The sequence below is a fragment of the Pseudomonas sp. FW300-N2F2 genome, assembly GCF_017351655.1.
Lineage (GTDB): Bacteria > Pseudomonadota > Gammaproteobacteria > Pseudomonadales > Pseudomonadaceae > Aquipseudomonas > Aquipseudomonas fluorescens_AA.
In genome coordinates this window covers 403,233-460,903 of sequence record NZ_JACNDQ010000003.1, presented here as the reverse complement: position 1 = coordinate 460,903, position 57,671 = coordinate 403,233, and the positions used below count along the sequence as shown (strand labels likewise).

The 57,671-nt window shown below is 62.5% G+C and carries 43 protein-coding genes (2 of these 43 cut by a window edge); 16 read left to right on the top strand and 27 right to left on the bottom strand.

The annotated features are described in order from the left end of the window. The 8 genes from J4E63_RS22830 to glnE form a co-directional block, all read right to left on the bottom strand. On the bottom strand, positions 1–961 hold the 5' portion of the coding sequence (locus J4E63_RS22830) for a lipopolysaccharide kinase InaA family protein (RefSeq protein ID WP_207283439.1). The gene continues 491 nt to the left of window position 1, outside the view; 961 of the gene's 1,452 nt are visible here — the first part of the coding sequence; the start codon lies at positions 959–961; the stop codon falls past the left edge of the window. Then, the gene (locus J4E63_RS22825) at positions 961–1,713 is read right to left on the bottom strand and encodes a lipopolysaccharide kinase InaA family protein (RefSeq protein WP_192261935.1); all 753 of its coding nucleotides are present in this window, start codon (positions 1,711–1,713) and stop codon (positions 961–963) included. The genes J4E63_RS22830 and J4E63_RS22825 overlap by 1 nt, the downstream gene beginning before the upstream one ends. Continuing rightward, a complete protein-coding gene (locus J4E63_RS22820; protein WP_207283438.1) occupies positions 1,710–2,444 on the bottom strand; it encodes a lipopolysaccharide kinase InaA family protein in 735 nt (244 codons plus the stop codon). The genes J4E63_RS22825 and J4E63_RS22820 overlap by 4 nt, the downstream gene beginning before the upstream one ends. After that, on the bottom strand, positions 2,444–3,250 hold the full coding sequence (gene rfaP / locus J4E63_RS22815; RefSeq protein ID WP_092334026.1) for a lipopolysaccharide core heptose(I) kinase RfaP: 807 nt from the start codon (positions 3,248–3,250) through the stop codon (positions 2,444–2,446). The genes J4E63_RS22820 and rfaP overlap by 1 nt, the downstream gene beginning before the upstream one ends. Beyond that, entirely contained in the window at positions 3,247–4,371 is a 1,125-nt protein-coding gene (locus J4E63_RS22810; protein ID WP_207283437.1) for a glycosyltransferase family 4 protein, read from the bottom strand. The genes rfaP and J4E63_RS22810 overlap by 4 nt, the downstream gene beginning before the upstream one ends. Then, on the bottom strand, positions 4,371–5,429 hold the full coding sequence (waaC, locus tag J4E63_RS22805) for a lipopolysaccharide heptosyltransferase I (RefSeq protein ID WP_207283436.1): 1,059 nt from the start codon (positions 5,427–5,429) through the stop codon (positions 4,371–4,373). The genes J4E63_RS22810 and waaC overlap by 1 nt, the downstream gene beginning before the upstream one ends. A 1-nt stretch (position 5,430) precedes the next feature. Continuing rightward, complete coding sequence (gene waaF / locus J4E63_RS22800) at positions 5,431–6,465, bottom strand: lipopolysaccharide heptosyltransferase II (RefSeq protein ID WP_060739474.1); 1,035 nt, start codon at positions 6,463–6,465, stop codon at positions 5,431–5,433. A 748-nt stretch (positions 6,466–7,213) separates the two neighbouring features. Then, positions 7,214–10,165 (bottom strand): bifunctional [glutamate--ammonia ligase]-adenylyl-L-tyrosine phosphorylase/[glutamate--ammonia-ligase] adenylyltransferase, encoded by a 2,952-nt coding sequence (glnE, locus tag J4E63_RS22795; RefSeq protein WP_207283435.1) that lies wholly within the window; start codon positions 10,163–10,165, stop codon positions 7,214–7,216. 382 nt (positions 10,166–10,547) lie between these two features. On the opposite strand from glnE, the gene aceE reads away from it, so the two are divergent. From aceE to msrA, 5 genes are all read left to right on the top strand, one after another. Further along, positions 10,548–13,193, top strand: coding sequence for a pyruvate dehydrogenase (acetyl-transferring), homodimeric type (aceE, locus tag J4E63_RS22790; protein ID WP_060739476.1), 2,646 nt, complete (start codon positions 10,548–10,550; stop codon positions 13,191–13,193). An 11-nt stretch (positions 13,194–13,204) separates the two neighbouring features. Next, the gene (gene aceF / locus J4E63_RS22785; protein ID WP_092328983.1) at positions 13,205–14,845 is read left to right on the top strand and encodes a dihydrolipoyllysine-residue acetyltransferase; all 1,641 of its coding nucleotides are present in this window, start codon (positions 13,205–13,207) and stop codon (positions 14,843–14,845) included. 383 nt (positions 14,846–15,228) lie between these two features. Further along, positions 15,229–16,620, top strand: coding sequence for an alkaline phosphatase D family protein (locus tag J4E63_RS22780; RefSeq protein WP_207283434.1), 1,392 nt, complete (start codon positions 15,229–15,231; stop codon positions 16,618–16,620). A 182-nt stretch (positions 16,621–16,802) separates the two neighbouring features. Further along, positions 16,803–19,496: a bifunctional diguanylate cyclase/phosphodiesterase gene (locus J4E63_RS22775; RefSeq protein WP_192261929.1), complete on the top strand. Its 2,694-nt coding sequence runs from the start codon at positions 16,803–16,805 to the stop codon at positions 19,494–19,496. A gap of 84 nt (positions 19,497–19,580) precedes the next feature. Next, entirely contained in the window at positions 19,581–20,228 is a 648-nt protein-coding gene (gene msrA / locus J4E63_RS22770) for a peptide-methionine (S)-S-oxide reductase MsrA (RefSeq protein WP_060739480.1), read from the top strand. Positions 20,229–20,385: 157 nt separating this feature from the next. On the opposite strand, the gene J4E63_RS22765 is transcribed toward msrA, so the two are convergent. The 4 genes from J4E63_RS22765 to putP form a co-directional block, all read right to left on the bottom strand. Further along, positions 20,386–21,222: a 23S rRNA (adenine(2030)-N(6))-methyltransferase RlmJ gene (locus tag J4E63_RS22765; protein WP_092203467.1), complete on the bottom strand. Its 837-nt coding sequence runs from the start codon at positions 21,220–21,222 to the stop codon at positions 20,386–20,388. An 81-nt stretch (positions 21,223–21,303) separates the two neighbouring features. After that, entirely contained in the window at positions 21,304–22,035 is a 732-nt protein-coding gene (locus tag J4E63_RS22760) for a DUF4123 domain-containing protein (protein ID WP_207283433.1), read from the bottom strand. Further along, positions 22,032–24,089: a type VI secretion system tip protein VgrG gene (locus J4E63_RS22755; RefSeq protein ID WP_207283432.1), complete on the bottom strand. Its 2,058-nt coding sequence runs from the start codon at positions 24,087–24,089 to the stop codon at positions 22,032–22,034. Before J4E63_RS22755 ends, J4E63_RS22760 begins: the two co-directional genes overlap by 4 nt. 462 nt (positions 24,090–24,551) lie before the next feature. Continuing rightward, positions 24,552–26,036, bottom strand: a complete 1,485-nt coding sequence (gene putP / locus J4E63_RS22750; RefSeq protein WP_192261926.1) for a sodium/proline symporter PutP — start codon at positions 26,034–26,036, stop codon at positions 24,552–24,554. 463 nt (positions 26,037–26,499) lie between these two features. On the opposite strand from putP, the gene putA reads away from it, so the two are divergent. Together putA and J4E63_RS22740 are read left to right on the top strand one after the other, a co-directional pair. Beyond that, on the top strand, positions 26,500–30,453 hold the full coding sequence (gene putA, locus J4E63_RS22745; RefSeq protein WP_207283431.1) for a trifunctional transcriptional regulator/proline dehydrogenase/L-glutamate gamma-semialdehyde dehydrogenase: 3,954 nt from the start codon (positions 26,500–26,502) through the stop codon (positions 30,451–30,453). A gap of 245 nt (positions 30,454–30,698) precedes the next feature. Beyond that, positions 30,699–32,501 (top strand): acyl-CoA dehydrogenase, encoded by a 1,803-nt coding sequence (locus J4E63_RS22740; RefSeq protein ID WP_207283430.1) that lies wholly within the window; start codon positions 30,699–30,701, stop codon positions 32,499–32,501. Positions 32,502–32,718: 217 nt separating this feature from the next. On the opposite strand, the gene J4E63_RS22735 is transcribed toward J4E63_RS22740, so the two are convergent. After that, positions 32,719–33,021 (bottom strand): cell division protein ZapA, encoded by a 303-nt coding sequence (locus J4E63_RS22735; RefSeq protein ID WP_060739489.1) that lies wholly within the window; start codon positions 33,019–33,021, stop codon positions 32,719–32,721. Next, positions 33,018–33,248 carry a hypothetical protein gene (locus tag J4E63_RS22730; RefSeq protein WP_053117769.1) on the bottom strand — a complete coding sequence of 77 codons (231 nt, stop codon included), beginning with the start codon at positions 33,246–33,248 and terminating at the stop codon, positions 33,018–33,020. Before J4E63_RS22730 ends, J4E63_RS22735 begins: the two co-directional genes overlap by 4 nt. Before the next feature lie 256 nt (positions 33,249–33,504). Here J4E63_RS22730 and J4E63_RS22725 point away from each other — a divergent pair, with 256 nt between their 5' ends. The 4 genes from J4E63_RS22725 (at position 33,505) to selO (ending at position 42,054) form a co-directional block, all read left to right on the top strand. Next, on the top strand, positions 33,505–35,130 hold the full coding sequence (locus J4E63_RS22725) for a methyl-accepting chemotaxis protein (RefSeq protein ID WP_207283429.1): 1,626 nt from the start codon (positions 33,505–33,507) through the stop codon (positions 35,128–35,130). 283 nt (positions 35,131–35,413) lie between these two features. Further along, the gene (locus J4E63_RS22720) at positions 35,414–37,156 is read left to right on the top strand and encodes a potassium/proton antiporter (RefSeq protein ID WP_060739492.1); all 1,743 of its coding nucleotides are present in this window, start codon (positions 35,414–35,416) and stop codon (positions 37,154–37,156) included. Between the two features lie 34 nt (positions 37,157–37,190). Then, positions 37,191–40,553, top strand: coding sequence for a mechanosensitive channel MscK (mscK, locus tag J4E63_RS22715; protein ID WP_207283428.1), 3,363 nt, complete (start codon positions 37,191–37,193; stop codon positions 40,551–40,553). A 37-nt stretch (positions 40,554–40,590) separates the two neighbouring features. Further along, positions 40,591–42,054 carry a protein adenylyltransferase SelO gene (gene selO, locus J4E63_RS22710; protein WP_207283427.1) on the top strand — a complete coding sequence of 488 codons (1,464 nt, stop codon included), beginning with the start codon at positions 40,591–40,593 and terminating at the stop codon, positions 42,052–42,054. A 217-nt stretch (positions 42,055–42,271) separates the two neighbouring features. Here selO and J4E63_RS22705 read toward each other — a convergent pair whose 3' ends face one another. The 4 genes from J4E63_RS22705 to J4E63_RS22690 form a co-directional block, all read right to left on the bottom strand. After that, positions 42,272–42,673: a type II toxin-antitoxin system HigA family antitoxin gene (locus J4E63_RS22705; protein WP_092253088.1), complete on the bottom strand. Its 402-nt coding sequence runs from the start codon at positions 42,671–42,673 to the stop codon at positions 42,272–42,274. Then, entirely contained in the window at positions 42,670–42,966 is a 297-nt protein-coding gene (locus tag J4E63_RS22700; protein ID WP_053117759.1) for a type II toxin-antitoxin system HigB family toxin, read from the bottom strand. The genes J4E63_RS22705 and J4E63_RS22700 overlap by 4 nt, the downstream gene beginning before the upstream one ends. A gap of 165 nt (positions 42,967–43,131) precedes the next feature. Next, a complete protein-coding gene (locus tag J4E63_RS22695) occupies positions 43,132–43,410 on the bottom strand; it encodes a hypothetical protein (RefSeq protein ID WP_060739497.1) in 279 nt (92 codons plus the stop codon). A 266-nt stretch (positions 43,411–43,676) separates the two neighbouring features. Then, positions 43,677–44,582 carry a LysR family transcriptional regulator gene (locus J4E63_RS22690; protein ID WP_207283799.1) on the bottom strand — a complete coding sequence of 302 codons (906 nt, stop codon included), beginning with the start codon at positions 44,580–44,582 and terminating at the stop codon, positions 43,677–43,679. A gap of 207 nt (positions 44,583–44,789) precedes the next feature. On the opposite strand from J4E63_RS22690, the gene ycaC reads away from it, so the two are divergent. Together ycaC and trxC are read left to right on the top strand one after the other, a co-directional pair. After that, positions 44,790–45,416, top strand: a complete 627-nt coding sequence (gene ycaC / locus J4E63_RS22685) for an isochorismate family cysteine hydrolase YcaC (RefSeq protein ID WP_025211469.1) — start codon at positions 44,790–44,792, stop codon at positions 45,414–45,416. Between the two features lie 175 nt (positions 45,417–45,591). Beyond that, positions 45,592–46,014, top strand: a complete 423-nt coding sequence (gene trxC / locus J4E63_RS22680) for a thioredoxin TrxC (protein WP_060739499.1) — start codon at positions 45,592–45,594, stop codon at positions 46,012–46,014. Positions 46,015–46,017: 3 nt separating this feature from the next. Here the strand turns inward: trxC and J4E63_RS22675 are convergent, their stop codons facing one another. From J4E63_RS22675 to J4E63_RS22640, 8 genes are all read right to left on the bottom strand, one after another. Next, complete coding sequence (locus J4E63_RS22675; protein WP_207283426.1) at positions 46,018–47,214, bottom strand: PotD/PotF family extracellular solute-binding protein; 1,197 nt, start codon at positions 47,212–47,214, stop codon at positions 46,018–46,020. Continuing rightward, on the bottom strand, positions 47,214–48,218 hold the full coding sequence (locus J4E63_RS22670) for a GTP-binding protein (RefSeq protein WP_207283425.1): 1,005 nt from the start codon (positions 48,216–48,218) through the stop codon (positions 47,214–47,216). Before J4E63_RS22670 ends, J4E63_RS22675 begins: the two co-directional genes overlap by 1 nt. Next, positions 48,215–48,514, bottom strand: coding sequence for a hypothetical protein (locus tag J4E63_RS22665; protein WP_207283424.1), 300 nt, complete (start codon positions 48,512–48,514; stop codon positions 48,215–48,217). Before J4E63_RS22665 ends, J4E63_RS22670 begins: the two co-directional genes overlap by 4 nt. A gap of 14 nt (positions 48,515–48,528) precedes the next feature. Beyond that, positions 48,529–49,278, bottom strand: coding sequence for an SDR family NAD(P)-dependent oxidoreductase (locus J4E63_RS22660; RefSeq protein ID WP_207283423.1), 750 nt, complete (start codon positions 49,276–49,278; stop codon positions 48,529–48,531). A 70-nt stretch (positions 49,279–49,348) separates the two neighbouring features. Further along, on the bottom strand, positions 49,349–50,110 hold the full coding sequence (locus tag J4E63_RS22655; RefSeq protein ID WP_207283422.1) for an SDR family NAD(P)-dependent oxidoreductase: 762 nt from the start codon (positions 50,108–50,110) through the stop codon (positions 49,349–49,351). An 11-nt stretch (positions 50,111–50,121) separates the two neighbouring features. Continuing rightward, a complete protein-coding gene (locus tag J4E63_RS22650; RefSeq protein WP_060739505.1) occupies positions 50,122–51,462 on the bottom strand; it encodes an MFS transporter in 1,341 nt (446 codons plus the stop codon). Positions 51,463–51,489: 27 nt separating this feature from the next. Then, complete coding sequence (locus tag J4E63_RS22645; protein ID WP_207283421.1) at positions 51,490–52,371, bottom strand: polysaccharide deacetylase; 882 nt, start codon at positions 52,369–52,371, stop codon at positions 51,490–51,492. A gap of 37 nt (positions 52,372–52,408) precedes the next feature. Beyond that, complete coding sequence (locus J4E63_RS22640) at positions 52,409–53,770, bottom strand: amidase (protein WP_207283420.1); 1,362 nt, start codon at positions 53,768–53,770, stop codon at positions 52,409–52,411. A 345-nt stretch (positions 53,771–54,115) separates the two neighbouring features. Here J4E63_RS22640 and J4E63_RS22635 point away from each other — a divergent pair, with 345 nt between their 5' ends. Further along, complete coding sequence (locus tag J4E63_RS22635) at positions 54,116–55,117, top strand: GntR family transcriptional regulator (protein ID WP_207283419.1); 1,002 nt, start codon at positions 54,116–54,118, stop codon at positions 55,115–55,117. Positions 55,118–55,141: 24 nt separating this feature from the next. On the opposite strand, the gene J4E63_RS22630 is transcribed toward J4E63_RS22635, so the two are convergent. Beyond that, positions 55,142–55,909 carry a ParA family protein gene (locus J4E63_RS22630; RefSeq protein WP_063323262.1) on the bottom strand — a complete coding sequence of 256 codons (768 nt, stop codon included), beginning with the start codon at positions 55,907–55,909 and terminating at the stop codon, positions 55,142–55,144. A 359-nt stretch (positions 55,910–56,268) separates the two neighbouring features. Between J4E63_RS22630 and J4E63_RS22625 the strand changes: the two genes are divergently transcribed. Together J4E63_RS22625 and J4E63_RS22620 are read left to right on the top strand one after the other, a co-directional pair. Further along, positions 56,269–56,988 carry a beta-ketoacyl synthase chain length factor gene (locus tag J4E63_RS22625; RefSeq protein WP_072407253.1) on the top strand — a complete coding sequence of 240 codons (720 nt, stop codon included), beginning with the start codon at positions 56,269–56,271 and terminating at the stop codon, positions 56,986–56,988. Continuing rightward, a protein-coding gene (locus J4E63_RS22620; RefSeq protein WP_207283418.1) for a 1-acyl-sn-glycerol-3-phosphate acyltransferase crosses the window boundary here: on the top strand, positions 56,964–57,671 show its 5' portion. 102 nt of this gene lie beyond the right edge of the window; only the first 708 of its 810 coding nucleotides appear in the window; the start codon lies at positions 56,964–56,966; its stop codon lies off the right edge, out of view. Before J4E63_RS22625 ends, J4E63_RS22620 begins: the two co-directional genes overlap by 25 nt.

The following is a 57,671-nucleotide window of genomic DNA, read 5'->3' as shown; positions in this document are numbered from 1 at the left end:
GGGCGAAGTTCTTGATGTTGTAGCGCTTGATCACCAAGGTGCGACCGTTCGCCTCGACTTTGCCGACACTGGCCGCGCCGCCGGTCTTGTACAGATGGCCCTGATCGAGCAGCGCATCGGCCTGCTCCAGCACCGGCGTCATGGCCGCTTCTTCATCCCGACGGATCGCCCGCAAACCGAACGCCCCGCGCTGCACGCTGAACAGGCTGCACTCGCGCCCGACTTTCTCGAGGAAGTCCTTCAGGCGCCAGGCCTGCACCTTGTCGATCTGCTTTTGCAGCGCTTCCATGGGCAGCGCGTGTTCGGCGTTGCCCAACAGGTAATACACCAACAGCTCTTCATTGAACGGTTGGAGGGCTTTGGGAAGCTGGGCAAAAAACACCCCCAGGTTCTCCAGGACTTTCTGCCGCGACAACGGTTGCCCCGGGGTTTCGGCGCGGATGCCGGCACCGTCGATCAAGTAGAGCTTGCCGTCGTGGCGCAGCAGATTGTCCAGGTGCAGGTCTTCCTGCCACAGGCCTTTGCCGTGCAGTTGCGCAATGGCGCCCAGGGCTTCGGCCAGCACCGCCGTCTGTTCGTCGGCCAGCAAGGGCAGCTGTTCGACCCGTTGCCAGGCCTCCCCCAGGCTCTCGGCGCCCTCGAGCAATTCGAACAACAACCAGCCGCCTTCAGCCTCGTTCAAGCCATCGGCGAGCAACAGCGGCGTCGTCAGCCCTTGCTCCGCCAGCAAGCGCACGCCTTGCAGTTCCCGCTGGAAGTGCCGGGCGGCCTTGTTGCCCACCAACAATTTGGCCAGCACCGGCCGACCACGCCAGATGCCCGCCCCGACATAGCGCTGCCCCGGCAACACTCGCAACAGCGAAAGCAGCTGCAATCGCGCCGGGCCGGCGGCGTCGGCCAGTTCCAGGCTCAATGGCAGGCTAGGGCTGCGGCCGGCGTTCTTCAATTCGGACAAATGCATCAACGGGCTCCCTTGTGGCTGCGCCGGGCGCTCAGGCGCTCCATCCAGCTGTCGACCAGCCCGGCATCGAGCGGTTGGGCCAGGTAGGCAGACAACAGCTGGCGTACATCGGCATCACTCCAGATGGAGGCGCGCCGCAACAGCGGCTCCAGGTCCTTGACCCGGTCACGCTGACCAAACAGCAGCGGCCGAGTCTTCTCCAAGTCGATCAATTGCGCTTGATAACCGTCGGCGGTGGCTTGCAGGAAGATGTGCTTGGGATAGAAGCAACCGTGCACCTGATGCATGCCATGCAGGCGCCGCGCCAACTGCCCGCAGGCGTCGAGGACGGTGGTGCGCTGCGTCGCCGTCAGGCTCGGCCAGCGTTGCAACAGCGAGTCCAGGTCGTCCCAGCCATCCAGGGCCCGGGTCAGCAGGATCGCCCGCACCTCGCCCTCCACCTTGCGCTGACCATAGAACACCGCTTGCAGGGCCGGAATCCCCAACTGCCGATAACGACTGATGTTGCGAAATTCCCGGGAAAAGCTCGGTTCGCCAAAAGGGTGGGACCAGGTCCGGGTCAGGTAATTGCTTTGACGCTTGAGGTAATAGCCCTGCCCGTCCAGCTCCAGCCGGAACACGCTGCTCCAGCCGTCGCCCGAGGTGTTGGGTTCGTCCACCGCATCCAGTTGCCGCGCCCACAAGGCCTCGAAACTGTCCAGGCCATGGCGTTGCAACAACGCTCGGTCTTCAGCGGCCAGAAAGTCAGTCATTCACGCCCCTCGAAAAATCTCACCACGTGACGGATGCGTTTCTTGTCGCACGCATCGAGCCGGTCGCGCTGGCGGTATTGCAGGTAAAAGCGCAGGCGCTGCGTGGCCGACAAATGGTATTTGGCCACTTTATCCAGGCACGCCAAGTCCTTGGTGATGCGGTACTTGAGCCAGAAACCACGCCAGAAGTCCCCGTTCGGGCAGTCGATCAGAAACAGCTGCGAGCGGTCGTCGATCAGCAGGTTGCGCCACTTCAGATCGTTATGGGTGAAGCGGTGGTCGTGCATGGTCCGCGTATAACCGGCCAGTTGCCGACTGACATGATCGACCCAGGCACGGTCCGCCAGCCGCGAATCGTGGCGCTCGGCGAGGGCCGAGAGGTCTTCGGTGTGGGGCAGTTCGCGGGTGATCAGCGCGCCACGGGCGTAGCTCGCACCGTTTCGCTCCAAGCCCCAGCCCACGACTTCGGCGGTGGGGATGCCCCATTTGGCGAAGCGTTTGAGGTTCTGCCATTCGGACTTGACCCGTGGCTTGCCCAGGTAGCGTCGCAAGCCTTTGCCGGCACCGACGTAGCGCTTGACGTAATAGTTCACGCCGTTGCGCTGCACCCGGATCACCTCCGACAACGGGTCACGGGTCAAACGCTCCCCTTGCAACGCGAACACCGCTTCCAGGCTGCCAAAATCCTCCGCCAGCTCGAGGTATTCCGGCTCCAGATTCCAACCCGACATCAGAGCGCGTCCCCGTACCGCTGCTTGCGGGCATACAGTTTGTTGGCCTTGCCTTCGAGCCAGGCCAGCAACGAAGCCTCTTCGGCGAGGATCCGCCGCAGCGGCTGCTGGAAATAACCCTTGAGAAAACGCAGCTTGTCGCGGCGGGTCAGGCCGATGTCCAGCGCCGAGAAATACAGCGCCGCCAGGTCCTTGTTGCGCCAGCGAGTGGTGATGGCGGGACGGGTCTGGGCGCGGTGCAGGTCGATCACCGAGAGTTTGAAATCCCCTGGGGTCACCGGCTTGTCGGTGTGCAGCAGAAAGTGGCAGATGTAGCAGTCGCGATGGTTGACGCCGGCGCGGTGCATCATGCCGGTCATACGCGCCACTTCGGCGATCAGCGCACGCTTGAGCGTCGGTTGCGGCGGCTGCTTGACCCAGTCGATGCTGAAATCTTCGAGACTGACGGTCGGCGCCAGTTCTTCGGTAACGATGAACGAATGCTGGTCCGCCGGGTTGCTGCCCTTCTCGCCGTAGGCGACAGCGGTCATGGTCGGCACACCGGCTTCCTGCAAACGCTGGATAGCCTTCCACTCCTGCCCTGCGCCGAGGACCGGCAGCTTGGCGGTGAACAGGTTCTTGAAGATCTCGCCCCAACCGATGCCACGGTGGATCTTCACGAAAAAGCCGCGACCGTCCACCTCCGTGCGCAAGGTGCGCCGGGCTTCCAGTTCACGATAGACCTCGCCCTTGAGCGCTTCGACTTCGGTGAACGCATCGCGTCCGGCCCAAAGGCTCTTGAACGGTTCGGCCAGCATCAACTTCATTGTGCGTGCTCCGCCAATATCACATCGGCCGCGTGCTGCGGCATGCTGTAGAGGTCGGCCGTCTCGGCGAAGGCCAGACCGTTGCGGCTCCAGGCCGCCCGGGCATCGGCATCGTTCAACATGCGGCCCAGGTAATCGGTGAGCTGGGCTTGTTCGAACGGCTCATCCAGCACCAGGCCGCTGTCGGCCTCGGCGATGTAATGGGCGTACCCACACACCGCGCTGACCAGTACCGGCAACCCGGCCACCAGCGCTTCGAGCAGTACGGTGCCGGTGTTCTCGTTGTACGCCGGATGGATCAACAGATCGGCGCCCAGCAGGAAACGCGGGATGTCGCTGCGGCCCTTGAGGAACCGCACGTTGTCGCCCAGACCCAGCGCGGCGCTCTGCAGTTGGAATACCTTGGGGTCGTCCTGGCCAATTACAAATAGCCGGGTGCGTTTTCGCAGCTCGGCTGGCAACGCGGCCAGGGCCTTGAGGCTGCGATCCACGCCCTTGGTCTTGAACCCCGAGCCGATCTGCACCAGCAGCAAGTCGTCGTCGGCCAGCTCGAATTCGGCCCGGAACGTGGCGCGGATCTGATCGGCATCGGCGGGCCGACGGCGGTCCTGGGCGATGCCCGGTGGCAGCAGGTGAAAGCGTTCCAGCGGTGTGCCGTAGTGCTTGATGAACAGCGGCTGCTGGACCTCGGAAATCATCAGTACGTCGGTTTTTGCATCCTTGGCGAACACGGCCCGCTCGTACTCGGCGAAATGCCGGTAGCGGCCCCAGCGCCGGTACAGCGAGTTGCGCAGGTTCTGCGCCTTGTCTTCGAAACAGCCGTCGGCGGCGTAGTACACGTCCAGGCCGGGCATTTTGTTGAAGCCAATCAAACGGTCCACCGGGCGCTTGGCCAGGTCGGCCTCCATCCACGCGCTGAGTTTCTCGTTGCGGCGATGATTGAACAGCGCCTTGACCGGCGCCACCAGCACCTCGAAGCCGGGCGGCACGTCACCTTCCCAAATCAGCGTGTAGACACGGATCTGGTGACCGCGTCGCTGGCATTCCAGGGCGATGCGCATGAAGTCACGCTGCAGGCCACCGAAGGGGAAGTACTTGTAAAGGACAAAAGCCAATTGCATCAGCGCGGCTCCTCAGCCAATAACGTGCTCAGGTGGCTGGCAACACGCTCGGGGTTCAGACGCGTGAAGCACAGGGGCTGCTCGCGTTTCAGGTCAAACCGCCGGGCATCTTCGGCGGTCGGCGAATAAGTGCAGTGTTTCTGCATGCACGGCGCGCAGGGGAAATCACTGGCGAGGTGAATCTGGCCCTTGCCATAGGCACCGGTCAGCACCGGATTGGTCGGGCCGAGCAGCGAAATGGTCGGCACGTCCAGGGCCGCGGCCAGATGCCCGAGGCCGGTGTCCACGGCCACGCAGGCCTGGGCGCCGGCAAGTACCTTGCCCATGCCGCCGAGGTTCAGCTTCGGCAGGACCAAGGCGTTGCGCAGCCCGCTGGCGATGCGTTCGGCCCGGGCCTTTTCGGCCGGGTTGCCCCACGGCAGCTTGACGACCACGCCGAACTGCCCCATGCGCTCAGTGAGCTGGCGCCAGTAAAGTTCGGGCCAATGCTTGGACTCCCAGGTAGTGCCGTGCAGGAACACCACGTAGGGATAGGGGCGTGGCAACTCCACCAGCCGGTCGACATCGAGGCCGTAGTTACCCAGCGTCTGCGGCAAGTCATACCCCAGCGCCACGGCAAACAGCTGGCGCACGCGCTCGACCGCATGCTGACCACGGGCAACCGCCAGGCGCCGGGAATAAAAGCGCGCCGCCAGGGGCTCGCGCGCCGAGTTTTTATCCAACCCGGCCACTGGCGCCTTGACGTAACGGGTCAGCCAGGCGCTTTTCAGCAGGCCCTGGGCGTCGATTACCAAGTCATATTTTTCGGCGCGCACGCTCTGCTTGAAGCGTCGCCATTCGCCGCTCTTGATGGTTTGCCAGAGGTTCTTGCGCCAGCGCCGGATCGCCACCGAAATGACCTTGCCCACGGCCGGGTGCCAGGTGGGGATTTCGGCGAAGCCTTCTTCCACCACCCAATCGAACTTGATGCCAGGAATCGCCCGAGCCGCATCGGTCAGCGCCGGCAGGGTGTGGACCACATCCCCCAGCGAAGAGGTCTTGATCAGCAATACCCGCAAGTTACCGAACCTCCACGGGTGTGCCCTGCAAACGCTCCAGGGCCTCGTTCACCGACGGCGGCATGAGCTGGCGCAGGCAATTGTAATGGCCGAAACGGCAGGTGCGGTCGAAGCACGGGCTGCATTCGATGCCCAGGCGCACGACTTCGACCTGGTCGGCCAGCGGCGGCGTGAAGCCTGGCGAGGTGGAACCGTAGACCGCCACCAAGGGACGGTTAAGGGCTGCGGCCACGTGCATCAGGCCCGAGTCGTTGGACACCACCGAATCGGCGCAGGACAGCAGGTCGATGGCCTCGGCCAGGGACGTGTCGCCACTGAGGTTCACCGACTCTTCCCGAAGGCCCGGGATCAACCGCGAGCGGATGTCCTCGCCCACGGGGTGATCTTTTTTCGAGCCGAACAGCCAGACTTGCCAGCCGTCGCGAATCTTCGCCTCGGCCACCTGGGCGTAATGCTCCGCCGGCCAGCGCTTGGATTCACCGAACTCGGCCCCAGGGCACAGGGCCAGCACCGGACGGTCCAGGCTCAGGCCGAACTTGGCCAGCGCCGCGTCACGGGTCACCGGGTCGATCCGCAGGCTCGGCCGCGGATACGGCTTGGGCAACTCGGCCCCCGGCGCGTAGGCCAGGGCCATGAAACGTTCGATCATCAGCGGGTAACGGTCTTTATCCAGGGCGCGCACGTCGTTGAGCAGGCCGTAGCGAAACTCGCCACGCCAACCGGTGCGCTTGGGGATACCGGCGAAGAACGGCACCAGCGCCGACTTCAAGGAATTGGGCAACAGGATCGCCTGGTCGTACTGACCGGCCAGGGATTTGCCGATGCGTCGACGGGTCGCCAGCTCCAGCACGCCGTGGCCGAGCGGGAAGCTCAAGGCCTTGCGCACTTCGGGCATGCGCTCCAGGATCGGCCGGCTCCACTCGGGGGCCAGGACGTCGATTTCGCACTGCGGATGACGCTGCTTCAGGCACTGGAACAGTGTCTGCGCCATTACCATGTCACCGACCCAACTGGGCCCAACGATCAGAATATTCATGTGCTTTCCAAAAACGATACGGGGAGGCCTACGCCTCCCCGCCTCGAGAATCACTGTGGCTTAGGTCGTTGCCTGTTGCCTTCAATCTACAACACACCGCCAATCTACTGTGGGAGCGAGCCTGCTCGCGAAAGAGGCCTGCCCATCCAACATCAATGTCGCCTGACATTCCGCTATCGCGAGCAAGCTCGCTCCCACAAGGGGCCTGCATAGGTTTCAATACCGTGCAGCACCACACATCCACTGTGGGAGCGAGCTTGCTCGCGATGAGCCAGCCCATCCAACATCAATGTCGCCTGGCACTCCGCTATCGCGAGCAGGCTCGCTCCCACAAGGGTCCTGCATAGGTTTCAATACCGTGCAGCACCACAAATCCACTGTGGGAGCGAGCTTGCTCGCGATGAGCCAGCCCATCCAACATCAATGTCGCCTGACACTCCGCTATCGCGAGCAGGCTCGCTCCCACAAGGGTCCTGCATAGGTTTCAATACCGTGCAACACCACAAATCCACTGTGGGAGCGGGCTTGCTCGCGATCAGGCCATCACTCCAACATCAATGTCGCCTGACATTCCGCTATCGCGAGCAAGCTCGCTCCCACAAGGGTCCTGCATAGGTTTCAATACCGTGCAGCACCACAAATCCACTGTGGGAGCGAGCTTGCTCGCGAAGAGGCCTGCCCATTCAACATCCATGTCGCCTGGCATTCCGCCTTCGCGAGCAAACCCGCTCCCACATTACTTAAAGCTTCAGCTCAGCCCCAGTTCCCGCCAGATCCGCAATACCTGCCGACGCTCATCCACGAACTGGTCGCCTGCGATCACCCCGGCATCTTTCTGCAAGGCCTGGCGGTGGGCGGCGGAGCGGTAGGCTTTGTAGGCTTCGCGCAACAGTGTGGCATCTTCGGCCGGCATCAACCCGAGCTCTTGCAACCCGTCCAGGATGCGGATGTTATCGGTATAGCGCACCAGCGATGGATGTTCTTGGGACCACGCCAGGGCCGCGTATTGCACCATAAATTCAATATCGACGATACCTCCGGCATCCTGCTTGAGGTCGAAGGGCGCCGTGGCCTCGAAGGCATTCGCCGCGGTCCCGGCGGCGGTGGCCTTGCTACCAAGGTTGTCACGCATCTTGGCACGCATCTCGCTGACTTCCTGGCGCAGCGTCGGCAAGTCACGCTGGCGTCCCAGTATCTGGACGCGGACCTTCTCGAACGCTTGGCCCACATCCTGGCTGCCCACCAGCACACGGGCTCGCACCAGCGCCTGATGCTCCCAGGTCCAGGCTTCGTTCTCCTGGTAACGGGCAAACGCCCCGAGGGAGCTGACCAGCAGCCCCGACGCCCCGGAAGGCCGCAGGCGCATGTCTACTTCATACAACTGTCCGGAGTTGGTCTGGGCCGTCAGCAGGTGAATGATCCGCTGGCCGAGCCGGGTAAAGAACTGCGCGCCGTCGATGGGTTTCGGGCCGTCGGTTTCCGCCTGCGGGTCGCCATCGTGGATGAACACCAGGTCCAGGTCGGAACCATGCCCCAATTCCAGGCCGCCGACTTTCCCATAACCGACAATAATGAAGCCCGGATCGCACAGGCTGCCGTCGGTGCGCAATGGCACGCCGTGCTTGGCAGCCGTCTGGCGCCAGGCCAGGGCCAGCACTTGCTCGAGAATCGCCTCGGCCAGCCAGGTCAGGTAATCGCTGACCTTCATCAGCGGCAGGCTGCCGGCGATTTCCGAAGCCGCCACCCGCAAACGGTGCGCCAGCTTGAAATGCCGCAACGCCTCCATTTGCTGCTCCAGGTCATCCTCGGGAATGCGCGTCAGGCGCTCACGCAACTCCGCGGCCAACTCCGGCGCCAGGGGCGGCTTGAACAGCCGCCCCTCGTTGAGCAACTCATCGAGCAGCAACGGGAAACGGGTGATTTGCTCAGCAATCCACGGGCTCGCCGCGCACAGCGTCAGCAAGCGCCGCAGGGCGCCGGGGTTTTCCGTCAACAACACCAGGTAGGCCGAACGGCGGGCCACGGCCTCCACCAAGGGCAGTACCCGCTCCAGCACCAGGTCCGGATCGGCATGCTCCACGGCCTGGGCCAGCAGGCGTGGAATGAACGCATCCAGGCGCTCGCGCCCCAAGCGTTGCATGGCGCGCAATTGCGGGCTGGCGCGCAGGGCGGCCAGGGTCTTGAGGGCTTTGGGCGCATCGGTGAAGCCGCCCTCTTCCAACTGACGGCACGCCGCCCCTTCATCCTGGCTGTCTTCCCACAATGGCAACCATTCGCCGCCCACCACCACTTCGCTTTCACTGCCCTCTTCTTCATCCGGGTCGGCAATGACCTGGCCGAAATGCCAGGCCACGCGCCCGCGCCAGTACATCAACTGCTCGTGAAAGGCCGACCAGTCGGCGAACCCCAGCATGAATGCAATGCGTGCCTGATCCTGCGGGCTGTCCGGGAGCATCTGGGTCTGGCGGTCGCCGATGGCCTGGATCGCATGCTCGGTATAGCGCAGGAACTCATAGCCCTGGCGCAGCTCGTCGATCACCTTGGCCGGCAGGTACCCCTGGCCCTCCAGGGTGCTCAACACTTTGAGCAACGGGCGCTGCTGCAAGCTCAAGTCCCGACCGCCATGGATCAGTTGGAACGCCTGGGCAATGAACTCCACCTCGCGAATGCCGCCCGAGCCCAGCTTGATGTTGTCGGCCATGCCCTTGCGCCGTACCTCCTGCTGGATCAGTTGCTTCATGGTGCGCAGCGCTTCGATGGCGGAAAAATCCAGGTAACGGCGATAGACGAACGGACGCAGCATGTCGAGCAATTGCGCGCCGGCCACCTGGTCGCCCGCCACCACTCGCGCCTTGATCATGGCGTAGCGCTCCCAGTCGCGCCCCTGATCCTGGTAATACTGCTCCAGGGCATTGAAACTCAGTACCAGCGCACCGGCCGAGCCGTAGGGGCGCAGGCGCATGTCGACGCGGAACACGAAGCCGTCGACGGTCATCGGGTCCAGGGCCTTGATCAGGCGCTGGCCGACACGGATGAAAAACTCCTGGTTATCCAGCGGCCGCTTGACGCCCACGGTTTCGCCGCCCTCGGGGTAGGCGAATATCAGGTCGATGTCCGACGACAGGTTCAGTTCCACGGCACCCAGCTTGCCCATGCCCAGGATGACCATCTGCTGCGGCTCGCCGCTGCGCCGTCCGGTGGGCGTACCGAATTGCTGGCTGAGGCGCTGGTACAACCAGTGGTAAGCCTGGTCGATGCAGGTGTCGGCCATGTCCGAAAGATCGCGACAGGTCTGGACCAGATCGGCCTGACGGTTCAGGTCGCGCCAGATGATCCGTACCTGCTGGCGGGTACGCTGGCGGCGCAGGACGCGACCCAGTTCGTCTTCGGTTTCGGCGGCCTGCACGACGGCGGCAATCTGCGCGCGCATTTCACCGGGCGCCAGGCTGCGGTCCAGTTCGCCGCTGCGTTCCAGCTCCAGCAGCATCGCCGGGTCACGGACACTCTGCTCGATGACAAAGTCGCTGGCGGCGGCAATACGGTTGAACGCTTCCCAGCGTTGCGGGGGCCAGGCCGACAGCCCGCGATCGTCGTCGAGGGAGGCGACCGCCGCACGGAACGACTGCTCGGCACGACTGACCAATGACTGGAGAATAGCCGGTACCGATTCCGGTATTGGGGCAAGCGAGGGCAGGCTCATGGTCTATCCTTGATCGGCGCGGGAGAGACTGGATGTAGTGTTTTTTCAAAAGACACTACCTGATCGACTGTCGAACAAAGATGATAAATAGCTGAAAATCTGATTTTATTGGCAGCCGGCATCAAGTTTTTACCTGTTCGTGTTGGCTAAAGACCAACAGTAACGATTATTCTCACAACGAAATGAGGGGCCATACGCCGCTCATGTGTAGTTTCACTACTCGTCTATACATTCGAAAGGCTGAAACGGCCGACGATTTGTAGTAAAACTACACGCCGCCGAAACAACCTTCGGCAATCCAAGAATTTATATCGTCTGCCCACAAGGCCAGTCGCAAACTCAGGCAACCGATTCTGGTAGCCTTTCCGCCCTGGAGCAAGCCATGCAAGACCTCGATCCCGTCGAAACCCAGGAATGGCTGGACGCCCTGGAATCGGTTCTCGACAAAGAAGGCGAAGACCGTGCTCATTATCTGATGACCCGTATGGGCGAACTCGCGACCCGCAGCGGCTCGCAACTGCCCTACGCCATCACCACGCCGTACCGCAACACGATCCCCGTTACCCACGAAGCACGCATGCCTGGCGACCTGTTCATGGAACGCCGCATTCGCTCGCTGGTACGCTGGAACGCGTTGGCCATGGTCATGCGTACCAACCTGAAAGATTCTGACCTGGGCGGTCACATCTCCAGCTTCGCCTCCAGCGCGACGCTGTATGACATCGGCTTCAACTACTTCTTCCAGGCCCCGACCGACGAACACGGCGGCGACCTGATCTACTTCCAGGGTCACGCATCGCCAGGCGTCTACGCCCGTGCGTTCATGGAAGGCCGCATCACCGAAGACCAGATGAACAACTTCCGCCAGGAAGTGGACGGCAACGGCCTGTCCTCGTACCCGCACCCTTGGCTGATGCCGGACTTCTGGCAGTTCCCGACCGTGTCCATGGGTCTGGGCCCGATCCAGGCGATCTACCAGGCGCGCTTCATGAAGTACCTGGAAGCCCGCGGTTTCATCCAGCCAGGCAAGCAGAAAGTCTGGTGCTTCATGGGCGACGGCGAGTGCGACGAGCCGGAATCCCTGGGCGCGATCTCCCTGGCCGGTCGCGAGAAGCTGGACAACCTGATCTTCGTCATCAACTGCAACCTGCAGCGCCTCGACGGCCCGGTTCGCGGCAACGCCAAGATCATCCAGGAACTCGAAGGCGTGTTCCGTGGTGCCCAGTGGAACGTCAACAAAGTCATCTGGGGCCGCTTCTGGGACCCACTGCTGGCCAAGGACGTCGACGGCATCCTGCAACGCCGCATGGACGAAGTCATCGACGGCGAGTACCAGAACTACAAGGCCAAGGACGGCGCGTTCGTCCGCGAGCACTTCTTCAACTCGCCTGAACTCAAGGCCATGGTTGCCGACCTGTCCGACGACGAGATCTGGAAGCTCAACCGTGGCGGCCACGACCCGTACAAGGTCTACGCGGCGTACCACCAGGCGGTCAATCACAAAGAACAGCCGACCGTCATCCTGGCCAAGACCATCAAGGGTTATGGCACCGGTGCCGGCGAAGCGAAGAACACTGCGCACAACACCAAGAAAGTCGATGTCGACAGCCTGAAGTTGTTCCGCGACCGCTTCGACATTCCGGTCAAGGACAGCGAGCTGGAAAACCTGCCGTTCTTCAAGCCCGAAGAAGGCAGCGCCGAAGCCCGTTACCTGGCCGAGCGCCGTGCCGCACTGGGCGGTTTCGTACCCCAGCGTCGCGCCAAGAGCTTCAGCGTTCCGACCCCGCCACTGGAGACCCTCAAGGCGATCCTGGACGGTTCGGGCGACCGTGAAATCTCCACCACCATGGCCTTCGTGCGAATCCTCGCGCAACTGGTCAAGGACAAGGAAATCGGCCAGCGCATCGTCCCGATCATCCCGGACGAAGCCCGTACCTTCGGTATGGAAGGCATGTTCCGTCAGTTGGGCATCTACTCGTCCGTCGGCCAGCTCTACGAGCCAGTCGATAAAGACCAGGTGATGTTCTACCGCGAAGACAAGAAGGGCCAGATCCTCGAAGAAGGCATCAACGAAGCGGGCGCCATGAGCTCCTTCATTGCCGCTGGCACTTCGTACTCCAGCCACAACCAGCCGATGCTGCCGTTCTACATCTTCTACTCGATGTTCGGCTTCCAGCGCATCGGCGACCTGGCCTGGGCCGCTGGCGACAGCCGTACCCGTGGCTTCCTGATCGGCGGCACCGCCGGCCGCACCACCCTCAACGGTGAAGGCCTGCAGCACGAAGACGGCCACAGCCACATGCTGGCCGGGACCATCCCGAACTGCCGCACCTATGATCCGACCTACGGCTACGAGCTGGCGGTGATCATCCAGGACGGCATGAAGAAGATGACCGAAGAGCAACAGGACGTCTTCTACTACATCACCGTGATGAACGAGTCCTACCAGCAGCCAGCCATGCCGGCCGGTGTCGAGGCAGGCATCGTCAAGGGCATGTACCTGCTCGAGGAAGACACCCGCGAAGCGGCGCACCACGTCCAGTTGATGGGCTCGGGCACCATCCTGCGCGAAGTGCGCGAGGCAGCGAAGATCCTGCGTGAAGAGTTCAACGTCGGTGCCGACGTCTGGAGCGTCACCAGCTTCAACGAACTGCGTCGCGACGGCCTGGCCGTAGAGCGCAGCAACCGCCTGCACCCTGGCCAGAAGCCAAAGCTGAGCTACGTCGAAGAGTGCCTGAACGGCCGCAAAGGTCCGGTCATCGCTTCTACCGACTACATGAAGCTGTTCGCCGAGCAGATCCGCCAGTGGGTTCCTTCCAAGGAATTCAAAGTGCTGGGCACCGACGGTTTCGGCCGTAGCGACAGCCGCAAGAAGCTGCGTCACTTCTTCGAAGTCGACCGTAAGTTCGTTGTGTTGGCAGCCCTGGAAGCCCTGGCTGACCGTGGCGATATCGAACCTAAAGTGGTGGCCGAAGCCATCGCCAAGTTCGGCATCGATCCGGAAAAACGCAACCCACTGGACTGCTGAGGAGAATTTTCGTGAGCGAACTCATTCGCGTACCTGACATCGGCAGCGGTGAAGGTGAAGTAATTGAACTGTTTGTGAAGGTCGGCGACCGTATCGAAGCCGACCAGAGCATCCTGACGCTTGAATCGGACAAGGCCAGCATGGAAGTGCCTGCGCCGAAGGCCGGTGTCATCAAGAGCCTGAAAGTGAAGCTGGGCGACCGCCTGAAAGAAGGCGACGAACTGCTGGAGCTGGAAGTCGAGGGCGCCGCTGCGGCGCCTGAAGCGGCCGCTCCTGCTGCTGCCCCGGCCGCGGCTGAAAAGCCTGCCGCCGCACCAGCTGCCGAAGCGGCTCCCGCTCCGGCAGCCGCCCCTGCCGCGGCCACGGTCCAGGACATTCATGTCCCGGACATCGGTTCGTCGGGCAAGGCCAAGATCATCGAAGTGCTGGTCAAGGTCGGCGACACCGTCGAAGCCGACCAGTCGCTGATCACCCTGGAATCCGACAAGGCCAGCATGGAAATCCCATCGCCGGCCGCCGGTGTGGTGGAAAGCATCGAGATCAAGCTGGAAGACGAAGTCGGCACCGGCGACCTGATCCTGAAGCTCAAAGTGGCGGGTGCCTCGGCACCAGCCGCGCCTGCCCCGGCCGCTGCACCTGCCGCCAAGGCTGAAGCAGCTCCAGCGCCAGCCGCCGCGCCTGCCGCCAAGGCCGAAGCAGCGCCTGCCCCTGTCGCCGCCGCGCCTGCGCCAAGCGGTGCCAAGGTGCACGCCGGCCCGGCGGTGCGTCAGCTGGCCCGGGAATTCGGTGTCGAGCTGTCGGCCGTTGGCCCAAGCGGCCCGCACGGTCGTGTGCTCAAGGAAGACGTGCAAGCCTACGTCAAGGCCATGATGCAGAAGGCCAAGAACGCACCGGCCGAAGGCGCCACCGGCGGCGCGGGCATCCCGCCGATCCCGGCGGTGGACTTCAGCCGCTTCGGTGAAACCGAAGAAGTGGCCATGACTCGCCTGATGCAGATCGGCGCGTCGAGCCTGCACCGCAGCTGGCTGAACATTCCACACGTGACTCAGTTCGACCAGGCCGACATCACCGAGCTGGAAGCTTTCCGCGTCGCGCAGAAAGCCGTGGCGGAAAAGGCCGGCGTGAAGCTGACCGTGCTGCCACTGCTGCTCAAGGCTTGTGCGCACCTGCTCAAGGAACTGCCGGACTTCAACAGCTCCCTGGCCCCAAGTGGCAAGGCTGTGATCCGCAAGAAGTACGTGCACATCGGCTTTGCCGTCGACACCCCGGAAGGCCTGCTGGTACCGGTCATCCGCAACGTCGACCAGAAGAGCTTGCTGCAACTGGCTGGCGAAGCCGCTGCCCTGGCCGAAAAAGCCCGGAACAAGAAGCTCACCGCCGACGACATGCAGGGCGCCTGCTTCACCATCTCCAGCCTCGGCCACATTGGCGGCACCGGCTTCACGCCGATCGTCAACGCGCCGGAAGTGGCGATCCTGGGTGTTTCCAAGGCCACCATCCAGCCAGTCTGGGACGGTAAAGCCTTCCAGCCGAAGCTGATGCTGCCACTGTCGCTGTCCTACGATCACCGTGTGATCAACGGCGCCGCCGCTGCACGCTTCACCAAGCGCTTGAGCGACTTGCTGGGCGACATCCGCACCATCCTGCTGTAACACCGGGCGGCCCTCCCTTGGGGAGGGCCATTCGGAGCACCGTTTTCCGAGCGCCACGCTCGTACCTCAACCCCGTCCGTTTGGCGGGGCTTTTTTTTGCCTGGAGCTCAAGCCAGGTGCATGGATGTGGGATGTGGCGGCCTCATCGCGAGCAAGCTCGCTCCCACAGTGGATTTGCGGTGCTCCTGTGGGAGCGAGCTTGCTCGCGATAGCGGTATTTCCTACCCCGCAAGTTTTAAATGACTACAGCCCCTATTAGTCATTGCCCACAACTTGCGCCCCCTTCCCCGTCGATATTTATGGCGCGCCGGGCTTTAGCATCAACACCGCCAAGGTCACTCGATGCTTGCGCCCACCGACTAAAACTTCGAATGGATTCGAATATGTTCAAACCTACCGTCGGCCCCATTGTCGGGCACACGACCACTGACCACGCCCGGATATTCCTGCGGGGCGATCACGGCAACAACCGGGTATTCGCCGGTATCCGACACCGGCGCCGAGGAGACACACGCTGGTCAAAAGGGCACTTTGTCCAGTTGAAGGCCTACCGCGACATGTCCGATGTGATCGTGTTGAAAGACCTTCAACCCGACACCGCCTACGAATACCAGGCCGGCTGGCTCAGCCCCTTGAGCCCGACCCATACCGTGGAAACCATCCAGGAACTGCCACTGCAATGGCCTCGGAACACCTATTGCTTGCACACGCCGGCCGACAAACCCGATGCGCCACGTGCTTATATCGTGGGCTCATGTCGCTACTTGCGGATCGCCGCCAGCACCCCGCTACTCCCCAGCCTTGGGGATCGCACCTTTGCCGGCATCAATCGCATCGTCGAACAGGCCGACCCGCCGATCAGCGCGGTGTTGATGACCGGAGACCAGGTTTATCTCGATGACTTGAATATCATCGGCCCGGACCGAAGCTATAAACACATCCTCTTCAGATATCGAACGGTATTTACCCAGCCGCACATCAGCAAGCTGATGTCTGGCACGCCGACCTACATGATCCTCGATGACCATGAAATCGAAGACAACTGGCCCGCCAGGAAAACCGGCCACGACGACGTCCTGTATGCCAATGCCATGAGCGCCTATGGGCTTTACCAGGCCAGCCATGGGCCCGCCCATGAACTGTCGAGCGACGGAACATTGAACAAGTCGTTGACCCGCTACTGGTACACCTTTGCCCATGGCGATATCCACTGGTTCGTCACCGACAGCCGGACGCAACGCAACCTCTCGGCGAACGATCGGCGCATCCTCGACGCGGACCAGGAACAATCCCTGCTCGAATGGCTCGTCAGCAGCCCCGCCCGGGTCAAGCTCGTCGTCACCAGCGTGATGTTTTTCCCTGACCGCCAGCGCAATGACGGCGATGCCTGGCAGGCCTTCCCGGAACAACGCCTGCGCCTGTTGGAAACCATCCGCCGCCATCGGATCAAAAACGTGGTGTTCATCTCGGGTGACGTCCACGGCTCCATGACCAGCCGCCTGCGTCACACTCAGGATCCTGATTTCGAGGTCAACACCGTCGTTTCCTCGCCGTTCTACAACAGCAAATTGCTGCCTTTTGCAAAAGCCGCGGATTTTATTTTCCACAAGCCCATGGCCCGCACGGACAGCGGTGAGTACCGCTATGAACTGACCAGCGAAGTGGTGAGCCAGAACAACTTCGCCCGCCTGCAGGTCACGGCACAGAGCCTTCACGTTACGTTCCACGACCGTGACGGCGAGCCCTTGCAGGCACTCGATATTGCCCTGCGATGAACTTCCATGCCCTCTGATCGGCTGGCGACTGGAGAAATCCCTTTGTCGGCCGATAAAAGGTTTATAGCACTTGGCCTTCATCTCTCTTGTCAGCCAGTGCCGCAATGATGCAACCTTGCGCCAATCCGTAATAACGAGGGCGTCAGCCCGGCGCGATCAGCATTTTCGAAGCGAGTTTCCCCATGAAAAGCCAACCCGATGCCGCCAGCCGTATGGCGGCCGAGGTAGTGACGCAGTTACCGGTGCCCGCGCGGCTCGGTATGCTGCGTTTCGAACGGCTGAATGAAGCTAGCTGGGCGCTGTTGTTTCTCGACCCCAACTGCGAGCGACACTTCGGCCTGCCGGCGGTAGAACTGTGCTCGCTGGTCAGCTCGCCCTACGCCAGCCTGATGGAACCCGAAGCGCGCTATCAATTGCACGACGCCATCCAGCAGCAACTGGCCCAGGCCGCGCATTACCAGATTCGCTACACGCTCCACACCGCCAAGGGCCCGATGAATGTGCTGGAGACGGGCGAAGCCTACAGACAGCACAATCGTCATCTGCTGCGCGGTTACCTGCTGGTGGTGGACAATTTGCTGCAAAGCGAACCCTCCCTGCCGGCCCTGGACCTGGAAACCCAGAACTCGCGCCTGCAGATCGCCCTGGAACTGAACCAGCGCGCCCAGCAAGAGCAGCTCCAGCACCTGGACCGGGTACGCGCCCAACAAGACCTCATCCTGCTATTGACCCGCCAACGCTACAGCGCCAACAACTCCCTGCTCGAAGCGGCCGAACTCATCACCCGCAGCGCCTGCGACATCTACCAGATCGACTGCGCCAGTATCTGGAACCTGGATGACGGCAAACTGGTGCCGATTTCCGCCTACAACCGCGCCTCCCAGGAGTACTTCCTGCCGGCAGTCATCGACGCCAGCGAGTTTCCCGACTACATGGAGGCGCTGCAGACCTGTCGCGCCATCGACGCCCACAATGCGATGCGCGACCCACGCACCCGGGAGATGGCCGAGAGCCTGCGCGCCCGCGACGTCAACGCCATCCTCGACGCCAGCGTGCGCATCGACGGCCAAGTGGTGGGCGTGCTGTGCCTGGAACAAGTGGGGGCCACCCGCGCCTGGCAGTCGGATGAGATCGCCTTTGCCGGCGAGCTCGCGGACCAGTTCGCCCAGGTCATCAACAACCACAACCGCCGCACCGCCACCAGCGCCCTGCACCTGTTCCAGCGCGCCGTGGAGCAAAGCGCCAACGCGTTCCTGCTGGTCAATTGCGACGGTGTGGTGGAGTACGTCAACCCAAGCTTCACCGCGATCACCCAGTACACCACCGAGGAAGTCCACGGCCAACGCCTCTCGGAACTGCCAGCCCTGGAGAACCTCAGCGAGCTGCTGTTCGACGCACCCTCGGCGTTGGCCCAGAGCAACAGTTGGCAGGGCGAGTTCAAGAGCCGGCGCAAGAACCTGGAACCCTACTGGGGCCAGTTGTCGATTTCCAAGGTCTACGGCGACAACCGCGAGCTGACCCACTACATCGGCATCTACGAAGACATCACCCAGACCAAACTGGCCCAGCAGCGCATCGAGCGCCTGGCCTACACCGACAACCTGACCAACCTGGGCAACCGCCCGGCGTTCATTCGCAACCTCGATGAGCGCTTTGCCCGGGACAGCGACTCGCCCATCAGCCTGCTGCTGGTGGACATCGACAACTTCAAGCGCATCAACGACAGCCTCGGTCACCAGACCGGTGACAAGCTGCTGATCAGCCTGGCCCGGCGCCTGCGCAACAGCCTGAGCCCCAGCGGCAGCCTGGCGCGCTTCGCCAGCAACGAGTTCGCCGTGCTGCTGGACGACACGAGCCTGGAAGCCGGGCAGCAGATCGCCAGCCAATTGCTGATGACCCTCGACAAACCGATGTTCGTCGACAACCAACTGATCAGCGTGACCGGCTCCGTGGGCCTGGCCTGCGCGCCGCTGCACGGCCGTGATCCGCAGACCCTGATGCGCAACGCCGGCCTCGCCCTGCACAAGGCCAAAGCCAACGGCAAGCATCAGGTCCAGGTGTTCACCGAGGCTTTGAATGCCGAGGCCAGCTACAAGCTGTTCGTCGAAAACAACCTGCGTCGCGCCTTGACCCAGAATGAACTGGACGTGTTCTACCAGCCCAAGTTGTGCCTGCGCAGCGGCCGTCTGCTGGGCATGGAGGCACTGCTGCGCTGGAACCATCCGGAAAAGGGCATGATCCGTCCGGACCAGTTCATCAGCGTGGCCGAAGAAACCGGCTTGATCATCCCCATCGGCAAATGGATCGCCCGCCAGGCCTGCCGGATGAGCAAACAGCTGACCGCGGCCGGCCTGGGCAACCTGCAAGTGGCGATCAACCTGTCGCCCAAGCAGTTCTCCGACCCGGACCTGGTCGCCTCCATCGCCAGCATCCTCAAGGAGGAACAACTGCCGGCCCGCCTGCTGGAACTGGAGTTGACCGAAGGCCTGCTGCTGGAGGCCACCGAAGACACCCACTTGCAGCTCGACCAGCTCAAGCGCCTGGGCCTGACCCTGGCCATGGACGACTTCGGCACCGGTTACTCATCCCTGAGCTACCTGAAAAAATTCCCGATCGACATCATCAAGATCGATCGCAGCTTCATCCATGAGATCCCGGACAACCAGGACGACATGGAAATCACCTCGGCGGTGATCGCCATGGCCCACAACCTGAAACTCAAGGTCGTGGCCGAAGGCATCGAAACCTCCCAGCAATTGGCGTTCCTGCGCCGTCACCGCTGCGATGTCGGCCAGGGTTACCTGTTCGACCGTCCGATCCCCGGCGCGGAGCTGGTCGAAAAGCTCAAACGCTACCCGCGCGGGCCTCTGGTCTGACAGCTGCGTATAGCTTGCGGCGGCTTTTCTGAGGCACACTGACGGTCTATTTCGCTCAATTCAATCTGACTGAGAGGACTGATAATGGTCTTGCGCTCGGAAATCCTGGTGAATAAAAACGTGCTTCCTACTCAAGAACAAGCCCTGCCTGGCCGTGAAACCCCGATGACCGTGCCGGACAAACACTTCGTCCTCGACGCGCCCCTGCTGGGCCCGTTTGCCATGGACGTGGATTTCGCGATCTTCGGCCTCGGCTGCTTCTGGGGCGCGGAACGCAAGTTCTGGCAGCGCGAAGGCGTGGTCAGTACCGCGGTGGGTTACGCCGGTGGTTTCACGCCGAACCCGACGTACGAAGAAGTCTGCTCGGGCCTTACCGGCCACAGCGAAGTGGTGCTGGTGGTCTACGAGCCCGCGAAAGTCAGCTACGAACAGCTTCTGAAGATGTTCTGGGAACTGCACAACCCGACCCAGGGCATGCGCCAGGGCAACGACATCGGCACCCAGTACCGTTCGGTGATCTATGCCACCAACCCGGACCAACTGGCGGCGGCCAAACACAGCGAGCAAGTCTTCCAGGCTGAGTTGACCAAGGCCGGCAAAGGCACCATCACCACCGAAATCGAAGAAGCACCGACGTTCTACTTCGCCGAGACCTATCACCAGCAGTACCTGGCGAAGAACCCGGAAGGCTATTGCGGGATTGGCGGGACCGGCGTGACCTGCCCGATCTGACTAAAAACTTGCTCGCGATAGCGGTGGGCCTGGGGCGGTGATGTTGAATGTGCCGCCGTCATCGCGAGCAAGCTCGCTCCCACAGGTGCGTATACCCCAGGACCCATGTGGGAGCGAGCTTGCTCGCGATAGCGCCCTTCCGGACGCCAGCAAGACATCACTCAGCGATCAACCAATCCATCTGCCACCCGCCCTGGGTCTGCCCCAGCTTTTTCGACAGCCACGGCAGCAGCTCACGCAACTCTTCTTCCAGCCCCCACGGCGGATTGGCAATCGCCAGGCCGGAGCCGTTCAGGCTGTTGGGCGTCGCCAGTGGGTGCACCAGCAGCTCCACGCGCAACAGCTTCGGCGCTCCCGTACCGGCCAGGTCCTGGTAGAAGCGGCGCAACATCCGCTGGTCCTTCACCGGGTACCAGATGGCCGCCACCGTCTGGCGCATCCGGCCAATGGCCTCCTTGAGCGAGGCGGCGCAGCGCTGCATCTCGTCAAGCTGCTCGAAGGGCGGATCGATCAGCATCAAGGCACGCTTTTCGGCCACCGGCAGCAACGCCCGCGGCACATGCCAGCCTTCACCCAGGTGCACCGCCACGCGACGGTCGCCTTTCATGTTGTCCTTGAGCAACACGCCGTCTTCAGGGTGCTTTTCGTTGAGCAGCACACGGTCCTGGGGCCGAGTCAGGCGCCGCGCCAGTTCCGGCGAGCCCGGGTAGTAGCGCAGTTGCCCGTCCGGGTTCATCTCGTGCAGCACCTTCATGTAATCGGCGGTCAATGGCGGCAGGTCGCCCTCGCCCCACAAGCGCGCAATGCCTTCCAGGTACTCACCGGTACGGTTGGCCTGGTCACCCTGCAAGTCGTACAGCCCGATGCCCGCGTGGGTATCGAGGTAGGCGAAGGGCTGTTCCTTGCGCGACATCAGCGCGATGAGGCGGGTCAAGGTCAGGTGTTTGAACACGTCGGCGTGATTGCCGGCGTGGAAGGCGTGGCGATAGTTCATGGCGGCTCCTGCGAAGGGCGACGAGTTTACCTTGAAGCGCGCCGAACGTCAGGGGTTGGCAGCCCGGCGGACACGCCACGATCAGCCCAGCTCCCGCAGCAAGTACGCCTGCAAGGGCGCCTTTGGCGCGACAACCGGCTTCGATCGCTCAAGAAAGTGAGCAATCTTGCGCCGCAGGATGCGCGGGTCGACCCGCTCCCACAGAGACGGATGCTCTTGGCCAAGCCACGTGAGCAAGTTATCCACCAGACAATTCGTCGGGGCCTCGGTCATGGCGTCCAACAGCGCCACCGGCACTTCCCACCAAGGAAACATCCGCGCCGGCCGCTGGACGTTTCCGACTAACTCAATGGATTGACCGTTGATCAGGCAACGATTGATGACTGGCAGGAGTTCCCCGCCATCCACCGCCGTCGATTGCAGGAGCGGTCCCATGAAGCGCCCATCCCAAAAACGCAGGAAAACCGGCTTGCCACCCGGTAACAGCGCCTGCGTCAACCCGCGCAAATGCTCGGCAAGGGTTTCCTGGCTGGCACACGACACCGCCAGCCAACCCCAATCGAGCGAGTCGGTGGCCGCTATCCAATCAAGAAACCCACAGTCTGCGCGAACAAGCCCTACATAGGGCATGACCGCTTCCCACTCGGCGTACGGCGTGTCGGCCCAGATCGCCGTGGGTGTCGCGGCCATCGAACGCCGCCAGGCCACCAACGCCCCAGCGCTGCTGGCATTGCTGAAAATGGCGAAAAGTTGCTCGGACGCCTGCAACGGATGGTGCTCAAGCCAGGCGCGGGGCGTTTGACCGCTGTTCATGGGCGCTCCTGTGTGTCGCCAGTTTTGTGGAAGACCGATGGCCCTGCGCAGACGCCGTTTCTGCACCGCTCGCACTCCTCGCAGAACGGCGCCGAGCCTTGGAAGCTGAGGATTTGCGCCAGAGAAAGCCGAGGGGCCGGCGCAGCGACCTGCTGCCCGGAGCTGTCCGGCGAACCCGCCTCCGCCCCCATGACCGCCATCGGCGCCCCACCGACCTCGATCGGCACGCTGCTGAAAATCCCGCTGGCACCAATGTTGATCCAATGACCGCCAGCCTGGAGGGTCACACTGGCGCCAGCCTCCAGGACCACTTGCTGGCCGGCGCTGACATGAAACTGCCGGCTGGCGCTCAGGACCTGGCCGCTCACGCGAACATGCCGCTCGCCGCCCACCAGCAGATGATCGTCCTGGCGGACTTCAGCCTGGCGCCGGCCATGGGTAACGCGTTGCTCATCGGCCTTGAGTTCGTGCCGTGCCGTACCGCTGACGACGATGCTGCGCTCGTGATCGACCTGCACCCGCTGGTCGTGCAGCACGTGCTCGGTCCAGTTGCGCTGGGCCCGCAGGTAGATTTCCTCGGCCCCCTTGCGGTCCTCGATGCGCAACTCGTTATAGCCTGCCCCACCGGGACTGCTCTGGCTGCGCCAAATACTGCGGGTCTTGTCCGCCGGCAGGTCCAACGGCACCGGGTTGGCGCCGTTGGGCAGGCAACCCACCACCAATGGCTTGTCCACGTCGCCATCGATGAACCCCACCAAAACTTCCATGCCGACCCGGGGAATCAGCACTGCACCATAGTGATCATGGGCCCAACCCGAGGCCACTCGCAGCCAGCAACTGGAATGTTCGTCGCGCTGGCCGTCGCGATCCCAGGCCAGTTGCACCTTGACCCGCCCGAACTCATCGCAATGGATCTCGCTGTCCACCGGCCCGGTCACCACCGCTGACTGATAACCGTGGGCACGGGGCTTTTCAGGGTGCAGGGGCGGCCGAAAAAACACTTCCCACGGTGTGGCGAGAAAGGTGTTTCTGTAGCCCTGGAATTCATCCGGGCCGGCGGATGCTGTTTCTTCCAGCACCTGGGGTTGGCGGCCATGATGGTCGATATGCGTCAGGAGCCAGAGATCGTTCCACTGCTCCCTGGGGTGGCCCTTGATACGCATGAAATGCCCGCTGACGAAAGCGCTGTCATCGCTGTTGCCCTGCGCCACGCGATGATCGGCGCCGTGACGCTCAAGGGCACGCCGGGTCAGGTGCTTGCCATCGTCCCGGTCGCAGAAGCCACCGGGGTAGCGATAGTCCTCGAGCGCTGGCAACTGCCGATTGTCGAGGTGGGTTTGCAACAACAGGCCGGGCTTGCGGAAGTCGTAGTCGCGCAACGTTACGGCCGTGGCGCGGGTCTGGAGTCGCACCGCCAAACGCTTGATGGCCGGTGCGTCGGCAGCCATGCCACTGTCCGCCAGGTACAGCGTCGATTCGGGCAGGCGGGGGAACCCGGTCTGATCGTCACCGAACACCAGCAGATGGCCGTCAGGGCGGTGCCGAAAGTGATAGTGGATACCGACTTCGGCACAGATCCGCTCGATGAACGCCAGGTCGCTTTCGGCGTACTGCACACAGTATTCACGCTCGGGATAGTGCCCTGCGAGAATGAACTGGAAGGCCCCCTCCAGGACCCCGTGCTCCTTCAACACCCGGGCGACGATATCGGGCACGCTCAAATGCTGGAAAATCCGCTGGTTGATGCGGTGGCGCAAGTAGGCCAGGCGCGGCACCAGGCTGACCTGGTAACGGGTCAGGCGTCTGCCCGAATCGCCTTGGGCTACGCTATAGACCTGACCGTGCACGCCCCCTCCCCGGCCATCGAACCGCAGGAATGCCTGGCGATGCAGAAGTTCTTCCAGTACCAGGTCGCAGCGCTCGCTGACCAGTTCCACGTCAAAGCGATAGGGCTGGCTGATGGTTTCCGTGCCCTTGAACTCCAGCACCTTGAGTTCATTCGGCCCGCTGTCGAGCGTCAGCGTGAAACGCGGTGGATTGGCAGGCGGGAACATCCGATGTGCCTCTGCTGAATGGAGGCGGGCGATTCTGCACGAGCAGTAGGGGACGTGTATGGGAGGTCAGGAAAAACAGATTTGCCCTACATCCAAGAAGCTAAAAGCTGCAAAGCGTGATGCATTTTCCGATAGACATTCGAAGCATCGCCGCCGTCCTGCACATGAATCAGCAATTTCTTGCAACGTGCTCGATCTGGCGGCGAAGGGTTCCTGGTGTGGCAATCAGAGATCAGGAACGGCCAGGACGCTGTGTTTAGCGTTCCATAGGGCGATCCTGGCCGTGTTGATCTTTCTCAACCAGCCTGACGCCGAGATGAAGGGATAGGGGTCCGTGGCGAGGGAGCTTGCTCCCGCTGGGCTGCTTGGCAGCCCCTTTCTTGTGAGCGCTTCGCACTCAAGCGGGAGCAAGCTCCCTCGCCACAATGGATCACCTGCGGGCTCGAAGCCGCGCTGGAGGCCTTACTGGTTCAGACGAAAATCTTTTTCCGCCGCATCGAAGCGCTGCAGCATGCCCGCGGTAGGCGAGCCCATCTTGCTGACCAGGTAGATGGCCAGGCTGGCGAAGATGAAGCCAGGGATGATTTCGTACAGGCCCAGCAGCGCGAAATGCTTCCAGACGATCACGGTGATCGCACCCACCAGAATGCCGGCGAGCGCGCCATTGCGGGTCATGTTCTTCCAGATGACAGAGATCAGGACAACCGGGCCGAAGGCAGCACCGAAACCGGCCCAGGCGTAACTCACCAGACCCAGTACGCGGTTTTCCGGGTTAGCGGCCAAGGCAATGGCGACCAAGGCCACCAGCAACACCATGGCGCGACCGACCCAGACCAGTTCCAGCTGGGAAGCGCTCTTGCGCAGGAAAGTCTTGTAGAAGTCTTCGGTCAGGGCGCTGGAGCACACCAGCAACTGGCAGCTCAAGGTACTCATCACCGCCGCCAGAATGGCCGACAGCAACACACCCGCAAGCCACGGGTTGAACAGGATCTTTGCCAGCTCGATGAACACGCGCTCTGGGTTCTCGGTCACGGGACCGGCCACATCGGGGTGTGCCGAGAAGTAAGCGATACCGAAGAAGCCCACCGCCACGGTGCCGCCCAGGCACAGGATCATCCAGGTCATGGAAATGCGACGGGCATTGGCGATCGACTTGACCGAATCCGCCGCCATGAAGCGCGCCAGGATGTGGGGTTGGCCGAAATAACCCAGGCCCCAACCCATCAGCGAGATGATGCCGATGAAGGTGGTGTTTTTCAGCATGTCGAAGGATGAAGGATCTTTCGCTTCGATGGCCAGGAACGTGGTGTCCACGCCGCCAGTGGCCAGCAGCACGATGATCGGCGTGAGGATCAGCGCGAAGATCATCAGGGTGGCTTGTACGGTGTCGGTCCAGCTCACGGCCAGGAAACCGCCAACGAAGGTGTAGGCGATGGTCGCTGCGGCACCGGCCCACAGCGCTGTCTCGTAGGACATGCCGAAGGTGCTTTCGAACAGACGGGCACCGGCCACGATGCCGGAAGCACAGTAGATGGTGAAGAACACCAGGATCACCACCGCGGAGATGATCCGCAGCAGGCCGCTCTTGTCTTCGAAACGGCTGGAGAAGTAATCCGGCAGCGTCAGGGCATCACCGTTGTGCTCGGTCTGTACCCGCAGGCGACCGGCCACGAACAGCCAGTTCAGGTAGGCACCGACGATCAGGCCGATGGCGATCCAGCTTTCCGACAGGCCAGACATATAGATGGCACCCGGCAAACCCATCAACAACCAACCGCTCATGTCGGAAGCACCGGCGGACAAGGCCGTGACCACGCTGCCCAGGCTGCGACCGCCCAGGATGTAGTCGGAAAGGTTATTGGTGGAGCGGTAAGCCATCAGGCCGATCAGGACCATGGCTGCGATGTAGATCACGAAAGTGATCAAGGTGGGATTACTAACACTCATGAGTTACGCCCTGGCTTTGTTTTTATGGTGCGGTGGCAGTTGGAAGCGCCGACAACGCAGACGTTGTAGCGACGATTTGCAATCCCGCGAATTTATGACTGATGTTTCCCCAGGAAAGCCATCAGCCGATGCCCCTCGGCTTGGAGCCGGTTGCACCTTGGCCGCGAATGCTATTCAACAAATCAAATAAGGTGCAACCAGTTTCGCTCGAATAAGTTGCACCTGATCGGTTTTATCGCAAAAACGCCGTTTTTTTGCTCCCTTTTAGTGCAGTCCGTAGCACATCACTAGAAGCCAAAGCACTAAGCCGGTGCAGGATTGACGGGGTCGCCCTGGCTTCCGGATGAGCTGCCTGTCATTTCAAGAAAAAAAGGGTTGCACCCGGTTGCACCTCATTCATCCCACAGCTAATCTTGCCGCCAGCTGATGCCACGCCATACGTGGTAAACATGAGGATAAAAATATGGCTACCACCACCCTTGGGGTCAAACTCGATGACCCGACCCGCGAACGCCTCAAGGCGGCCGCAACCTCGATCGATCGCACGCCGCACTGGCTGATCAAGCAGGCAATTTTCAATTACCTGGAAAAACTCGAGGGTGGTGCAACCCTGACCGAGCTGAACGGTTCACCCCGCGCCGACAGCGATGATGCCGGCGACGTACAGGTCGACCATGCTCACCAATGCTTCCTCGAATTTGCCGAGAGCATCCTGCCGCAATCGGTCCTGCGCGCCTCCATTACCGCCGCTTACCGTCGCCCTGAGCCGGAAGTGGTGCCGATGCTGATCGAGCAGGCCCGCCTGCCGCTGGAAATGGCCGAAGCCACCAACAAGCTGGCGGCTTCGATTGCGGAAAAACTGCGTAACCAGAAAAGTGCCGGCGGCCGTGCCGGTATCGTTCAGGGCTTGCTGCAGGAATTTTCCCTGTCGTCCCAGGAAGGCGTGGCCCTGATGTGCCTGGCCGAGGCACTGCTGCGCATCCCGGACAAAGGCACTCGTGATGCACTGATCCGCGACAAGATCAGCACCGGCAACTGGCAGCCGCACCTGGGCAACAGCCCGTCGCTGTTCGTCAATGCCGCCACTTGGGGCCTGTTGCTGACCGGCAAGCTGGTCGCCACCCATAACGAAACGGGCCTGACCTCCTCCCTGAGCCGCATCATCGGCAAGAGCGGCGAGCCGATGATCCGCAAGGGCGTCGACATGGCCATGCGCCTGATGGGCGAGCAGTTCGTCACCGGCGAAACCATCGCCGAAGCCCTGGCCAACGCCAGCAAGTTCGAAGCCAAGGGTTTCCGCTATTCCTACGACATGCTGGGTGAAGCCGCGCTCACCGAACATGACGCCCAGAAGTACCTGGCCTCGTACGAACAAGCCATTCATTCGATCGGCAAAGCGTCCCATGGCCGCGGGATTTATGAAGGCCCGGGCATTTCCATCAAGCTCTCGGCCCTGCACCCGCGCTACAGCCGCGCCCAGTACGAGCGCGTCATGGACGAGCTGTACCCGCGCCTGCTGTCGCTGACCCTGCTGGCCAAGCAATACGACATCGGCCTGAACATCGACGCCGAGGAAGCCGACCGCCTCGAACTGTCCCTGGACCTGCTGGAGCGCCTGTGCTTCGAGCCGCAGTTGACCGGCTGGAACGGCATCGGCTTCGTGATCCAGGCCTACCAGAAGCGTTGCCCGTATGTGATCGACTACGTCATCGACCTGGCCCGGCGCAGCCGCCACCGCCTGATGATTCGCCTGGTAAAAGGCGCGTACTGGGACAGCGAGATCAAGCGCGCCCAGGTCGAAGGCCTGGAAGGCTATCCGGTGTACACCCGCAAGGTGTACACCGACGTGTCCTACATCGCTTGCGCGCGCAAGCTGCTGTCGGTGCCGGAAGTCATCTACCCGCAATTCGCCACGCACAACGCCCATACCCTGTCGGCCATTTATCACATCGCCGGTCAGAACTATTACCCGGGCCAGTACGAATTCCAGTGCCTGCACGGCATGGGTGAACCGCTGTACGAACAAGTTGTAGGCAAGGTCTCCGAAGGCAAGCTGAACCGTCCATGCCGCGTGTACGCCCCGGTCGGCACCCACGAAACACTGCTGGCCTACCTCGTACGCCGCTTGCTGGAAAACGGCGCGAACACCTCGTTCGTCAACCGCATCGCCGACCAGTCGATTTCCATTCAGGAGCTGGTGGCCGATCCAGTGGCCAGCATCGAGCAGATGGCAACCCTGGAAGGCGGTTTCGGCCTGCCGCACCCACGTATTCCGCTGCCACGCGACCTGTATGGCAGCGACCGCGCCAACTCCAGCGGCATCGACCTGGCCAACGAGCATCGCCTGGCGTCGCTGTCCTGCGCCCTGCTAGCCACCGCCCATAACGACTGGAAAGCCGCGCCGATGCTCGGTTGCGCGGCCAGCGAAGAAACCCCGGCAGCGGTGCTGAACCCGTCCGATCACCGCGATGTGGTCGGCCATGTGCAGGAAGCGACGGTTGCCGACGTCGACAACGCCATTCAGTGCGCCCTCAATGCCGGGCCGATCTGGCAGGCCACGCCGCCAGCCGAACGTGCCGCGATCCTGGAGCGTGCCGCCGACCTGATGGAAGGCGAGATCCAGCCGCTGATGGGCCTGCTGGCCCGCGAAGCCGGCAAGACCTTCGCCAACGCCATCGCCGAAGTGCGTGAAGCCGTGGATTTCCTGCGGTACTACGCGGTGCAGGCGCGCAACGATTTCACCAACGACGCCCACCGCCCTCTGGGCCCGGTGGTCTGCATCAGCCCGTGGAACTTCCCGCTGGCGATTTTCAGCGGCCAGGTTGCCGCCGCACTGGCCGCCGGCAACCCGGTTCTGGCCAAGCCCGCCGAGCAGACGCCGCTGGTGGCTGCCCAGGCGGTGCGCCTGATGCTCGAAGCCGGCATTCCGGAAGGCGTCCTGCAACTGCTGCCGGGCCGCGGCGAAACCGTTGGCGCCCGCCTGGTCGGCGACGATCGGGTCAAAGGCGTGATGTTCACCGGCTCCACCGAAGTCGCCCGCCTGCTGCAACGCAACATCGCCGGACGCCTGGACAACCAGGGCCGGCCGATCCCGCTGATCGCCGAGACCGGCGGCCAGAACGCCATGATCGTCGACTCCTCGGCCCTGACCGAACAAGTGGTCATCGACGTCGTGTCCTCGGCCTTCGACAGTGCCGGCCAGCGTTGCTCGGCCCTGCGGGTCCTGTGCCTGCAGGAAGATTCCGCCGACCGCGTCATCGAAATGCTCAAGGGTGCCATGGCCGAATCGCGCCTCGGCAACCCGGAGCGCCTGTCCGTGGACATCGGTCCGGTGATCGACGCCGAAGCCAAGGCAGGCATCGAGAAACACATCCAGGCCATGCGCGACAAGGGGCGCACCGTCTACCAGATGGCAATCGCCGACAGCGACGAGTGCAAGCGCGGTACCTTCGTGATGCCGACCCTGATCGAGTTGGAAAGCTTCGACGAGCTGCAGCGGGAGATCTTCGGTCCGGTGCTGCACGTGGTGCGCTACAAGCGCAAGGAACTGGGTCAGTTGATCGACCAGATCAACGCCTCCGGCTACGGCCTGACCCTGGGCGTGCACACACGCATCGACGAGACCATCGCCAAGGTGATCGACAACGTCCATGCCGGTAACGTCTACGTCAACCGCAACATTGTCGGCGCCGTGGTCGGTGTGCAGCCGTTTGGTGGCGAAGGGCTGTCGGGCACCGGCCCCAAGGCCGGTGGTCCGCTGTACCTGTACCGCCTGCTGTCGACTCGTCCTACCGATGCGATCCAGCAGTCCTTCGTCCGTGGCGATGCCTTGGTTGCGCCGGACCTGCGCTTGCGCGATGCCATGAGCAAACCGCTGACCGCCCTGCAAGCCTGGGCCGACAGCCAGAAGCTCGCCGAACTGAGCGCCCTGTGCGTGCAGTTCGCGGCCCAGTCGCAAAGCGGCATCACCCGCCAGTTGACCGGCCCGACCGGCGAACGCAACAGCTATGCCATCCTGCCGCGCGAGCACGTGCTGTGCCTGGCCGACGTGGAAGGCGACCTGCTGACGCAACTGGCGGCCGTATTGGCCGTGGGCGGCTCGGCCGTATGGCCGGAAACCGACACCAGCAAGGCCTTGTTTGCCCGCTTGCCGAAAGAGATTCAGGCACGCATCCAGCGGGTTGCCGACTGGACCAAGGACGAAGTGCTGTTCGACGCGGTCCTGCACCACGGCGATTCGGACCAACTGCGCGACGTTTGCCAACAGGTGGCCAAGCGTGCCGGCGCCATCGTCGGGGTGCATGGTTTGTCCCAGGGCGAGACCAACATTGCGTTGGAGCGTTTGGTGATCGAGCGGGCCTTGAGCGTCAACACCGCTGCGGCGGGGGGTAACGCCAGCCTGATGACCATCGGCTAAACCCGCTGTAGACCAGGCACCTGCAATGGGTGCCTGGCAATCCAATCCCTGTGGGAGCGAGCTTGCTCGCGATAGCGGTGGTTCAGTCAGGAATGTTGTCGACTGGGACACTGCTATCGCGAGCAAGCTCGCTCCCACATTTTGATTAGCGTCACCCTCGCTCCTCCATCACTCAAATCAATCATCCTGTTCAGCCTCCATTGCCACGCCTAGACTCGGCCCATTCCAAAAAAAGGTAGGCCGCCATGTCCGAGACGCTGCTCAGTTCCCGCAATCTGGCTTTCGAGCTGTACGAAGTCCTCGATGCCGAGGGCCTGACCCAGCGCGAGCGGTTTGCTGAACACAATCGCGAAACCTTCGACGCAGCCCTCGGCACGGCCCGCAGCATCGCCGAGAAATTCTTCGCGCCCCACAACCGCAAGAACGATGAAAACGAACCGCGCTACGAGAACGGCCAGGCGATCCTGATTCCCGAGGTAAAGCCGGCGGTGGATGCATTTCTGGAGGCCGGTTTTCTCAATGCCGCGCGCAGCTTCGACGCCGGAGGCATGCAGTTGCCGACACTGCTGTCCCAGGCCTGCTTCGCACACTTCCAGTCGGCCAATGCCGCATCGACCTCCTACCCGTTCCTGACCATGGGCGCGGCGAACCTGATCGAAAGCTTCGGCAGCGAGGAGCAGAAGCAACGCTTCCTGCAACCGATGATCGACGGCCGCTTCTTCGGCACCATGGCCCTGACCGAGCCCCATGCAGGTTCTTCGCTGTCGGATATTCGTACACGGGCAGAGCCTGCGTCCGATGGCACCTATCGACTCAAGGGCAACAAGATCTTCATCTCCGGTGGCGATCATCCGCTGTCGGAAAACATCGTGCACATGGTCCTGGCGAAATTGCCGGACGCGCCGCCGGGCGTGAAGGGCATTTCGCTGTTTATCGTGCCCAAGTTCCTGGTCAACGACGATGGCAGCCTCGGCCCGCGTAACGACGTGCTGCTGGTCGGGCTGTTCCACAAGATGGGCTGGCGCGGCACCACGTCGACCGCATTGAACTTCGGTGACAACGGCGAATGTGTCGGTTACCTCGTGGGCAAGCCGCACCACGGCTTGAGCTACATGTTCCAGATGATGAACGAGGCGCGCATCGGCGTCGGCATGGGTGCGGTGATGCTGGGTTACGCCGGCTACCTGTATTCCCTTGAATACGCCCGCGAACGTCCGCAAGGCCGGGTGCCCGACAGCAAGGACCCGTCCACCGCCCCGGTGGCGATCATCCAGCACGCCGACGTGCGCCGCATGCTGTTGACCCAAAAAGCCTACGTCGAGGGTTCGTTTGACCTGGGCTTGTACGCAGCGCGGCTGTTCGACGACACCACCACCCTGGACAGCGAAGCCGAGCGCCAGCGCGCCCATGAACTGCTGGACCTGCTAACCCCCATCGTCAAATCCTGGCCCTCGGAGTTCTGCCTGAAAGCCAATGAACTGGCGATCCAGATCCTGGGCGGTCACGGCTACACCCGCGAATACCCGGTGGAGCAGTATTATCGCGACAACCGCCTGAACCCGATCCATGAAGGCACCCATGGCATCCAGTCCCTGGACCTGTTGGGGCGAAAGCTGGCGCAGAACGGCGGCGCCGGGCTCAAGCAGTTGATCCGCCTGGTGGCCGACACCATTGAACGGGCCCAGGCGCACCCATCGTTGACGCCATTACACCAGCCGCTGGAAGCGTTGGTGGCGCGCCTGCAAACCGTCACCCTGGGCCTGCTGACGGACCTGGCCCAGGGCCAGGTCAACAGCAGCCTCGCCAACTCGGCGCTGTACCTGAAAGTGTTTGGGCACATGGTGATCGGCTGGCGCTGGCTGGAACAGGCGATTCGTGCCGAGGAAGGCCTGGCCAGGGGCGATGCCGCGGACAGCGACTTCTATAAAGGCAAGCTGCAAGCGGCGCGCTACTTCCTGACCTGGGAAGTGCCGGGGTGTCACCATGAGCTGGCGATTCTCGAGGCGCGGGATAATACGTGCCTGGGGATGCGGGATGAGTGGTTCTGAGGCAAGACTCGTGGCGCGGCTGAGATCCAATCGCGAGCAGGCTCGCTCCCACAGGGGTTCCAAGTGAACACGACATCTGCGTTCACCACCGTTCCACTGTGGGAGCGAGCTTGCTCGCGATAGCGGTGTTTCAGCCAACACACAGGCAGCTGTGCTGACGCCATCGCGAGCAAGCTCGCTCCCACACAAGCCCCACCGTCAACATTCGTTAACGGTTTCAGGCCTGCTGGATCGTCTTGGCAATCACCTCGACCGTGGCGCTGACTTGCTCTTGGTAACGGTCGAGTTCCGCCTGATGGCTCTTCTGCATTTCGATCTGTTGCGAACACAGGTTCATGGCCGCCAATACCAGCAGGCGATCACCGATCAGCGTCGGGTATTTCCTTTTCGTGTCGGCCAGTGCGGCCTTGAGCATCGAAGCCGCGTCCAACAGGGCCTGCTCCTGCCCGGCCGGCGCTTTGATTGAATAGTCTTCTCCCAGGATCGAGATGACCGTCACCCCATCGGCGCCGTGCTTCATGCGCTGACAGGACCGGCGCTGGCGCGCTCGATCAGGGCCTGGATGCGGGCGGCGGTGGCGCCGTGCAGTTCTTCCTGTTCCATCAGGCTCAGTTGCAGGCTTTCGTTTTCATCCTTGGCCCTGGCAAGTTCGGCGCTCAGGGTTTCGTTCAGGCCGGTAAGGTGCAGGTTCTGTTGCACCAGGTCGTTGACCAGTTGCTCCAGTTGGCTGAGGGATGTTTCCAACATATTGATTTCCAGGCTTTTCCAAGGGGCGCGTACGATAAAGAAAAGTCACCGCCGATGCCACGCTTTACCAGCGGCGGTGCTTCGCTGGCGAGTGGTAAAGACTGTGAAGGGGCAGTCTGGTTCCTACCCTTCGTCGCATTCCAGGGTGGTTCTGCGGCAAAAGCAAGGATCCCGTTCAAGACTTCAGTCGTATGACCGATAAGTCAGTTAACACCAGCCACAGTCCCGCACGGACGCGCCTCTCTCGGTACTTTCCATGTCCCTACGTAATATGAACATCGCGCCGCGGGCGTTCCTGGGGTTTGCCCTGATCGGCGCCCTGATGCTGGTCCTTGGGGTGTTTGCCCTGACCCAGATGAGCAAAATCCGCACGTCCGGCGAAAGCATCGCCCAGAACAGCGTACCCAGCATCAAGGCCCTGAATGAGTTCACCCAGCTCACCCTGCGCCTGCGCGTTTTGTCCTATCGCTTGCTGGTCAACCGCGAGCCGGACATCCAACAGAAAACCTACGATCTGCTCGAACAACGCAGCCAGCAGATCCGCGCGACCCAGACTACCTACGAAAAGCTCATCAGCGCCCCGGACGAACGGGCCGCATACGATCAGTATGTGCAACTGCTCGGGCAGTACCGTCAGCTCGAAGAGCGCATGAAAACCCTGTCGCGAAATAATCAGGTCGATGAACTGCGGGCGCTGCTCAACACTGAACTGCTGAGCAACTCAGATGCCATCAATGCCGCAATCGACCACTTGGTGGAGATCAACAACCTGCAAGCCGAGGCGCTCAATAAGGGCGCGGCGCAACAATATTCAAGCGCTTTCAACTGGGCGGTCACCCTGCTGGTCATCGCCACCGGCCTGACCCTGCTGTTCGCCTGGCTGCTGACCAGCAGCATCACCAAGCCGATCGCCAACGCGTTGGATGCCGCCGAAGAAATCGCCAAGGGCAACCTGACCCGGCCGATCACCGTTGACGGCAGCGACGAAGCCGGTCGCCTGCTGCGGGCGATGTCGACCATGCAGGAAAAACTGCGCGATACCTTGCAACGGATCTCCGGCTCGGCCACACAGCTGGCGTCGGCGGCCGAAGAGCTCAACGCCGTCACTGACGAAAGCGCCCGGGGCCTGACCCAGCAGAACAACGAAATCGAACAGGCCGCGACAGCGGTCAACGAAATGACCAGCGCCGTGGAAGAGGTCGCACGCAATGCGGTCAGCACGTCGGAAGCGTCGAAACACGCCACCACATCCGCTGGCGACGGCCGCGACCTGGTGCAGGAAACCGTCGGTGCCATCGAACGCATGAGTGCCGACGTACAAAGCACCGCCACGCTGATCGGTAACCTGGCCAATGAGTCCCGCGATATCGGCAAAGTGCTGGACGTGATCCGCGGCCTGGCCGACCAGACCAACCTGCTGGCTCTGAACGCCGCCATCGAAGCCGCCCGTGCCGGTGAGGCCGGTCGTGGTTTTGCCGTGGTGGCCGACGAAGTCCGCGCCCTGGCCCACCGTACCCAGCAGTCGACCAGCGAGATCGAACGCATGATCGGCAGCATCCAGAGCGGCACCGAACACGCCGTGGACTCGATGCGCAACAGCACCGAGCGCGCCGAGTCGACCCTGAACATCGCCCGCGGCGCCGGCCTGTCCCTGGACACCATCAACACGGCCATCGTCGAGATCAACGAACGCAACCTGGTGATCGCCAGCGCCGCCGAGGAACAGGCCCAGGTAGCCCGTGAAGTGGACCGCAACCTGGTGAACATCCGCGACCTGTCGGTGCAATCGGCCACCGGCGCCAACCAGACCACCGCCGCCAGCGCCGAACTGTCGCGCCTGGCCGTGGACTTGAACAGCATGGTCGGGCGGTTCAGCCTTTAATCCGCGTAACGGTTGATCGTCCACAGACCGTGAGCGATCAACCCTCCAGCTTTGGTGGCGAGGGAGCTTGCTCCCGCTGGGCTGCGAAGCGGCCCCAGCATCTCAAAAGCGACGACTGCTTCGCAGCCGAGCGGGAGCAAGCTCCCTCGCCACGGTATTGCTGCCTTGTACCCCAATCCCAAACCTTTTTTGACAGCATCACATTTCAACAGGTTAGAATCGCTGGCACGCAGACTGCATGGTCAGTCTGTGCCCGCCCCTCAGTTTTCCCGGAGTAACGCCTTTGACTGCAGCGACCATCAACAGCCTGTTCTTGATCGGCGCGTTGCTGGTAGGTGCGAGCATCCTGGTCAGTTCTCTTTCGTCCCGCCTGGGCATCCCGATCCTGGTGATCATCCTGGCCGTGGGCATGGTGGCCGGTGTCGACGGCGCCGGTATTCTTTTCGATAACTACGCCACGGCTTATCTGGTCGGCAACCTCGCCTTGGCCGTCATCCTGCTGGACGGCGGCTTGCGCACGCGGGTCTCGAGCTTCCGCGTGGCGCTGTGGCCGGCGTTGTCCCTGGCCACGGTCGGTGTGTTGATCACCACCGGGCTGACCGGATTGGCGGCGGCCTGGCTGTTCAATCTGAACCTGATCCAGGGCCTGCTGATCGGTGCCATCGTCGGCTCGACCGATGCCGCGGCGGTGTTCTCGCTGCTGGGCGGCAAGGGCCTCAACGAGCGGGTCAGCGCCACCCTCGAGATCGAGTCCGGCAGCAACGACCCCATGGCGGTGTTCCTCACCGTCACCCTGATCGGCATGCTCGCCAGTGGCGAAACCGGCTTGCACTGGAGCCTGCTCGGGCACCTGTTGCGTGAGTTCGGCATTGGCTCGGTACTCGGCCTGGGCGGTGGCTGGCTGATGCTGCAGCTGGTCAATCGCATCAATCTGGCCAACGGCCTCTACCCGATCCTCGTCATCAGCGGCGGCCTGGCCGTGTTCGCCTTGACCAACGCCCTGCACGGCAGCGGCTTCCTGGCGGTGTACCTGTGCGGCCTGGTGATCGGCAACCGTCCGGTGCGCAGCCGCCACGGCATCCTGCACATGCTCGATGGCATGGCCTGGCTGGCCCAGATCGGCATGTTCCTGGTGCTGGGGCTGCTGGTCACGCCCCACGACCTGCTGCCGATCGCCCTGCCGGCCCTGGGCCTGGCGCTGTGGATGATCCTGTTTGCCCGTCCGTTGTCGGTCATAGTGGGCCTGCTGCCGTTCAAGGCGTTCCATGGTCGCGAGAAAGCCTTCATTTCCTGGGTCGGCCTGCGCGGCGCGGTGCCGATCATCCTGGCCGTGTTCCCGTTGATGGCCGGCCTGCCCCACGCCCAGCTCTATTTCAACCTGGCGTTCTTTATCGTGCTGGTCTCGCTGCTGGTACAGGGCACGAGCCTGCCATGGGTCGCCAAGTTGCTGCACGTGACCGTCCCGCCCGAGCCGCTGCCGATTTCCCGAGCCGCGCTGGAAGTGCACGTCACCAGCGAGTGGGAGCTGTTCATTTATCGCCTGGGCGCGGAAAAATGGTGCATCGGCTCGCCCCTGCGGGACTTGAAAATGCCGGAAGGCACCCGCATCGCCGCCCTGTTTCGTGGCCAGCAACTGCTCCATCCGTCGGGTAGTACGGTGTTGGAAGTCGATGATTTACTGTGTGTTATCGGCCATGAACACGATTTGCCGGCCCTTGGAAAACTGTTCAGCCAGGCGCCGCAACGGGGCCTGGATCTGCGCTTCTTCGGTGACTTCGTACTCGAAGGAGACGCCCAGCTGGCCGCGGTTGCCGCGCTGTACGGGTTGAAGCTGGACGGCATCGATCCGGACATGTCCCTGGGCCGCTTCATCGCCCAGAAAGTGGGCGGCGCGCCAGTGGTCGGCGACCAGGTGGATTGGAACAACACCCTGTGGACCGTCGCGGCCATGGACGGGAACAAGATCGGCAAAGTGGGCGTCAGATTCCCCGAAGGAAGTCGCCCGGGTCCCGGCTTGTTCCTCTAAACTGCTCCCACTCTCACTTGCTTGACCGGTCTCTATGCCTACCCTGCGCTCCTTTTTCGCCACCGCCCTGCTGGGCCTGAGTCTCTCCATCTGCACGCTGCAAGCCGCTGATCTTCCCACCAGCGCTTCGGTGCAGGCCAGCCTGGACAAGATCGCCGACCGCAAACTGCCGGAAGCCGACCAGAAAGCCCTGCAGGCCGTCTTGCAGAGCACGCTGACCCAGCTCAACAACAAGGCCGACTACGAGCAGAAGCTGCAGGCGCTCAAGCAGCAACTGGCCACTGCGCCCAAGCAGAACATCGAGAACCAGCGCGAACTGGCGCGGCTCAAGGGCACCACGGTGGTGCCGGTGGCGCAGCGCTACGCCAACCTGCCGATTCCCCAGCTCGAGCAAATGCTCACGGATCGCTCCACCCAGCAGGGTGATCTGCAAAAAGCCCTGGCCGATGCCAATAGCCTGATCATCACCGCCCAGACCCGTCCCGAACGTGCCCAGGCGGAAATTTCCAGCAGCCAGACCCGCATCCAGCAGATCAATACCATCCTCAAGGCCGGCCGGGATGCCGGCAAGACCCTGAGCGGCGAGCAACGCGACCAGCTCAACGCCGAGTTGGCAGCGCTCAATGCACTGATCCCGTTGCGCCGTCAGGAACTGGCCGGCAACAGCCAACTGCAGGACCTGGGCAACGGCCAGCACGATCTGCTGATGGAAAAAATCGCCCGCATGGAGCAGGAAATCCAGGACCTGCAGAACCTGATCAACCAGAAGCGCCTGGCCCAATCCCAGGAGACGGTGACCCAGCAATCCATCGAAGCCCAGAAGGCCGGTGGCAGCAGCTTGCTGGCGACCGAAAGCGCGGCCAACCTGAAGCTCTCCGACTACCTGCTCAAAAGCACCGACCGCCTCAACGAGGTCACCCAGCAGAACCTGCAGACCAAGCAACTGCTGGACAGCGTGACCCAGACCGACGCGGCCCTGGACGAGCAGATCAGCGTGCTCAAGGGCAGCCTGCTGCTCTCCAAGATTCTCTACAAGCAGCGCCAGACCCTGCCGCGCCTCAAGCTCGACCAGAACCTGGCCGACCAGATCGCCGACATCCGCCTGTACCAGTTCGAAGTCAGCCAGCAACGTGAACTGCTGAACAACCCCAGCGCCTACGTCGACAGCCTGCTGGCCTCCCAGCCCTCGGAACAAGTCACCCCGCAGCTGCGCAAGACCTTGCTGGAACTGGCCCTGACCCGCGTCGACCTGCTGGAACGGCTGAACCGCGAATTGAGCGCGGTGCTCAACGAATCCATCACCTTGCAGCTCAACCAGAAACAACTGCTCAGCACCGCCCAGAACCTGCGGGCGACCCTCGAAGAGCAGATGTTCTGGATTCCCAGCAATAAACCGCTGGATTTCGAATGGATGCGTGCCGTACCGACGCGCCTGGAAAAACAGATCGACTCGTTGCCCTGGGCCTCCAGCCTCAGCGAGCTGGCCGATGGCCTGACCCAGCGGCCGCTGCTGTTCCTGCCCCTGGCGCTGCTGATCGGTGCGCTGCTGTGGCGGCGCAAGCATCTCTATGCGCGCCTGAACAAGGTTCACCAAGACGTCGGCCACTTCAAGCGCGACAGCCAGTGGCACACCCCTCAGGCGATCCTGATCAATATCCTGCTGGCCATGCCGGTAGCCCTGGCGCTGACCCTCTGCGGCTATGCCTTGCAGATCGACGCCCGCGGCCAGAACGCCAACCTCGGCGCGGCGCTGCTGCAGATCGGCCAGGCCTGGCTGGTGTTCTACACCGCCTATCGAGTGTTGTCGCCGGGCGGCGTGGCCGAATTGCATTTCCGCTGGGAGAAACCCCAGGTCGAATTCCTCCAGGGCTGGATCCGCCGCCTCGGGCTGGTGGTGCTGGCGTTGGTGGCCGTGGTGGCCGTGGCCGAGTTGCAACCCGCGACCCTGGCCGATGACGTGCTCGGCATGCCGGTGGTGCTGACCTGCTACGCACTGATGGCGTGGTTGCTCAGCCGCCTGTTGCTCAGCAGCCCGACGCACAGGAACACCTCGCTGTTCCGCAAGGCCGTCGGGGTGCTGTTCACCGCGCTGCCAATCGCGCTGTTCGTGGCGGTGTGCTTTGGCTACTACTACACCGCGCTGAAGCTCAGCGACCGTTTGATCAATACCCTGTACCTGCTGATGTTCTGGCTGGTGATCGAGGCGACCTTCGTCCGCGGCCTGTCGGTGGCGGCGCGGCGCCTGGCCTACCAGCGCGCCCTGGCCAAGCGCCAGGCGGCCAAGGAAGCCGGCGATGGCGAAGCGGTGGTCGAGGAGCCGACGCTGGACATCGAGAAGGTCAACGAACAGTCCCTGCGCCTGATCCGCCTGGCCCTGCTGGGCGGTTTCATCGCCGCGCTGTATTGGGTCTGGTCGGACCTGATCAGCGTGTTCTCGTACCTGGACAACATCACCCTCTACGAATACACCAGCGGCACCGGCGCCAACATGAGCATGGTGCCCATCAGCATCGGCGACATGCTCGGGGCGCTGATCATCATCGGCATCACCTTCGCCCTGGCGCGCAACCTGCCGGGGCTGCTGGAAGTGTTCGTGCTGTCGAAGCTGAACCTGGCCCAGGGCAGTGCCTATGCCACCACCACGCTGCTGTCCTATGTGATCGCCGGCGTCGGTTTCGTCACCACCCTGTCCACCCTGGGCGTGAGCTGGGACAAACTGCAATGGCTGGTGGCCGCGCTGTCGGTGGGCCTGGGCTTCGGCATGCAGGAGATCTTCGCCAACTTCATCTCCGGGATCATGATCCTGTTCGAGCGCCCGGTGCGCATCGGCGACACCATCACCATCGGCAACCTGTCGGGCACGGTGAGCAAGATCCGCATTCGTGCGACCACCATCACCGACTTCGACCGCAAGGACATCATCGTCCCGAACAAGACGTTCATCACCGGGCAACTGATCAACTGGTCGCTGACCGACACCGTCACCCGGGTAACCCTGAAACTGGGCGTGGACTACGGCTCGGACCTGGACCTGGTGCGTGAGTTGCTGCTCAAGGCCGCCCGCGACAACCCTCGGGTGCTGAAGGAACCGGAACCGATCGTGTACTTCCTGAACTTCGGTGAAAGTACCCTGGACCATGAGTTGCGCATGCACGTGCGCGACCTCGGTGACCGCAACCCGGTGCTGGACGAAATCAACCGCTTCATCAATCGGGAATTCAAGAAGGAGCACATCAACATCTCCTTCCGGCAGATGGAAATCTATCTGAAGAACATGCAAGGCCAGGAGTACAAACTGGTGCCTGCCGAGCCCGACAAAAAGACCATCACGCCCGTGCCGTCGGCTGTCGCCAGCATCAAGCCGGTGCCTGAGCCGCCGCAAGGCACACTCGACTGATCGCGGGTTGCCTGCGGGCGTCCCGCCGGAGACGGCCATGAAAACGCTGGAAACCCTGACCTTCGATAACCGTTTCGCCCGCCTGGGCGACGGTTTCTCGACCCACGTGCTGCCCGAGCCCATCGACAATCCACGGCTGGTGGTCGCCAGCCCGGCGGCCATGGCGTTGCTGGACCTGGACCCGGCAGAAGCCCAGGCACCGCTGTTCGCCGAGATCTTTGGCGGCCACAAGCTCTGGGCCGAAACCGAGCCACGGGCGATGGTGTATTCCGGGCATCAGTTCGGTCACTACAACCCACAACTGGGCGACGGTCGAGGATTGCTGCTGGGCGAGGTGTACAACGAGGCGGGCGAGCACTGGGACCTGCACCTCAAGGGTGCCGGCCAGACGCCGTTTTCACGGATGGGCGACGGGCGTGCGGTGCTGCGTTCCTCGATCCGCGAATTCCTCGCCTCCGAAGCCCTGCACGCCCTCGGTATTCCCACCACCCGGGCCTTGTGCGTGATCGGCTCGGACACCCCGGTGTGGCGGGAAAAGCAGGAACGCGCCGCCATGGTGCTGCGCCTGGCCCCCAGCCATGTGCGCTTCGGGCATTTCGAATACTTCTACTACACCAAGAAACCCGAACTGCAGGCGGCCCTGGCCGAGCACGTGTTGAACCTGCATTTTGCCGAGTGCCGCGAGCAACCGGAGCCGTACCTGGCGATGTTCCGCGAAATCGTCGAGCGCAACGCCGAGCTGATTGCCAAATGGCAAGCCTACGGTTTCTGCCATGGCGTGATGAACACCGACAACATGTCGATCCTGGGCATCACCTTCGACTTCGGACCGTTCGCCTTCCTCGACGACTTCGATGCCAACTTCATCTGCAACCACTCCGATGACCAGGGCCGCTACTCCTTCAGCAACCAGGTGCCCATCGGCCAATGGAACCTCAGCGCCCTGGCCCAGGCCCTGACGCCCTTCATCAGCGTCGACGCCCTGCGTGAGACCCTCGGGTTGTACTTGCCGCTGTACCAGGCCCATTACCTGGACCTGATGCGCCGCCGCCTCGGCCTGACCTGCGCCGAAGAAGACGACCAGAAACTGCTGGAGCGCTTGCTGCAACTGATGCAGAACAGCGGCGTCGACTACAGCCTGTTCTTCCGCCGACTGGGCGACCAATCCCCCGAGCAGGCCGTCGCGACCCTGCGCGATGACTTTGTCGACCTCAAGGGCTTCGATGCCTGGGGCGAGCTTTACGTGGCTCGTGTCAACCGCGAAGGCACCGTCGATCAAGACCAACGCCGCGCGCGCATGCACGCCGTCAACCCGCTGTACGTGCTACGCAACTACCTGGCACAGAAAGCCATCGACGCCGCCGAGTCAGGCGACTACGACGAAGTGCGCCGCCTGCACACCGTGCTGAGCAAACCGTTCGAAGAGCAACCGGGCATGGACAGCTACGCGCAACGTCCGCCGGAGTGGGGCAAGCACCTGGAGATCAGTTGCTCGTCGTAACCCAAGCCCCCTCGGCTGAAATCACCTTCCCGCCCAACACATAACTGTTTGGGGGCATGGCTAACCCTGTGGCGAGGGAGCTTGCTCCCGCTGGGCGGCGCAGCCGCCCCAAGATGGACCGACGCGGTCTGCCAGGTAGACCGCGTCAACCGGTTTTACGACGGCTACGCCGCCGAGCGGGAGCAAGCTCCCTCGCCACGATGAGCGTGCCGAACCATCAAATGAAAGTTTCCACCGATACACCGAAGCGCTCGGCCAACCAGCGGATCTGCCTCAAATTGAGCTGACGCTTACCGCTCAATACCTCCGATACCACCGACTGGGTACCAACGCCCGGCAAGTCGCTCTGGCTCATGCCATGTTCACGCATCAGGTAACGCAGCGCCTCGACACCGCTCGCCTTGGGCATTGGCCGGTGCTGCTGGTCCCATGCCTCGATCCATTCGCCGATAATATCCACCAGGCTCATGAGAGGATGGGTTTCGTCTTCGCCCACCAACGCCAACAGCTCATCAAGAGCACTCGCCAATCGGTCATAATCCTCTTCGCTCCTGGGCTTACGCAGCAGGGGCGACACAAACTCCCAATGGGCGGCGACTTGTTCGATCAGTGCACTCATCCCTTTTCCTCCTTCCACTTGCCTCTGTCGTATTCCCGATGGTCAAGCACGCATTTGATATACAGACGCTGTGCTCGGTATCGAATCACCGCAATCAGCCGCAACTTGTTTCCACCGATGTCAAACACATGCAGCGGACCGACCTTATCGGTTGCCGGAAATATGGATTTCATCGCCGCGAAATCAGCCGGGCTATTGCGCTTGATCAGCCGATACCATTGATCCAACGCATTCGCTGAATGTGGCCATTTCTCCTTGGCCTCCCAAATGCGTTTCTCAGTGATCACATGCATGCAACGTCCTTATCGCATTTTGCTATGAGGAAGTTAAACACAAATCTGGCGAATCGCAAATTGCGATAGCGCCAGTTAGACAAATGGTTAGCTCTTGCTGGTTTCCAGCCTAGTCGCCAAAAGATTTAGGTCTCGGTAAGAAATGTGAGCAGATATGAGTCCTGCTCACCCCACCTTATCGTTCCCCTGCTCAGGCGTCTCGATCCCCGGCTCTGCCTCTTCAACCCCCTTCTCCTTGGGTTTGGCCGCTGGTTTTTCCTCGGGATAGCCGGGCATGCCGCGGGCGTCTTCGGGGGTCAGTTCATCCCGGTCGTGGCGGCGGTCGATGGCGTAGGCCGGGGCGGCGTTGGGGTCTTCGTCGCGGCCGGCGGTGCCGAGGACGAAGCCGTCGTCGTTGGGGTTGTCCACGGCCTGTGGGGTGTCTGGGTCTTGAGGATTGCTCATGGGACCTCCGGGTTGCGAACAGGTACGTTGTGATTTTTTTGAGGGCCTGGCGGGCGTTGAGTGCAACGCACCTGATGAATGGCAGCCTGGGTGGCTAATGCCGGTCAGTTAAGGATCAAACGACACAAAACCTGTGGGAGCGAAGCTTGCTCGCGATGGCGGCAGCCCCGTCAATGGCGTAGTCGACTGCTCACCCCAATCGCGAGCAAGCTTTGCTCCCACGGGCTTGAGATTTAACTGACTCGCATAAACCAACGGGCCCGGCCCTACGCCATGTCGCTGTGACTGAATTCCTCAGCCAGAAAATCGATCAGCGTACGCACCGACGGCAGCAACCCGCGTCGTGAGGCAAAGATCGCGTGGACGATCCCGCACTTGGGCGTCCAGCCCGGCACCAGTTCCACCAGCCGGCCAGCCGCTATGTCTTCACGCACCACCACGGTGGGCAAGTGGGCGACGCCGATGCCGGCCAGCACCGCGTGACGCAGGGCCAGCAGGTCGTCGGTGACCATGCGCGGTTCATGGCGGATCAATGCGCGGCTGCCGTCCGGGCCGAACAATTCCCACTGATATTCCCGCTGCGCCCCACCCCAATGCACGCTCGGCAGGCCGTTGAGGTCCGCCGGCGAAGCGGGTGAAGACAAGCGCTCAAGGTAAGCCGGGCTGCCCACCAGGCATTGGGTGCTGTTGCTCAGCACCTTCATGACCATGTCGGTGTTTTCCAGCGGCGGAAAGCGCACCCGCAAGGCGATGTCGAACCCTTCATGAATCAGGTCGACCCGGCGGTTGGTGCTCTCGATGAACAACTCCACCCGGGGATACTTGAGCATGTAGCGGGTCAGCATCGGCCCGACCCAACTATTGAGCAGCGCCGTCGGGCAACTGATACGCACCAGCCCCTGGGGTTCGGAACGGTTGCGCTCGATCACTTCCGCCGCGCTCTCGGCCTCGACCCGCATCGCCAGGCAGCGCTGGTAATAGGCCTGGCCGATCTCCGTCAGCGTGCAATGACGACTGGTGCGGTGGAGCAGCCGCACCCCGAGTCGCTCTTCCAGCTGGGCGATACGCCGGCTGAGCTTCGACTTGGGCATGTCCAGCGCCCGGCCGGCGGCGGCGAACCCACGGTGTTCCACGACCTGGGTGAAGTAGTACAGCGTGTTGAGGTCTTCGATGATCGTTCTCCAAATAGAACGCTAAGGCGGATTTTTGCAGTCTAGCGCATCAAAGGTGCCAGTTTTAATCTACACCCATCGAAACGCAACACGGATTGAAGCCGGAGCGCTTCGACCGGATGAGTCACCGATCAATCGCTACACCGACATTAAAAACCTTAACCACGCCGAAACCTTCGGCAACCAAAACTTAATGAGGGCTACGCCATGACCACTTCCTACAACCGTCTCGACAAAGATAACGCCGCCGTTCTGCTGGTCGATCACCAAGCCGGCCTGCTGTCCCTGGTCCGCGACATCGACCCGGACCGCTTCAAGAACAACGTGCTGGCCCTGGCCGACCTGGCGAAGTACTTCCAACTGCCGACCATCCTCACCACCAGCTTCGAAACCGGCCCCAACGGCCCGCTGATGCCAGAACTCAAGACGCTGTTCCCGGACGCGCCGTACATCGCTCGCCCAGGCCAGATCAACGCCTGGGACAACGAAGATTTCGTCAAGGCGATCAAGGCCACCGGCAAGAAGCAACTGATCATCGCCGGCGTGGTCACCGAAGTCTGCGTAGCCTTCCCGGCACTGTCGGCCCTGGCCGAAGGTTTCGACGTGTTCGTGGTCACCGATGCATCCGGCACGTTCAACGAACTGACCCGTCAATCGGCCTGGGACCGCATGTCGTCCTCCGGTGCGCAACTGATGACCTGGTTCGGCCTGGCCTGTGAACTGCACCGCGACTGGCGCAACGATGTGGAAGGTCTGGCGACCTTGTTCTCCAACCACATCCCGGACTACCGCAACCTGATGACCAGCTACAACACGCTGACCAACGCCAAGTAACAGCCTCACCGATATACCCTTGTGGGAGCGAGCTTGCTCGCGATAGCGGTCTGACAGTCGATGCAGTATTGACTGATACACCGCCATCGCGAGCAAGCTCGCTCCCACAGGTTTTTGTGCTGGTTTCTATATAGTGTTCAATCTGTGCCAATGATTTTTCCGGGAGACTGACCTGATGCTGATCCCCTGCCCCCATTGCAACGGGCTCAACCGCATACCTGCCGAACGCCTCGGCGACCAGCCCAAGTGCGGACGCTGCAAGGCCCAGGTGTTATTGAGCAAACCGTTCGAACTCAAGCAAGGCGACTACGCTAGCCAGATCAAGGGTGACCTGCCGTTGCTGGTGGATGTGTGGGCCGATTGGTGTGGGCCGTGCAAGTCCTTCGCCCCGGTGTTCGAACAGGCCGCCGCGCAGTTGGCGGGCAAATGCCGCTTGGCCAAGCTTGACAGCGAGGCCAACCAGCAGCTGTCGGCGCAGTTGGGGATCCGCTCGATTCCCAGCCTGATTCTGTTCAAGGAAGGCCGGGAAGTGGCGCGTCAGAGCGGTGCGTTTCCGTTGCCGCAATTGATGAGCTGGTTGCGCAGCCAGGGGATTTGATGCTCAGCGGCCTTTGTTGGCAGCACGCAGAAAATCCCCCCAACGCCGCACCAGGTAGTTGTGCTCGTCCATCACCGAGTTCCACACGGCGATATGGCCCATGCGTTGCTCATACGAACCGCCGTCACGCATTTCGCCGATGTCGATCAGCGGTTCGCCATCGCTGCCTGGCAACACTTCACGGGCCGGCTTGCCGGCGTACCAATAGTCCCATTCGGCATCGCTCAAATGATCACGGCTGCGGGGCGGGTTGCTGATGTAATACCCCTGGCGCGCCATGACCGCGCCAGGCCATCCCGAGAGCCACCAGTTAAGGAACGCATAGGCGGCATCCAGCACCGCTCCCCGGGCATGGCGTGACACGGACAACCCACCGAACCAGGCGCGATAACCTTCACGGGGCACGGCAAGGCGGTACTTGATCCCGGCCCGATGCAGGCGCATGAGGGTCGGAGACCAAAGGCTCTCGATGTCGATGGTCGGGCTGAGCATCAGTTGCGCCGCCTGTTCGTCATCCGACCAGAACGCCGCGAAATGACCTTCGCGCTGCTTGCGCACCAACACGTCGGCCAGGCTGTCGATCTCCTCGATGCTGAGATTGCCGATGTCCTTGAACGACGCCAAACCCATGCCCTGTATCGCCAGCGCCGCGTCGATGGCACCAATCGCCGCGTCGCTTTGCAGCGCGGTACGCCCGCTCCAGGCCGGATCGAGCAGCCAGCCCCAACTCTCGTTGTCACGGGAAAACCCCGTGGGCAAGCGTTCCGGGCGATAGGCAAAACTGTCGGCGTTGTGGGTCAACGGCAACATGCTGATGTAGTCGCTGACGGTGCTGCCCAGGCTGCCGTCGTGTTGCACGTACAAGCGCTCATTGGGCACGCTGCCGCTGACCGGGCGATCCGCGGCGGACAACCGGCCGCGCTTGGGCAGGTCGTTGATCTCGTGCCACAGGGCGATGCGCCGGGTGTCGATGGGCTGGATCGCGCGTGCCGGCCAGACGAAATCAACGTTGTGAAACCACTGGTCGTACAGGTCGTAGCTGTCCGGTTGCATCACCGCGATGCGCTGGGCCTGCTCGACACTGTGGACCTGATAGACCAGGCGAATGCCAAGCTCCTGTTCGGCGCGAACCCGCAAGGATTCGAGCAAGGTGACGGAGGTGCCAAGCACCCGCAACGTGATGGGCGTGCCACGGGTCATCAGGCGCTCACCTCAACCGCCGGGGCGAAGCAACGGGCGAAGACATCGAACGAATGCCGCAACCGCTCCGGGTCCAGGCCCCTGACAATAAATACCAACCGCGATTGGCGCTCGGCACAGGGCCAGTGGGGCAAATGTACCGGCGCGTGCAGGCAATGCTGCACGCCATGGATGACGACTGGGGCCTGGAGGCTGTTCACGTTGAGCAATCCCTTGACGCGAAGAATGCGTTCGCCGTGGCATCTTAGCAGCATCGACAACCAGACTCCGAAGCCGATCCAGTCCAGCGGCTGATCGAAGGTCAGGCAGCAAACCTGGGCCTCGCCGTGCGGCGTAACCTGGCCCAGCGGACGATGCAATTGCCATCGGGCCACCTCGACTTCAGGCGTGGCGCCGCGCAGGCCTTCGCCCAACAATAATTGATCGCCACTGAGCACTTCGTGGGTGTCGAGCAGCGGCACCCCCGGGTTCAGCGTTTGCAGCCGTTGACGCAACGCGCTGACAGATGGCGCAGCGGCCTGATCGGTCTTGCTCAGCAGCAGGCGGTCCGCGGCGGCCACCTGGGCCAGCCACTCCGGATGGATGCGCGCCTGCAACTCGGCGTGACAGGCGTCGACCAGCGTCACCACCAAGCCGACATGAAAGCGTCCGCGCAATTGCACGTCGTTGTTGAGTGTCGCCAGGATCGGCGCCGGATCGGCCAGCCCGGTCGTCTCCAGGATCACCCGGCGAAAGGGCGGGATCTCGCCCCGGTCACGCCGCGCCAGCAGACCGAGCAACGCGTCTTTCAACTCGCCGCGAATGGAGCAGCAGACGCATCCACTGGGCAACAACACCGTGTCCGGCGCCACCTCCTGGACCAACAAGTGATCGATGCCGATATCGCCGAATTCATTGATCAGCAGCGCTGTGTCACCGAGGCTTTCGTCTTGCAGCAGACGGTTGAGCAAGGTGGTCTTGCCACTGCCGAGAAACCCGGTCACGACGTTCAGGGCGATGCTCATGAGGCCGGCTCCAAAGACTGGAGCAGGACCGGGTCGAGAGGATCCGCCGCGCGGCCCGTCATCGACTCGGCCAGGCTCCACAACTGGTCGAGCCCGCTGGCCAGTTCCTGCCGCCCGGTGGCGCCCAGCAGCAGATACGCCGTGCCCTGGAAATCCTCGACCTTGAGCCGTAACGGCGCCAACACGCGATTAATCGCCGAAATCCGGCGCAACCGTTCACGACGTCGGGGCAGTTCGTCACCCAACGGATCGCTCCAATGCACGTCTTCGCCCAATAGACCGCACAAGCCACACATGCTTCAGCACTCCTTCATGGCATGACGTCGCCGGCGTTCGGTCCCAGGGTTTGCCCCACGAACAGGTTGCCTCCCGGGTCACTGGCCAGCAGCACGGCGGTGGGCGCCACTTCCGTGGCCAAGCCGAAGCGTCGCAAAGGCAGTTCGGCGGACTTGGCCTGTTTCCAGCTTTCACTGATGCCGGCCACCAGCGGTGTTTCGATCGGCCCGGGAGCGATGGCATTGACCAACACGTTGTCGGCGGCCACTTCCAGGGCCAGTGACTTGGTAAAACCGATCACCCCGGCCTTGGCCGCCGCGTAGTGGCTGAGCTCGGCCCCGCCTTTGATGCCCAATTGCGAGGCGACGTTGATGATCCGCCCCCAGCGCTGCGCCAGCATGTGGGGCAAGGCTCGCTGGCTGGCGATGAACACGCTGGTCAAGTCGACCCGGAGCATGTCGTTCCACATGTCGATGCTCAGCTCGGTGCAGCGCGCCTGGGTCAGCATGCCGGCGTTGTTGACCAGGATATCGATACCGCCGAACTGCTCGACGCACGCATCGACCCCAGCCTGGGCCCCTTCGACCGTGCCGACATCGGCCACGCACTCGTACACCTCGACCGACAGTGCGCGACAGTCGTTTGCGGTGGCGGACAAGCGCTCGGCATCGCGATCGGTCAGCACCAGGCGCGCGCCTTGCGCGGCATAAGCCCGCGCGATGGCGGCACCGATGCCACTGCCGGCGCCGGTGATCACGGCGCGGCGGTTGAACAGTTGTTGCATGGGACAATCCTCCAGATCCAAGGCAAACAGGGATGGCCATCACTGAAAACAAAACCCGTGACGCCCGGCTTTAATCCGGCCAACGCACGGTCAGGCCGCCGTCAATGATGATGCTCTGGCCCGTCAGGTAGCTGGACTCGTCGCTGGTCAGGAACCGCACCAGCGACGCCACCTCATCGGCCCGGCCGACTCGCCCCAGCGGAATTCCTCGGGCTGCCTTGGCCAGGCCTTCGGGCCCGAGGGAATTTTTACTGTCCAAGGACTGCGGCGTCTCGATCAGGCCCGGGATCACCGCATTGCAGCGAATGCCCTGCCCAGCCAGCTCCACCGCCAGCGAACGGCATAGCCCTGGCACACCGGCCTTGGCCGCGGCGTAATGGGAGTGGTCCTGCCAGCCATACACACCGCCGGCGATCGAAGAAATCGCCACCAACGCACCGCCCTCGCTCATGTAGCGAACGCTGGCGCGGAAGGTGCGCATCACCCCGGTCAGATCGACATCGAGCATGGCGTTCCAGGCCTCGTCGCTCATTTCCAACAGAGGCGCACGGCGCAGCAGGCCGGCGTTGGCCACCGCGTAATCAAGACGCCCGAAAGTGCTGAATGCCTGCTCGGCCAGGTTATCCACCGAACGACTGTCGGTGACGTCCAGTGGCAGCATCAGGCATTCGCCACCCAACGCCTCGATTTGCCGGCGGGTGTCTTGCGGGTCGTGAGGGTCCGCCGGCAGATAGCCGGCGGCCACAGCCACACCGTGACGGGCATACGCCACGGCCAGCGCCTGGCCGATGCCGCTGGCGGCACCGGTAATCAATGCAACTCTACGAGTCATGAGCCGCCTCCTTATTTCACGGTTTCTGGACGGACGTGGCGTGCCGCGAACATCAGCGCGCCAGAGAGGAAACAAGGCAGCGCGCCGAAGTACAGCGCCGAGGTCTGCCAGTTACCCCCCGCCGCCAGCACCTGGGTCGCACCGAACCCGGCCACCACCGCGCCGATCGGCCCCATGGCATGGATAATCGCGCCGCCCGTGGCGCGGATGCTGGTGGGGAAACTCTCACCGATGAAAAACAGCGCCGCCGAATAGGGCCCGATCAGGAAGAACAGGCCCAGGCTGTAGAGACCGACCACCATCGGCAGGTTGCTCGGACCGTAGAGCATGCCGGCAAACGACAGCCCGCCCAGCATCCAGCCCAACGCGATGACATTGCGCCGGCCGATCTTGTCGCCCATCCAGCCATGGCTCAGGTAACCGCAGTAGCCCACCAGGTTGGAGAGCACCAGGATGATCAACGAGTTTTCGAAGGAGATATGGTGCACGCTGACGATCACCGTCGTGCCGAGCACGCTGAACACCTGGATCGCCGCCCAATTGAGCAGGATCGCCGCGCCGATCACCAGTGTCGCGCGCCGCGACGTGCCGCGAAAGGCCGATGCAAGGCCGGCCTTGCTGTGTTCCTCATAGTCGACGCCATAGGTGGACGCCACTGCCTGGGCGTCGGCGACCGCGCCGCTTTTGCGCAACTGGCCGATACGCTGGTGGATCTGGAACTGCGGGCTTTCCTTGAGCTTGCGCGCCATGATCGCAATGACGATGGCCGGGATCGCCGCAAAGATAAAGCAGCCCTGCCAGCCGATGGTCGGCAGCAACACGGCGGTCAATCCGGCCGCGGTCAGCGCGCCCACCGGCCAGCCACCCTGCACCAGGCTGTAGATGAAGCCACGGCGCTTGGCCAGCCTCGGGTCATCGGAGGCGGCGTAGAGCTCGCTCAGGTAGGTGGCATTGACGGTTTCTTCCGCGTAACCCAACCCGCCGAGAGAACGGATCAGGATCAACGGGGACTTGCCCCAGGCACCGCCGATGGCCGTCAGGGCCGAACAGATCGCCGCGCCGCTGACGGTGAAGATGATCCCCATGCGCCGGCCCAAGCGGTCCACCAGCGGGCCGATGGCCAACGCCACCACCGCCGTGCCGACCGCCACCCAGGTGGCGATTTCGGCTTGCTCGACTTCGCTCCAATTGAAGTGCCGGCCGATTTCCGGCAACAACGTGCCGAACAGAATGAAGTCGTAGACCGCAAATACCCAGGCAAAAAAAGCGATCCAGGTGGCAAAGCGCACCTGGGCCGGCGTCAATTGCTCGGGTTTCCAACCAGTCAGGTCGAGTTTGTTGTAGATGGACATGAGAACACGCCTCGAATAAATGCCGGATCAGCGGTTGCGGGGGTTGCGGCGAATGAAGTCGTCGGCAATTTCATCGAACGTGACAAAGCGCACGCCGGCATGGCCCTGGATGTGTTCGATCAGGCGCTCCAACATCAGCAGCACCTGCGGACGCCCGGAGACGTCGGGGTGGATCGTCATGGTGAACACGGCATGCTCGTGTTCGCGATAGACCCAGTCGAACTGGTCGCGCCACATCTCTTCGAGATGCCGCGGGTTGACGAAACCGTGGCTGTTGGGCGATTTCTTGATGAACATCATCGGCGGCAGGTCGTCGAGGTACCAATTCGCTGGGATCTCCACCAGATCGGTTTCCTGGCCACGCACCAGCGGTTTCATCCAGGTGTCCGGGTGCTGGCTGTAGTCGATCTTGGTCCAGCTGTCGCCGACGCGAACGTAGTAGGGATGGAAGTCGTTGTGCATCAGGCTGTGGTCGTACTTGATGCCTTTCTTGAGCAGCAGCTCGTTGGTCACTTTGCTGAACTCCCACCAGGGCGCGACATAGCCGGTAGGCCGCTTGCCGGTCACCTGGGTAATCAACTCGATGGATTTATCGAGCACCGCCTCTTCCTGCTGTGGGGTCATCGCGATGGGGTTTTCGTGGCTATAGCCGTGCACGCCGATCTCGTGGCCCGCATCCGCCACGGCTTTCATCTGCTCGGGGAAGGTCTCCAGGGAATGCCCGGGAATAAACCAGGTGGTGCGCAGGCCGTAGCGCTCGAACAACTTGAGCAGCCGCGGCGAGCCGACTTCACCGGCAAACAGGCCGCGGGAAATATCGTCGGGTGAGTCTTCACCGCCGTAGGAGCCGAGCCAGCCCGCCACGGCGTCTACATCGACCCCAAATGCACAAAGAATATCTTTAGCCATGATCGGCCTCCGGTTGTGGTGGTTGTTCAAACATCAATCAGGAATTGGCCAGCGTCGCTTCGACCGAGCGCGCGATTCGCAGGAGCCGGGCATCCTCGCCTTGAGGCACGCTGAGCAGCAGGCCTGTGGGCAGCCCCTGGCTGTCCCGGCCGCTGGGCAGGTTGACGCCGGGCATGTCGAGCAAACTGCCGGGCATCGTCAGGCTCAGGGTCGCGAGATTGGTACGGGCAAACAGTTCGTCGTCGGCCTCCAAAGGCGCCAGCGGCGGGGCGACATGGGCCACGGTCGGCGTGATCAGCACCGCGCCGTCGAGCTCCTCGACGAGTTGGCGTTGCAAGGTCGATCGCGCGTCGTAAAGCTTGAGCACCTGGCTGGCGGTCATGGGCCGCGCCGCTTCGAGACGCCGGCGTACCCGCGGGTCGAGACGTTCGGCATCGGCGCTGTCGAGCAAGGCCTCATGCAAGGCGAACGCCTCGGCGGCCCCCAGCCAGCCGTGGTCGCGGATCAGCGCAAGGCTGGCCTGGAAAGCCGGCAATGGCCGAATCTCCACCAGCGCCCCAGCGGTGCGCAGCGCCTGGACACCGGCCAGCACATTGGCCCGCACCGCGGCCTCGACACGGGCATCCTCCAGCACCGCTTGCTCGACCCAGAAACGCTGCCCGGCCAGGCTGCGCACCGGGGGCGCTTGTCGTGGGTCGCGCCCCTGAAGCAGTTCGTCGATCATCCAGGCGTCACGCACGCTGCGAGTCAACGGGCCGGTGCTGTCGATGCTGTGGGCCAGAGGAAATACCCCATCGCGACTGTAACGACGGGAACTGGCGCGAAACCCCACCAAAGCGTTGAAAGCCGCCGGGACGCGGATCGAACCGGCGGTATCGGTCCCCATGGAGATCGGTACGATGCCCGCCGCGACCGCCACCGCCGAACCGCTGGAGGAGCCGCCAGGGATCCGCGGTTGTGCATCGCTGAACGGGTTGACCGGCGTGCCGAAGTGCGGGTTGAGGCCGAGCCCTGAATAGGCGAACTCGCTGAGGTTGGTCTTGCCCAGGCAGACCATGCCGGCCCGGCTGAGCAGGCTGACACTGGCGGCATCCAACAGCGCGGGCGGTGCGTTCCGGCGCACCGCCGCTGCCGCGGTGGTGACACTGCCGGCCACATCGAACAAGTCCTTCCAAGCCAACGGTACACCGTCGAAGCCGCTCAACGGTTGCCCGGCACGCCAGCGCGCCGCCGAGGCCTGCGCTTCACGCCGGGCCCGGGCGTCGGTCAGCGACACGAATACGTGTTCGGCGCGAGCGGCTTGCTCCAGCGCTTGTTCCAGCACCTGGACCGGATCGGTGCGCCCTGACGCGAAGGCTTCGGCGAGTGCAATGGCATCCAGCGAGGAAAATGGGCTCATGGGCTGCGGCATCCAAAAACGTATCTATTATTAAAATGTACATTTTAGATTGAGCAGATTCCGTGCCAGCTACGCTTGCCCAGTCCATACTCGCCGAGCGCAAAAGTCCCCATAGGCGTTGGAACCATCGGCTTAGAGCGGAGTGGGCGGTTTGGATGGGCGGGGCCTGGTCAACATCCAGATGGGATGCTTATCTAATGTATATTTTTATAAAAGATACATTTAGGTGCATAAAAGTAACGTTTTGATGGAGCGAGCCCCACGAAAGGGCGCGCCAATGTGATCCTCAGTGACACAAGACACTGTGAGAGAATCCCTCCATCGCCGTCATGCCGAGAGGAATCGATGAAAGCAGCGCCAGCCCAAGACCCGCGCACCGCGTCTCGCTACGCGATGATTCATCAGGTATTGCGTGATGCAATCACCGAGGGCACCGCACTGCAGGGCTTGGTGCTACTGGAAGCACCGCTGGCGGAGCTGTTCGGCACCAGCCGTGTTCCGGTGCGCAAGGCGCTGGACTTGTTGCACGAAGAGCGGTTGATCAGCCGTTTTGACGGGCGTGGGTACTTGATCAATCCCCTGGGCTTGGATATCGAGCCGCTGCGCCTGCCCTTGAGCCATGTTCACCTTGGCCTGACGCGTGGCGAAGAACGGGTGGACACGCGACCACTGGGCGAGCGGATCCACGAAGAAATCGGCAGCGCGTTGCTGACCTGCATTACCTTCGGCCACTACCGCCTCGATGAACAAGCCGCCGCCGAGCATTACGGCGTGAGCAGGGCCGTGGTGCGAGAAGCCTTGATGCGCCTGAGGGACCGGGGCTTGCTGGAAAAAGAGCCTTACTCACAATGGCTGGCCGGCCCGCTCACTGCCCGGGAAGTCACCGAAGATTATGAGCTGCGCGCCTGCCTGGAGCCTGAGGCGCTACGTCAAAGTGCGCCAGGGCTGAGCCGCGAGCAACTGCAAGCCATGCTGGAACGGGTAACCCAAGCGCAACAGGCTGAGCATTGTTCGGAAGAGACGATCCAGCGCATCGAGGAAGACCTGCACCAGCACTGCCTCGGCGGCCTGCAAAATCGAAAAATGGCAGCACTGATTCGCCAGGCCCAAAGCCCGATGATCATCAGCCGGATTTTTTCCCGGCTGCTGGGAATCGGCGCGGACCCCGCCATGCTGGCCGAGCACCGCCTGATACTGGAACTGTTGCTACACGGTGCCTTCGACGCCGCCGCGCTGAACCTCAAGGAGCATTTGCAACGCGCCCGGCAACGGATGCTGCAACGCCTCAAGGTGCTATCGGTCGTGCCGGAGCAGGACTTGCCACCCTACCTGAGCAAAATCAGCTGATCGCCCACGGTCGGCGGCCAGCCCTCAGCTTTCCAGCAACCCATGCAGTTCCACGAATTGCTGGGTCAGCTTGTGCCGCGGGTCAAGGTGGATCAGCGGCAGGCTGGCCTGGTGGGATTCGCGCATGCGCACCGAACTGCTCAGGTACACCGGCAATACCGGCAGGCCTTCGGCGATCAGTTCGTCGAGAATCTGCTGCGGCAGGCTGGCACGGGCCTGGAACTGGTTGACCACGATGCCTTCGACTTCCAGGCCTTCGTTATGGTCGTCCTTGAGTTCTTCAATTTCCGCCAGCAGGCCGTACAAGGCCTGACGGGAGAAGCTGTCACAGTCGAACGGGATCAGCACCCGATCAGCGGCGATCAACGCTGAAACCGCATAGAAATTCAACGCTGGCGGGGTGTCCAGGTAAATCCGGTCGTAATCCTCCTCCAACTCTTCGAGCAATTTGCGCAGCTTGTTGATCTTGTGCTTCGCCTCGAGCTTGGGCTGCAGGTCCGTCAGCTCAGCTGTGGCGGTGATCACGTGCAGGTTGTCGAACGGCGTTTCGTAGATATCCACCTTGTTCTTTTTCGAGAACGGCCCGGACGACAGGGTCTGCTTGAAGAAGTCGGCAATGCCCATGGGGATATCGTCGCCGGTCAGGCCAGTCAGGTATTGAGTGGAGTTGGCCTGGGCATCCAGGTCCACCAACAGCGTGCGATAGCCCTCGCTGGCGCTGACTGCCGCCAGATTGCAGGCGATGCTGGACTTGCCCACGCCACCTTTCTGATTGAACACCACACGCCGCATGTCAAAACCTCCGTGTATCAAAGATTCCCGAGTGTAGTAGGCCGCGACACTGCTTAGCTACCTTCTGCGTAGAAGGACTACAGCAACAGTGGCTTTTCCAACGATTCAGACGTCAATTGTGCCCGGATAAAGACAGAAACAACCGACAGACAAGCCCGTGACGATCGCGACAATGGTCCAAGTCATGCATCGAGTGGACCGACTCGTACATTTTGCTGGGCAAAATGTAACCAGTATTTGCTACAAGCCAATCGCACCGGGATAATGCGCGCCACTTGGGTCGCAAGGCCATGCAGGGTAGGACGCGGGTCAAACCACTGAACCGTGACAATAAAAGCCCCGCAGGGGTGGGATGAGTTTTGATCAATTTCAATATCGCCCAATGGCGCGCGTGGGCCCCTGGGCTCGAAAGCGTGGACGACTGGCAGGCCTGGAGCCGACAGCCGGTTGTATTGCCGGCCAGCGATGCCGCCCCTGACGTATCGTTCCTGCCCGCCATGCAGCGTCGTCGCCTCAGCCGCCTGGCGCGGATGGCCTTCAGTGTCGGCTGGCCACTGGCCGAGGGCCAGCCGGACCTACCGTTGGTCTTTATTTCCCGCCACGGCGAAACCCCACGCACTTTCGAGATTCTCAAGGACCTGGCGGCCGACCAGCCCTTGTCGCCAACCCAGTTCAGCCTGTCGGTGCACAACGCCGTGATCGGCCTGTGGTCGATCATGCGCGGCGAAACCAGCGAAATGACCGCCCTGGCCGCCACTGGCGACGGTTTGGAACACGGTGTGCTGGAGGCCGCCGCCTTGTTGAACGAAGGTTCGCCGGCGGTGTTGCTGGTGATCACCGAAGAGCAACCGCCGCAGGTCTACGCACCGTGGGTCGATGACGTGCCTTTCCCCTATGCCGTAGGCCTGCTGCTGACGCCGGGCGACGACTGGCAACTGGACCTGTCCGCGCAGGCCGGCCAACGATCCGGCAGCGACTGGCCCCATGCCCTGGACCTGTTGCGTACCCTGCTGAACAACGAAACCACCTGCCAACATGCCTGGAAGAATCGTGTATGGACCTGGCAACGCAACCGGTGACCGGTAAACATCGCGACGCCTATTACTGGCGCCTGGTCGCGACCGCCGCAAGCTTCGCCCTGTTCGGGCTGGGCGGGCTGTGCCTGCGCTTGCTGGTTTTTCCGTTGCTGGCCTGGCTGCCTGGCGATGCCCAGGCCCACCGACAAAGGGCCCGCCGCACCGTCGGGCGGTTGTTCTGGTTCTTTATCCGGTTCATGGCCCGTACCGGCGTGCTCACCTACCAGATCGATGGTGCCGAACGGCTCGGGCGCCCCGGGCAGATGATCATTGCCAATCACCCCTCGCTGATCGACGTGGTGTTCCTGATCGGGCTGGTACCCAACGCCAACTGCGTGGTCAAGCAAAGCCTGTGGGACAATCCCTTTACCCGCGGTCCATTGCGTTCAACCCAGTACATCAGCAACGACGGCAGCATGGACATGCTCGATGCCGCCAGCGATACCCTGCAAGATGGCCAGACGCTGATCGTGTTTCCCGAAGGGACGCGCACCCAGCCAGGCCAGGTGCCGGCCTTTCATCGGGGGGCCGCGGCCATCGCCCTGCGGGGTGCGAAAATCCTCACGCCCGTCACGATCAAGGTCAACCCCACGACCCTGACCAAGGCCGAACCCTGGTATCGCATCCCCCGATGCCGCGTGCACTTCAGTTTTCACGTCGGGGCCGATATAGATCCACAGGCGTTC

What these genes read in the sequence shown, in the direction of transcription:
- J4E63_RS22825 (WP_192261935.1), bottom strand. Translation starts at nt 1,713, where the DNA reads ATGACTGACTTTCTGGCCGCTGAAGACCGAGCGTTGTTGCAACGCCAT.
- J4E63_RS22820 (WP_207283438.1), bottom strand. Translation starts at nt 2,444, where the DNA reads ATGTCGGGTTGGAATCTGGAGCCGGAATACCTCGAGCTGGCGGAGGAT.
- rfaP (WP_092334026.1), bottom strand. Translation starts at nt 3,250, where the DNA reads ATGAAGTTGATGCTGGCCGAACCGTTCAAGAGCCTTTGGGCCGGACGC.
- J4E63_RS22810 (WP_207283437.1), bottom strand. Translation starts at nt 4,371, where the DNA reads ATGCAATTGGCTTTTGTCCTTTACAAGTACTTCCCCTTCGGTGGCCTG.
- waaF (WP_060739474.1), bottom strand. Translation starts at nt 6,465, where the DNA reads ATGAATATTCTGATCGTTGGGCCCAGTTGGGTCGGTGACATGGTAATG.
- glnE (WP_207283435.1), bottom strand. Translation starts at nt 10,165, where the DNA reads ATGAGCCTGCCCTCGCTTGCCCCAATACCGGAATCGGTACCGGCTATT.
- aceE (WP_060739476.1), top strand. Translation starts at nt 10,548, where the DNA reads ATGCAAGACCTCGATCCCGTCGAAACCCAGGAATGGCTGGACGCCCTG.
- J4E63_RS22780 (WP_207283434.1), top strand. Translation starts at nt 15,229, where the DNA reads ATGTTCAAACCTACCGTCGGCCCCATTGTCGGGCACACGACCACTGAC.
- J4E63_RS22775 (WP_192261929.1), top strand. Translation starts at nt 16,803, where the DNA reads ATGAAAAGCCAACCCGATGCCGCCAGCCGTATGGCGGCCGAGGTAGTG.
- msrA (WP_060739480.1), top strand. Translation starts at nt 19,581, where the DNA reads ATGGTCTTGCGCTCGGAAATCCTGGTGAATAAAAACGTGCTTCCTACT.
- J4E63_RS22765 (WP_092203467.1), bottom strand. Translation starts at nt 21,222, where the DNA reads ATGAACTATCGCCACGCCTTCCACGCCGGCAATCACGCCGACGTGTTC.
- J4E63_RS22760 (WP_207283433.1), bottom strand. Translation starts at nt 22,035, where the DNA reads ATGAACAGCGGTCAAACGCCCCGCGCCTGGCTTGAGCACCATCCGTTG.
- J4E63_RS22755 (WP_207283432.1), bottom strand. Translation starts at nt 24,089, where the DNA reads ATGTTCCCGCCTGCCAATCCACCGCGTTTCACGCTGACGCTCGACAGC.
- putP (WP_192261926.1), bottom strand. Translation starts at nt 26,036, where the DNA reads ATGAGTGTTAGTAATCCCACCTTGATCACTTTCGTGATCTACATCGCA.
- putA (WP_207283431.1), top strand. Translation starts at nt 26,500, where the DNA reads ATGGCTACCACCACCCTTGGGGTCAAACTCGATGACCCGACCCGCGAA.
- J4E63_RS22740 (WP_207283430.1), top strand. Translation starts at nt 30,699, where the DNA reads ATGTCCGAGACGCTGCTCAGTTCCCGCAATCTGGCTTTCGAGCTGTAC.
- J4E63_RS22735 (WP_060739489.1), bottom strand. Translation starts at nt 33,021, where the DNA reads ATGAAGCACGGCGCCGATGGGGTGACGGTCATCTCGATCCTGGGAGAA.
- J4E63_RS22730 (WP_053117769.1), bottom strand. Translation starts at nt 33,248, where the DNA reads ATGTTGGAAACATCCCTCAGCCAACTGGAGCAACTGGTCAACGACCTG.
- J4E63_RS22725 (WP_207283429.1), top strand. Translation starts at nt 33,505, where the DNA reads ATGTCCCTACGTAATATGAACATCGCGCCGCGGGCGTTCCTGGGGTTT.
- mscK (WP_207283428.1), top strand. Translation starts at nt 37,191, where the DNA reads ATGCCTACCCTGCGCTCCTTTTTCGCCACCGCCCTGCTGGGCCTGAGT.
- selO (WP_207283427.1), top strand. Translation starts at nt 40,591, where the DNA reads ATGAAAACGCTGGAAACCCTGACCTTCGATAACCGTTTCGCCCGCCTG.
- J4E63_RS22705 (WP_092253088.1), bottom strand. Translation starts at nt 42,673, where the DNA reads ATGAGTGCACTGATCGAACAAGTCGCCGCCCATTGGGAGTTTGTGTCG.
- J4E63_RS22700 (WP_053117759.1), bottom strand. Translation starts at nt 42,966, where the DNA reads ATGCATGTGATCACTGAGAAACGCATTTGGGAGGCCAAGGAGAAATGG.
- J4E63_RS22695 (WP_060739497.1), bottom strand. Translation starts at nt 43,410, where the DNA reads ATGAGCAATCCTCAAGACCCAGACACCCCACAGGCCGTGGACAACCCC.
- ycaC (WP_025211469.1), top strand. Translation starts at nt 44,790, where the DNA reads ATGACCACTTCCTACAACCGTCTCGACAAAGATAACGCCGCCGTTCTG.
- trxC (WP_060739499.1), top strand. Translation starts at nt 45,592, where the DNA reads ATGCTGATCCCCTGCCCCCATTGCAACGGGCTCAACCGCATACCTGCC.
- J4E63_RS22675 (WP_207283426.1), bottom strand. Translation starts at nt 47,214, where the DNA reads ATGACCCGTGGCACGCCCATCACGTTGCGGGTGCTTGGCACCTCCGTC.
- J4E63_RS22670 (WP_207283425.1), bottom strand. Translation starts at nt 48,218, where the DNA reads ATGAGCATCGCCCTGAACGTCGTGACCGGGTTTCTCGGCAGTGGCAAG.
- J4E63_RS22665 (WP_207283424.1), bottom strand. Translation starts at nt 48,514, where the DNA reads ATGTGTGGCTTGTGCGGTCTATTGGGCGAAGACGTGCATTGGAGCGAT.
- J4E63_RS22660 (WP_207283423.1), bottom strand. Translation starts at nt 49,278, where the DNA reads ATGCAACAACTGTTCAACCGCCGCGCCGTGATCACCGGCGCCGGCAGT.
- J4E63_RS22655 (WP_207283422.1), bottom strand. Translation starts at nt 50,110, where the DNA reads ATGACTCGTAGAGTTGCATTGATTACCGGTGCCGCCAGCGGCATCGGC.
- J4E63_RS22650 (WP_060739505.1), bottom strand. Translation starts at nt 51,462, where the DNA reads ATGTCCATCTACAACAAACTCGACCTGACTGGTTGGAAACCCGAGCAA.
- J4E63_RS22645 (WP_207283421.1), bottom strand. Translation starts at nt 52,371, where the DNA reads ATGGCTAAAGATATTCTTTGTGCATTTGGGGTCGATGTAGACGCCGTG.
- J4E63_RS22640 (WP_207283420.1), bottom strand. Translation starts at nt 53,770, where the DNA reads ATGAGCCCATTTTCCTCGCTGGATGCCATTGCACTCGCCGAAGCCTTC.
- J4E63_RS22635 (WP_207283419.1), top strand. Translation starts at nt 54,116, where the DNA reads ATGAAAGCAGCGCCAGCCCAAGACCCGCGCACCGCGTCTCGCTACGCG.
- J4E63_RS22630 (WP_063323262.1), bottom strand. Translation starts at nt 55,909, where the DNA reads ATGCGGCGTGTGGTGTTCAATCAGAAAGGTGGCGTGGGCAAGTCCAGC.